Origin of the sequence: Azotobacter vinelandii CA (assembly GCF_000380335.1) — a bacterium.
Classification (GTDB): domain Bacteria; phylum Pseudomonadota; class Gammaproteobacteria; order Pseudomonadales; family Pseudomonadaceae; genus Azotobacter; species Azotobacter vinelandii.
Genome location: NC_021149.1, coordinates 5,300,437 through 5,358,107, shown reverse-complemented (window position 1 = coordinate 5,358,107; position 57,671 = coordinate 5,300,437). Strand labels below are relative to the sequence as shown.

42 protein-coding genes (2 of these 42 only partly in view) are annotated in these 57,671 nt (G+C 64.3%); 34 read left to right on the top strand and 8 right to left on the bottom strand.

The window, feature by feature from the left end; all coding sequences use genetic code 11:
- The 7 genes from AVCA_RS23910 to AVCA_RS23880 all read left to right on the top strand — a co-directional run.
- Window positions 1–1,909, top strand: the 3' portion of a protein-coding gene (locus AVCA_RS23910) for an SNF2-related protein (protein WP_081434913.1). 992 nt of this gene lie to the left of the window's left edge; 1,909 of the gene's 2,901 nt are visible here — the last part of the coding sequence; its start codon lies beyond the left edge, outside the window; the stop codon is at window positions 1,907–1,909.
- Window positions 1,906–2,493, top strand: a complete 588-nt coding sequence (locus AVCA_RS26575; protein ID WP_041807479.1) for a hypothetical protein — start codon at window positions 1,906–1,908, stop codon at window positions 2,491–2,493. The genes AVCA_RS23910 and AVCA_RS26575 overlap by 4 nt, the downstream gene beginning before the upstream one ends.
- Window positions 2,483–3,436, top strand: coding sequence for a DUF4868 domain-containing protein (locus tag AVCA_RS23900; protein WP_012703662.1), 954 nt, complete (start codon window positions 2,483–2,485; stop codon window positions 3,434–3,436). Before AVCA_RS26575 ends, AVCA_RS23900 begins: the two co-directional genes overlap by 11 nt.
- Window positions 3,437–3,497: 61 nt before the next feature.
- Entirely contained in the window at window positions 3,498–5,495 is a 1,998-nt protein-coding gene (locus AVCA_RS23895) for a Shedu immune nuclease family protein (RefSeq protein ID WP_012703661.1), read from the top strand.
- Between the two features lie 12 nt (window positions 5,496–5,507).
- Complete coding sequence (locus tag AVCA_RS23890) at window positions 5,508–7,190, top strand: site-specific DNA-methyltransferase (protein ID WP_012703660.1); 1,683 nt, start codon at window positions 5,508–5,510, stop codon at window positions 7,188–7,190.
- Window positions 7,190–8,263, top strand: coding sequence for a virulence RhuM family protein (locus tag AVCA_RS23885; RefSeq protein ID WP_012703659.1), 1,074 nt, complete (start codon window positions 7,190–7,192; stop codon window positions 8,261–8,263). The genes AVCA_RS23890 and AVCA_RS23885 overlap by 1 nt, the downstream gene beginning before the upstream one ends.
- On the top strand, window positions 8,260–11,031 hold the full coding sequence (locus AVCA_RS23880; RefSeq protein WP_012703658.1) for a DEAD/DEAH box helicase: 2,772 nt from the start codon (window positions 8,260–8,262) through the stop codon (window positions 11,029–11,031). The genes AVCA_RS23885 and AVCA_RS23880 overlap by 4 nt, the downstream gene beginning before the upstream one ends.
- Before the next feature lie 16 nt (window positions 11,032–11,047).
- Here the strand turns inward: AVCA_RS23880 and AVCA_RS23875 are convergent, their stop codons facing one another.
- Complete coding sequence (locus AVCA_RS23875) at window positions 11,048–11,911, bottom strand: phage integrase N-terminal domain-containing protein (protein WP_012703657.1); 864 nt, start codon at window positions 11,909–11,911, stop codon at window positions 11,048–11,050.
- 759 nt (window positions 11,912–12,670) lie between these two features.
- Here AVCA_RS23875 and AVCA_RS26570 point away from each other — a divergent pair.
- The 16 genes from AVCA_RS26570 (at window position 12,671) to AVCA_RS23800 (ending at window position 27,853) form a co-directional block, all read left to right on the top strand.
- On the top strand, window positions 12,671–12,973 hold the full coding sequence (locus AVCA_RS26570; RefSeq protein WP_187149018.1) for a hypothetical protein: 303 nt from the start codon (window positions 12,671–12,673) through the stop codon (window positions 12,971–12,973).
- A complete protein-coding gene (locus AVCA_RS23870; RefSeq protein ID WP_236616317.1) occupies window positions 12,966–14,999 on the top strand; it encodes a 2OG-Fe(II) oxygenase in 2,034 nt (677 codons plus the stop codon). Before AVCA_RS26570 ends, AVCA_RS23870 begins: the two co-directional genes overlap by 8 nt.
- A gap of 120 nt (window positions 15,000–15,119) precedes the next feature.
- Window positions 15,120–15,485, top strand: coding sequence for a hypothetical protein (locus tag AVCA_RS26565; protein WP_175555881.1), 366 nt, complete (start codon window positions 15,120–15,122; stop codon window positions 15,483–15,485).
- Between the two features lie 971 nt (window positions 15,486–16,456).
- Window positions 16,457–18,349 carry a tRNA uridine-5-carboxymethylaminomethyl(34) synthesis enzyme MnmG gene (gene mnmG, locus AVCA_RS23860; RefSeq protein ID WP_041807476.1) on the top strand — a complete coding sequence of 631 codons (1,893 nt, stop codon included), beginning with the start codon at window positions 16,457–16,459 and terminating at the stop codon, window positions 18,347–18,349.
- A complete protein-coding gene (rsmG, locus tag AVCA_RS23855; RefSeq protein ID WP_012703654.1) occupies window positions 18,349–18,996 on the top strand; it encodes a 16S rRNA (guanine(527)-N(7))-methyltransferase RsmG in 648 nt (215 codons plus the stop codon). The genes mnmG and rsmG overlap by 1 nt, the downstream gene beginning before the upstream one ends.
- Before the next feature lie 18 nt (window positions 18,997–19,014).
- Window positions 19,015–19,803: a ParA family protein gene (locus tag AVCA_RS23850; protein WP_012703653.1), complete on the top strand. Its 789-nt coding sequence runs from the start codon at window positions 19,015–19,017 to the stop codon at window positions 19,801–19,803.
- 9 nt (window positions 19,804–19,812) lie between these two features.
- Entirely contained in the window at window positions 19,813–20,697 is an 885-nt protein-coding gene (locus AVCA_RS23845; RefSeq protein WP_012703652.1) for a ParB/RepB/Spo0J family partition protein, read from the top strand.
- Window positions 20,698–20,829: 132 nt separating this feature from the next.
- The gene (locus AVCA_RS23840) at window positions 20,830–21,228 is read left to right on the top strand and encodes a F0F1 ATP synthase subunit I (protein ID WP_072432491.1); all 399 of its coding nucleotides are present in this window, start codon (window positions 20,830–20,832) and stop codon (window positions 21,226–21,228) included.
- 15 nt (window positions 21,229–21,243) lie between these two features.
- Window positions 21,244–22,062 (top strand): F0F1 ATP synthase subunit A, encoded by an 819-nt coding sequence (atpB, locus tag AVCA_RS23835; protein ID WP_012703650.1) that lies wholly within the window; start codon window positions 21,244–21,246, stop codon window positions 22,060–22,062.
- Window positions 22,063–22,115: 53 nt separating this feature from the next.
- The gene (gene atpE, locus AVCA_RS23830) at window positions 22,116–22,352 is read left to right on the top strand and encodes a F0F1 ATP synthase subunit C (RefSeq protein ID WP_012703649.1); all 237 of its coding nucleotides are present in this window, start codon (window positions 22,116–22,118) and stop codon (window positions 22,350–22,352) included.
- 93 nt (window positions 22,353–22,445) lie between these two features.
- Entirely contained in the window at window positions 22,446–22,916 is a 471-nt protein-coding gene (locus tag AVCA_RS23825) for a F0F1 ATP synthase subunit B (RefSeq protein ID WP_041807474.1), read from the top strand.
- A 12-nt stretch (window positions 22,917–22,928) separates the two neighbouring features.
- The gene (locus AVCA_RS23820) at window positions 22,929–23,465 is read left to right on the top strand and encodes a F0F1 ATP synthase subunit delta (protein WP_012703647.1); all 537 of its coding nucleotides are present in this window, start codon (window positions 22,929–22,931) and stop codon (window positions 23,463–23,465) included.
- Window positions 23,466–23,480: 15 nt separating this feature from the next.
- Window positions 23,481–25,025 (top strand): F0F1 ATP synthase subunit alpha, encoded by a 1,545-nt coding sequence (gene atpA / locus AVCA_RS23815; protein ID WP_012703646.1) that lies wholly within the window; start codon window positions 23,481–23,483, stop codon window positions 25,023–25,025.
- 50 nt (window positions 25,026–25,075) lie between these two features.
- Complete coding sequence (gene atpG, locus AVCA_RS23810) at window positions 25,076–25,939, top strand: F0F1 ATP synthase subunit gamma (protein ID WP_012703645.1); 864 nt, start codon at window positions 25,076–25,078, stop codon at window positions 25,937–25,939.
- A gap of 31 nt (window positions 25,940–25,970) precedes the next feature.
- On the top strand, window positions 25,971–27,347 hold the full coding sequence (gene atpD, locus AVCA_RS23805) for a F0F1 ATP synthase subunit beta (RefSeq protein WP_015589517.1): 1,377 nt from the start codon (window positions 25,971–25,973) through the stop codon (window positions 27,345–27,347).
- A 77-nt stretch (window positions 27,348–27,424) separates the two neighbouring features.
- Window positions 27,425–27,853: a F0F1 ATP synthase subunit epsilon gene (locus AVCA_RS23800; RefSeq protein WP_041807471.1), complete on the top strand. Its 429-nt coding sequence runs from the start codon at window positions 27,425–27,427 to the stop codon at window positions 27,851–27,853.
- Window positions 27,854–28,088: 235 nt separating this feature from the next.
- On the opposite strand, the gene AVCA_RS23795 is transcribed toward AVCA_RS23800, so the two are convergent.
- Genes AVCA_RS23795 through AVCA_RS23785 form a run of 3 tightly spaced genes read right to left on the bottom strand, consistent with a single transcriptional unit; the run spans window position 28,089 to window position 32,777 of the window.
- Window positions 28,089–29,447: a di-heme oxidoreductase family protein gene (locus AVCA_RS23795; protein WP_012703642.1), complete on the bottom strand. Its 1,359-nt coding sequence runs from the start codon at window positions 29,445–29,447 to the stop codon at window positions 28,089–28,091.
- A 10-nt stretch (window positions 29,448–29,457) separates the two neighbouring features.
- Entirely contained in the window at window positions 29,458–30,759 is a 1,302-nt protein-coding gene (locus AVCA_RS23790; RefSeq protein ID WP_072432490.1) for an ABC transporter substrate-binding protein, read from the bottom strand.
- An 11-nt stretch (window positions 30,760–30,770) separates the two neighbouring features.
- A complete protein-coding gene (locus AVCA_RS23785) occupies window positions 30,771–32,777 on the bottom strand; it encodes a TonB-dependent receptor plug domain-containing protein (protein WP_012703640.1) in 2,007 nt (668 codons plus the stop codon).
- Window positions 32,778–33,518: 741 nt separating this feature from the next.
- Between AVCA_RS23785 and AVCA_RS23780 the strand changes: the two genes are divergently transcribed.
- The 11 genes from AVCA_RS23780 to AVCA_RS23730 all read left to right on the top strand — a co-directional run bounded on the left by AVCA_RS23780 (window position 33,519) and on the right by AVCA_RS23730 (window position 52,622).
- A complete protein-coding gene (locus AVCA_RS23780; protein ID WP_012703638.1) occupies window positions 33,519–34,979 on the top strand; it encodes an SrfA family protein in 1,461 nt (486 codons plus the stop codon).
- Window positions 34,980–34,995: 16 nt separating this feature from the next.
- Window positions 34,996–37,974 carry a virulence factor SrfB gene (locus tag AVCA_RS23775; protein ID WP_012703637.1) on the top strand — a complete coding sequence of 993 codons (2,979 nt, stop codon included), beginning with the start codon at window positions 34,996–34,998 and terminating at the stop codon, window positions 37,972–37,974.
- Window positions 37,975–39,180: 1,206 nt separating this feature from the next.
- Entirely contained in the window at window positions 39,181–41,913 is a 2,733-nt protein-coding gene (locus AVCA_RS23770) for a putative virulence factor (protein WP_012703635.1), read from the top strand.
- A gap of 3 nt (window positions 41,914–41,916) precedes the next feature.
- On the top strand, window positions 41,917–42,933 hold the full coding sequence (locus AVCA_RS23765) for a hypothetical protein (RefSeq protein WP_012703634.1): 1,017 nt from the start codon (window positions 41,917–41,919) through the stop codon (window positions 42,931–42,933).
- A 23-nt stretch (window positions 42,934–42,956) separates the two neighbouring features.
- On the top strand, window positions 42,957–44,927 hold the full coding sequence (locus AVCA_RS23760; RefSeq protein ID WP_012703633.1) for a vWA domain-containing protein: 1,971 nt from the start codon (window positions 42,957–42,959) through the stop codon (window positions 44,925–44,927).
- A gap of 1,216 nt (window positions 44,928–46,143) precedes the next feature.
- Window positions 46,144–46,848: an ABC transporter ATP-binding protein gene (locus tag AVCA_RS23755; RefSeq protein ID WP_373878230.1), complete on the top strand. Its 705-nt coding sequence runs from the start codon at window positions 46,144–46,146 to the stop codon at window positions 46,846–46,848.
- Window positions 46,838–48,061, top strand: a complete 1,224-nt coding sequence (locus AVCA_RS23750) for an ABC transporter permease (protein ID WP_012703630.1) — start codon at window positions 46,838–46,840, stop codon at window positions 48,059–48,061. Before AVCA_RS23755 ends, AVCA_RS23750 begins: the two co-directional genes overlap by 11 nt.
- Before the next feature lie 37 nt (window positions 48,062–48,098).
- Window positions 48,099–49,625, top strand: coding sequence for a formylglycine-generating enzyme family protein (locus AVCA_RS23745; RefSeq protein ID WP_012703629.1), 1,527 nt, complete (start codon window positions 48,099–48,101; stop codon window positions 49,623–49,625).
- Between the two features lie 24 nt (window positions 49,626–49,649).
- Complete coding sequence (locus tag AVCA_RS23740) at window positions 49,650–50,360, top strand: hypothetical protein (RefSeq protein WP_012703628.1); 711 nt, start codon at window positions 49,650–49,652, stop codon at window positions 50,358–50,360.
- Between the two features lie 3 nt (window positions 50,361–50,363).
- Window positions 50,364–50,861 (top strand): coiled-coil domain-containing protein, encoded by a 498-nt coding sequence (locus tag AVCA_RS23735; protein WP_012703627.1) that lies wholly within the window; start codon window positions 50,364–50,366, stop codon window positions 50,859–50,861.
- Window positions 50,862–50,876: 15 nt separating this feature from the next.
- A complete protein-coding gene (locus tag AVCA_RS23730; protein ID WP_012703626.1) occupies window positions 50,877–52,622 on the top strand; it encodes a VWA domain-containing protein in 1,746 nt (581 codons plus the stop codon).
- A gap of 1,030 nt (window positions 52,623–53,652) precedes the next feature.
- Here AVCA_RS23730 and AVCA_RS23720 read toward each other — a convergent pair.
- The 4 genes in view from AVCA_RS23720 to AVCA_RS23705 are tightly spaced (each overlapping or abutting the next) and all read right to left on the bottom strand, a layout consistent with a single transcriptional unit that may run on beyond the window.
- The gene (locus tag AVCA_RS23720) at window positions 53,653–55,050 is read right to left on the bottom strand and encodes an ABC transporter ATP-binding protein (protein ID WP_012703625.1); all 1,398 of its coding nucleotides are present in this window, start codon (window positions 55,048–55,050) and stop codon (window positions 53,653–53,655) included.
- A complete protein-coding gene (locus AVCA_RS23715; protein WP_012703624.1) occupies window positions 55,047–55,835 on the bottom strand; it encodes an ABC transporter permease in 789 nt (262 codons plus the stop codon). Before AVCA_RS23715 ends, AVCA_RS23720 begins: the two co-directional genes overlap by 4 nt.
- Entirely contained in the window at window positions 55,832–56,770 is a 939-nt protein-coding gene (locus AVCA_RS23710) for an ABC transporter permease (RefSeq protein ID WP_012703623.1), read from the bottom strand. Before AVCA_RS23710 ends, AVCA_RS23715 begins: the two co-directional genes overlap by 4 nt.
- Window positions 56,767–57,671: the 3' portion of an ABC transporter substrate-binding protein gene (locus tag AVCA_RS23705; RefSeq protein ID WP_012703622.1), read on the bottom strand. The gene runs 628 nt beyond the window's last position; 905 of the gene's 1,533 nt are visible here — the last part of the coding sequence; its start codon lies off the right edge, out of view — the gene reads right to left on this strand; it ends in the stop codon at window positions 56,767–56,769. Before AVCA_RS23705 ends, AVCA_RS23710 begins: the two co-directional genes overlap by 4 nt.

The window sequence follows — 57,671 nt, the reverse complement described above, 5'->3', positions numbered from 1 at the left end:
CAATCGCCTTCAAGGACAACTGGATGAGTTGCCTGATGTCCCTGACCTGACAGAGTCGCTGGATGACGATTACGAGGGTCTGGACGAGACCGCTGACGAGTGGAATGACAGCGTCACCAGCGATTCCGATGCCAGCGCCAACGAACGAGCAGCTATTGCCGACGAAGCGGCCGAGCTCCGACGCTTCAAGGAATTGGCTACGGGCATTCGACAGAACGCCAAAGGGCAGGCGCTGCTGACAGCGTTGGACAAGGCTTTTGCCGAACTGGAGCGTTTAGGTGCGGGCAAGAAAGCCATTATCTTCACCGAGTCCAAGCGCACCCAGAATTACCTGCTTTCCCTGTTGGCTGAAACACCCTACGGCGACGGCATCGTGCTGTTCAACGGCACCAACAGCGATGCCAGAGCGCAGGCCATCTACAAAGACTGGCTGCAACGCCATGAAGGCAGCGATCGCATTACCGGCTCCAAAACCGCTGACACCCGCGCCGCGTTGGTTGAGCACTTCAAGGAGCGCGGCACCATCATGATCGCGACGGAGGCAGGCGCGGAAGGCATCAACCTCCAGTTCTGCTCTCTGGTTATCAATTACGATCTGCCGTGGAATCCCCAACGGATTGAGCAGCGCATCGGTCGCTGCCACCGTTACGGGCAAAAGCACGATGTGGTGGTGGTCAACTTCGTGGACCGCAGCAATGAGGCAGATGCCCGTGTCTATCAGTTGCTATCGCAGAAGTTCAAGCTGTTCGAAGGCGTATTCGGCGCCAGTGACGAAGTGCTGGGAGCCATCGGCTCCGGTGTGGATTTCGAGCGGCGGATCGCCGCCATCTACCAAAACTGCCGCGAACCCGAAGAAATTCGCAGCCGTTTCGAAGACCTCCAGCGCGAACTTGCCAGCGAGATCGACGAAGCGATGCTCAGAACACGGCAGCTTCTGCTGGAGAATTTCGACGAGGAAGTGCAGGAGAAACTGCGCATCCGCAGCCAGGACAGCCAGGCAGTGCTGAACAAGTACGAGCGCCTGCTGATGGACTTGAGCCGCACGGAGTTGCGGGATCATGCCCGCTTCGATACTGCCGAAGAGGTCAATGGTTTTGTCCTGCACAGCCTGCCCGATGGATTAGGTCTCGCCATTGGCAGCCGAGAACAGACAGTGATGGCGGGGCGCTATGAACTGCCCAGACGCAGCGGCGATGCGCATCTTTACCGGATGGGTCATCCCTTGGCGGAATGGGCGATTGAGCGCGCCAAGACGCGAGACCTACAAGCCCCCACACGATTGGCGTTCGACTATGCCGCCTACGGCAAAAGGCTCGTCAGCCTTGAAAAATGGCGCGGGCAGAGCGGCTGGTTGAGCGTGACCCTGCTGACAGTCGAAACCCTGAACGATCAGGAGCAGCACCTGGTTGTTTCCGCCTGCACCCAGATGGGGGAAGCGCTGCCAGAGGACGATCCAGAAAAATTACTGCGCCTGCCTGCGCAAGTCGAAGGCGATGCGCACCTGCAAGCGTGCGCTGAACTCGTCGCCGACGTCGAAAGCCGCAAAAACGTGCTGCTGCGTGAGATCAATCAACGCAACCTGGGCTACTTCGAGCAGGAGGTGCAGAAGCTCGATGCTTGGGCCGATGACCTGAAGCTCGGGCTGGAGCAGGAAATCAAGGCTATCGACGGCGAGATCAAGGAGGTGCGCCGCACTGCCGCCGCATCACCCACATTGGAAGAAAAGCTGGCACATCAGAAGCGCCAGCGAGAACTGGAAGCCAAGCGCAGCAAACTACGCAGGGAACTGTTCGCTAGGCAGGATGACATCGAGATGCAGCGCAATGCTTTGATCGAACAGCTTGAAGAGCAACTGGAACAGCGAGTTCAGGAACAGGTGCTGTTCAACGTGGAGTGGATATTGCGATGAGTGATCCCTCTTTGCGGCTACGCCCACTGGTTTCTCTGCTGCTGTTCTTGAGCGCATATTCACCGCTAATGCTCATCCTGGCAATCAAGGATATCGACCTTTCCAACCCATGGTTTTTCAGTACGCCTATCCACAGTGGCATCCTGCTTCTAACGGCGATTGGCAGCAGTGTGATCACACTCCGGGCCGTGAAAGAAATCGATGGCGGGCTGCCGGTTGTCATCACCAAGGCAGCCAACAAGTCCGGCGATATGTTTGGGTATACGATTCCCTACATGTTGTCCTTCATGCGCATTGATCTGGGAGATTGGCAGACACTTCTTAGTCTCGTGGTTTTCCTGAGCATTTTGTTCATCATGGCCTACCGGACGCAGACGGTGTTCATCAATCCTATCCTTGCAATAGCTGGCTATATGTTGATCGACTGCACATTTAAGCGTGGCGACAAAGAAACCCAGGCCATGGTGATCACTCGGGTGCCGATCAGCATAGGGGACTCATGTCAATTGGAACGTCTTTCACACTATCTTTACATCGCAGCACAACCGGAGCCTAAGCAGTCAGGGAGACAAGATGAGCACTAATAAAGCCAAAAAACAGCTAAAAGAGATCAAGTCTTTCGACTTCAGCAAGTGGCCGGTAACCTTTTGGTTGGTCAAAAGAAAGGTCATTCAGAAAGACGCAAATTACAGCGTACTTCGGGTCAATATCGACGCAAAACTGCAACGGCGCTTCCGTGGATATTTGAAGACACAGATGCAGAACAAGGAATTTCACGTCTCTGCATACGACTTCAACAATGCTGACGGTGATGACGCGCTGTTCACTATCGCGACAGATATTACCGACTTTGTGAAGGTCACGGAGGCGATCGACGATGGCTTCAATAACCAACACGCCAAGAACTACGAGGAACTGCTCAATTCTTGGGCGTACATCGCTCTGTTTGAGAAGGATGGAAAGCGACTCTTCGCTTGGCGGAAAATCAATGCTGATACGCAACCAAAGAAAGTAAAGTCGAAGAATGCTACGTTCTTCCAGGATCACAAACTGGTAGATCTCGAAGACAAAGAAATTTTCCTGATTGATCCCCGGTACGATTTCTTTGTCTATGAGGGCACTACCTTCATTGCCAACAAGCGGCAATTCGAAAGCTCCATGAACTTCCGAGAAGGCATGAAGGCCAACGGTGCTGAAGTACTGGCTGAATTTGAAAAGCTGAAGATATTTGACGATGTGAACATTATCAAGGAGTTCGTAGGCACGAATCTTCATCACCTCAGAAAGCTCTCATCCATTCGCAAGTCGGGGTACTACAAGCAACCCGACTATATGCAGAAGCTGATCAAGGTCAATACCAGCGAAAAGTGGGAACTCAAGATCGTCAAGGGCAAGATCGTTGTCGAGGAGAAAACCGTCGAGCTGCTGCTCAAGCTTTTGAACAATGACAGGCTGCGATCCCCCATCAATAACGAGTTGTTTGATTCTGCCGCGAAGGCACCGGTAGCCACAGGAGGCACTGCGTGACGCCCCATCATCTGTACAGGCTTCTAGCATGCGTCTTGTTTTCTGCGTAGAAAGCTGAATTATGCTGGCCAATATCAAGGGATTAGTAGATCGCCTGGAGCTATCCCAAGCCAAAGCGATGATGCCTCTGTTCGAGGCAATATCGAATTCCATTGACGCAATCGAAGAGCATGGAGACGGTTTCAGAAATCATTCGATTCGCATCCGGTTGCTAACGTCCAATGATCTTGCCCATCAAGCTGGGGATGGAACTTTGGTTGTGGACGGTTTCGATGTGGTTGATGATGGTGTTGGCTTCAACGATAAGAACTTGGCTTCATTTCAAGAGGCGCACACGCTTTCAAAGGTCAAGGTCGGCGGCCGAGGTGTAGGACGCTTCACTTTCCTTAAGGTTTTTTCGGCCGTACACATCCGTAGTGTCTTCAAATACGAAGACAAGACTTTACTTCGTGAATTCGACTTCAGCATCCAAGATGAACTGAAAGGTGCAGACACCACGTCTGAAGTCAAAGAGGCATGCGGCACACATACCTCTTTGCGGCGTATTAATGACAAGTTTCGAGTTGGTTGGCCTACTCGGCCCGAAATCATCGCTGAACGCATCATTGCGCATTTTTTGATCAGGTTTGCGGCTCGCTCCTGCCCGCCTATTACACTGGAATCGCCTAGTCATATGCCGATTGATTTGCACAAACTATTCCAGTCCACAGTATTGGCTCACATTGAAGAACAATTTTTCGATGTATCCGGCCATACATTTGCCCTGCAAGCCTATCGCCATCGTGATGGTCGTTCGCGCCACGAACTGAACCTATGCGCGAACGGGCGAGAAGTCACCACAACCAAACTGCGAGACCTGCTGCCGGAGCTTCCCGAGAAGTTTCTGGATGACGAACAATCGCCTTACACCCTCATCGTGCTTGTTACGGGAGAGTATCTAGACGCCCACGCTAACCAAGAGCGGACACGCATCGCCTTCCAAAGCGATGACGAACCCGAGTTAGAGCAGACGCTTGTTTCTCGTCGCGCTCTGAACCAGGGTATTGTCGGCGCATTGCGTCCCCTTCTTACAAATGACTTAAAGTCAACTAACGAGGAAAAGCGCGCTCAGATCGAGAAGTTTGTCGAGCAGGCACCCGAATACAGAGCACTCACTCATCCCCGCTACAGGGAGCTCCTCGAACAACGTATTCAGCCAGGTTTGTCCGCTGAAAAGCTGGATGAAGAAATGTTGCATGTCAAACGTGAAGTCGAGGACGGTGTGCGCAAGGACTTGCGTCATGCGGCTACCTACTTTGAAAATGAATCGTTCGAACAATATGCGGAGCGATTTCAAACGCTTGCCGAGCAGGCTAATGAGCTGGGAAAGGCGGAGCTTTCAAAGTACGTTACGCATCGTCGGACGATTCTTGATTTGGTATCGCTGAGCCTGAAAAAGCGGCGTTCTGATAATAAATACCCGTTGGAGAAGGTATTGCACAAGATGCTCTTTCCGATGGGCGTCACTTCCAAAGACATATTCTTTGAGCAGCAAAACCTTTGGATAATTGACGAACGGCTTTGCTACCACACGCTGCTCACATCAGACAAAAAATTAAAGTCTATCGAAGGTCTGGAAGATACTTCCAATAAGGAACCAGACATCTGTGCCTTTTTCTACGATACCCCCATCGGTATTCGGGAAGAAGATGACTCTACCGGTGCGATTGTCGTCATTGAGTTTAAACGCCCAGGCCGTGATGACTATCAAGCAGACCCCGCCCAACAGATTATCAAGCGCTTTGTCGAGATTCAGGAGAGCAAGCTGGACGATGTAGATGGCAGACCTATCAATGCGCGCGGTATTCGATTTTTTGGATATCTGATTGCAGATTTAACACCCTCTCTCAAAAGAGAAATGCGGATGAACTACCACGAATCCATTGATGGTGAGGGCTATTTCAAGACCCTCACAGGCGGCAATGGCTATATCGAAATAATTTCCTATGACAAGCTTATTAAAGATGCCGCACGCAGGAATCGTGTGCTTTTTGAGAAGCTTGGTCTGCACAAGAATTGAGGCGGCGTGACCATGAGTAAACAAAAACTCGAACTCACATGGGTTGGAAAGGATAAGCGGCCCAAGCTAGAGCCGCGCATCCTACTTGAAGATCCCGAAAAATCTTACCATGCCAAGCAGCGTGTTTCAGAGAACGACTTCTTTGATAATCAGCTGATTTTCGGAGATAACCTGCTGGCGTTGAAGGCGCTGGAGCAGGAGTTTTCTGGAAAGGTAAAGTGCGTTTTTATTGACCCGCCTTACAACACTGGGAGTGCCTTCACGCATTATGACGACGGGTTGGAGCACTCCATCTGGCTGGGACTAATGCGGGATCGACTGGAGATCATCAAGCGGCTATTGTCGGACGATGGTTCATTATGGATCACCATTGACGATAATGAATGTCATTATCTCAAGGTGCTATGCGACGAAGTATTTGGAAGAAATAACTTTGTTAGTAATTTGATTTGGGAGAAAGCGGATTCACCTAGGAATTCTGCCCGTCAATTTTCGACCGATCATGACCATATTTTAATTTTTTCCAAGAACCCTGATTGGATTCCTAAAAAACTTCAACGCACGGAACAAGCCAACTCCATATATTCGAACCCAGATAACGATCCACGTGGCCCTTGGCTTCCCGGCGACCCCTACGCAAACAAGCCGTACTCCAAAGGCCAATACACAGTTACTGGGCCTACAGGGAGGGATTTCTCACCACCTCCTGGAAGATATTGGCGTATTTCAGAGGAAAAACTTCAAGAGTTAAACACCGATGGCAGAATTTGGTGGGGGCCAAATGGATCTGCTCGACCAAGCATTAAACGATATCTTTCTGAGGTAGGGGATCTTGTCCCAAGAACCTTATGGTCCAAAGAGGATGTTGGAAGCAACCGTACATCCAAGAATGAAATGCGGCTCCTTTTTCCAGGAGATAGCTCCTTCGATACGCCCAAACCTGAGCGCCTCATAGAGCGAGTATTGAATATTGCCACCAGTCCCGGCGACCTAGTCCTTGACTCATTCGCCGGTTCCGGCACCACCGGCGCAGTTGCCCACAAAATGGGCCGCCGCTGGATCATGGTCGAACTCGGCGAGCACTGCCATACCCACATTATTCCACGTCTGAAAAAGGTCATCGACGGCGAAGACCCGGGCGGCATCACCAAGGCAGTGGACTGGCAAGGTGGCGGTGGCTTCCGCTACTACCGTCTCGCCCCTAGCCTGATCGTGGAGGATCGCTGGGGCAATCCGGTCATCAACCCGGAATATAACGCCGCTCAATTGGCCGAGGCATTGTGCAAGTTGGAAGGTTTTGCCTATGCGCCATCGGAAACCCGCTGGTGGCAGCAGGGACATTCCAGTGAACGGGACTTTCTCTACATCACCACGAAAAACCTGTCTGCCGCCCAGTTGCAGGCTTTGTCGGATGAAGTGGGCACCGAACAAAGCCTGCTGGTGTGCTGCTCGGCCTTCCACGGTATCAGCGCAGCAGCGGCCGCTGCGCGCTGGCCGAACCTGACGTTGAAAAAGATTCCGAAGATGGTACTGGCCCGTTGCGAATGGGGCCATGACGACTACAGCCTGAATGTGGCGAACCTGCCGCTGGCCGAGTCGTCGCCGCCAGCACCTGCTGCGAAGGCAGCCAAGTCCGGCAGAAAGTCCAGCGATAGTCGGACGACGGACATGTTTGGCGATGGAGGGGACGCCTGATGACGAAGAAGAAACAGGCAGGTCCCCTCGCTCGTTCCTCGGCTGCGGAGTATCTAACTTACATCGCTGCCACAGGCGACCAACCGCAGTCCGTGGAAATGCGCTATGAAGATGAAAACATCTGGCTGACGCAGAAGATGATGGCAGCGCTTTACGATGTCACTGTGCCTGCCATCAATCAGCATCTGAAGCGCGTGTTCGATGATGGTGAGTTGCTGCCGGAGGCAGTTATTAAGGATTACTTAATAACTGCTAGCGATGGAAAGAACTACCGCGCCAAGCATTACAACCTCCAGGCCATCATCGCTGTTGGCTTCAAGATCAACAACGAGCGTGCTGTGCAGTTCCGCAAGTGGGCGGGGCAAATCGTCAAGGACTACACCATCCAGGGCTGGGCCATGGACGTGGATCGCCTGAAGAAAGGGCATATGTTCACGGATGAGTATTTCGATCGTCAGTTGGAATACATCCGTGAAATTCGCCTGTCGGAACGCAAGTTCTACCAGAAGATCACGGATCTGTACGCGACTGCCTTCGATTACGATAGGGATGCACAGACCACGCGGGCATTTTTCGCGCTGGTACAGAACAAGCTGCACTGGGCAGTGCATCGTCACACTGCCGCAGAACTGATCGTGGCACGTGCCGATGCAGACAAGACAAATATGGGGCTGACGCACTGGGAAGCCGCACCTCATGGAAAGATCGTCAAGTCGGATGTTTCGGTGGCCAAGAACTACCTGAATACACAGGAGCTGGATTATCTGGAACGGATCGTTTCGATCTATCTGGAATTTGCGGAGCTGCAAGCGATTCGAAAAATCCCTATGTCCATGCAGGACTGGGCCAGACGACTGGATGGTTTCCTGGAATTCAACGGCAACGAGATATTGACCGGGCCGGGAAAGATTTCGCATGAACAGGCGAAATTACACGCCGAAAGCGAATTCGAGAAATACCGCATCGTGCAGGACAGGCTGTTCGAGAGCGATTTCGACCGGATGTTGAAGCAGCTTGAGGTTGATCACCCTAGCCAGGGCAGCGACCAGAACAAGAATGAGGGGAAAGCATGAGTTCACGTGTTAAGAATCACGTCACTGGCCGCCTGTCGCTGCGGCCGCCGCAAGCCGAATCCCTGGCACGGCTGGTACGCGCGCTGGAAAGCGCGCCGGAAATGCTGGGCAAGGATAGGGACGTTGCCTCGATTCTGGCGACCCTGAAAGCCGAATTTCCGATGCTGGAGGACTTCGAGCGGGACTTCCCTTCGCTGTGCTTCGCCTTGGCTACCGGAGTCGGCAAGACGCGCTTGATGGGGGCTTTTGTCGCCTACCTGCATCTGGCACACGGCATCAATAATTTCTTCGTGCTGGCGCCGAATCTCACCATCTATAACAAGTTGATTGCCGATTTCACGCCGAACACGCCCAAGTACGTGTTCAAGGGCATCGGGGAGTTCGCCATCAACGCGCCCAGGGTCATCACCGGCGACAACTACGACCAGCAAAACGTCGCGGGTGGCGAGTTGTTCGGCGAGGTGCGGATCAACATCTTCAATATCTCCAAGATCAATTCCGAGGTGCGCGGCGGCAAGGAGCCACGCATCAAGCGCATGCGCGAGGTGCTGGGCGAAAGCTACTTCAACCACCTGGCCAACCTGCCGGACCTGGTGTTGTTGATGGACGAATCACACCGCTATCGTGCCCAGGCCGGTATGCGGGCGATCAACGAATTGCACCCGCTGTTCGGATTGGAGGTGACGGCCACGCCCTTTGTGGAATCCGCCAAGGCCCCCATACCTTTCAAGAATGTGGTGATGGACTATCCCTTGGCGCGCGCCATGGAAGATGGCTTCGTCAAAGAACCGGCCGTCGTCACCCAACGCAACTTCAAGGCCAGCAACCACGCTTCGGAAGAAATCGAGAAGATCAAGCTGGAGGACGGCGTTCGCCTGCACGAAGCCACCAAGGTCGAGCTATTGACCTATGCCCGCGAGAACGGCGTCAAGGTTGTCAAACCCTTCATCCTGGTGATCGCGCGCGATACGACGCATGCCGGGCAGTTGAAGGCATTGATCGAGTCCTCAGCATTCTTTGAAGCGCGCTACCAGGGCAAGGTCATTCAGGTGGACTCCAGCCGCACCGGAGCCGAGGAAGAGAAGATGATCGAGGCGTTGTTGAATGTGGAGAATCCGGAAGAACCCACCGAGATCGTTATCCACGTCAACATGCTCAAGGAAGGCTGGGACGTCACCAACCTCTACACCATCGTGCCGCTACGTGCCGCCAATGCACGCACGTTGATCGAGCAATCCATCGGGCGTGGCCTGCGCCTGCCTTATGGCAAGCGTACGGGCGTGGCTGCGGTGGATCGCCTCAACATCGTGGCGCACGACAAGTTCCAGGAGATCATCGACGAGGCCAACCGTGGCGATTCGCCGATCCGTCTCAAGCAAGTGATCCTGGAAGCGCCCAGTAGCGAGGACAAAAAGGTCAGCGTTCAAGTGCTGCCCAATCTGCTGACCCAACTTGGTCTGCACGACGAGCATGCGCCACATGTCCCGCCTGCGTTGGCAACGGTGGATGCCGGTACTGAGGTTGGTGGCGAACAAGTCAACGCACAAACTCAGCCAGTCTTTTCGACCGAAGCAGAATTCAAGGCGGCCCATGTCGTACGGGAAGTCCTTGCCACCTATGAGGTGAAACGTGACTTGGCACCGACCAGTGCGGCATTGCTGAAGCCGGAAATCCAGCAAGAGATTCTGGCAGAAGTGGAAAAGCGCCTGAACCCCCAACAGGGGCAATTGCTGCAAGGCGCCGACGACCAGGTGCCAGCGCTGGATCTGTCCGCCGTCGTGGCCAAGACCACTGAAATTCTGGTTCAGCAGACCATCGACATTCCGCGTATCGCCGTTGTGCCTACCGGCGAAGTCACCACAGGCTTTCATCCGTTCCGCCTGGGGGCCTTGCCCAACTTCCAGCCAGGGCAGCGCGAGATCGTCGGCCAGACATTGCGTACCAGCGAACAATTCACCCTGAACCGTGAAAGTGGCCTGCGGGAAAACCGCTTTGAAGATTACATCGTCAAGAAGCTGATCGACTTCGACGACATCGACTACTTCACGCAGGCCGACTTGCTCTACGACCTCGCCGGACAGGCTGCCGAGCATTACCAGCAGCAGAACTATGCGGACAGTGAACTGCACGAGATTTTCGATACCTACGGCAAGGAGCTCGCCCGCCTGATTCGTGCCCAGATGATGGAGCACTTCTGGGAAAAAGCCGCGGGCTATGAGGTTCAGGTCAGCAGAGGCTTCACCGAGCTGAAACCATGTAACTACACCGCTACGGAGGGGCAGACGGCCCATAACCTGAGGGAAACCGTTACGGAAACCAGCCGTATCAAACAGATGCTGTTCGGTGGGTTCACCCGTTGCCTGTACCCCTTGCAGAAGTTCGACTCGGACACCGAACGGCGTTTTGCCTTGCTGCTGGAACGTGACGCCCTCAAATGGTTCAAGCCTGCCAAGGGCCAGTTCCAGATCTACTACAAGCTGGGCAGCGAACAGCCGGAATACATCCCCGACTTCGTGGCCGAGTTGGATGGAATGATCCTGATGGTCGAAACCAAAGCGCGTGTCGATCTGGCTTCCGCTGAAGTCCAGGCCAAGAGCGCTGCCGCCTCTCGATGGTGTCGGCACGCCAGTGAACATGCGGCTGAAGTCGGCGGTAAGTCCTGGCGCTACCTCGTGGTTCCCCATGATGAAGTCACTGAAGACAAACGCCTGTCCGACTACCTGCGGTTTGAAGTCAAGGACACTGCGGAAGGAGGCAGCCCAGCCTGAACTCAAGCGTCGGACGTCATCGCCCCAGGTAGATTGCGGTGATCGACGTCCGTTCGTGCCCAAGTTCCCGGCTGATCCCTTGTCGTGCTTGCAGGTCTTGCAACTGCTGATTGGCGGACAGCATTTCCTGCTGTTGCCCGCCAGCAGCCGGCGCCTTCCATCCCGTCAATACCTCATACCGCATCTGCGCATACCGATGCCTCAGCCCATGCATATTGCTCAACCCCGCCGCCTTGCACTGCCCGTCGTAGACATGCCGCTGCTGGATGTAAGTCTTGTGCGATGGAATCAGAGATCCCAGGCCTGCCAGGCGATGAACATCATCCAGCACCGCACGCTGTTCCGGCATCGTGATTGGCACCGTCCGATCACGTCCACCCTTGGCCCACGAACCCTTGATGGCGATATGGTCGCCACGGTCAGCATAGCGGGGCTGGAACTTGATGGACTCTTCCCGCCGCAAGCCGAAGGCAGCCTGCAAACGCAGACTCATGCGGACATGAGGGTCAGTGATGCGGTCCAACCTGTCGCGCAATTCTCTAGCCTTGCTTTCATTGGTCACATAGCGCCGCTCTGGAATGCCCAGTTTGGTGTTATCCGCCGGCAAGATGCCTGCCTTGCCAACTTTCTCGGCCCACCAGCGCAGATGCGCCATACGGTTCTTCAACGTACCGGCCGACAGTCCTTCGGCTTGCCAGCGTTGCAGCAAGGCATCGACATGCTTGCCCTTCAACGAGGTGGCGAGCATTTGGCGGAAGCCTGCCTCGCGCAGTTGGCGTGCGGCCATGCTCAGCGAGCGCTGCAGGTCGGCCTGAGTGGCATGGCTGCCGTCGCGGTTGCGCAGGCGGAGTTGTCGCAGGGTATAGGTCAGGTCGTCCATCGAAGCGTCCCTCCATCGGTTGTCGGTTATTGGGGCTGAGATACAGGGGTCAGTGTTTGTGCCAACTCGCCAAGGCGAGATCCCCGAAGGGCAAGGGCAAGGTGCTCAGTTCACCTGTGGCCTCAAATGAGGCATCCGCCGTGCTTCCTGTAGGAAGACCAGGTGGAGGAATTGCATGGGACGACAACGCGATGTGCTGGGATGGATGCCTCCTGTGGAGTGATGGAAAAGATGTGGGCATGTCGTGCCAAGTCAGGCGACCCGCAACGACAGCCTTGGACGGCAAAGCGCCAAATGGCGCCTGGCGGCAAAGATGGCGGGATGACCCACGCCGAAGATGAGAAAGGCTCTGCCCATGGGTAGGGCTGCACACCGAACGAGCCTGGGGTGTGCCTGGGATGGTTCCGTCCGGCGAACCGGATCAGCGCTTGCAGGAACCTGCGCTATCGAGGCAACCGTATGGGGACGGCATTGAAAGCATGGCAATGCTCCATGTGGCGCTTGCTGCCCTGCGCCAGGGTTCCGGTGTTCATACCCGCCGGCAGGTCATTGCAGTGCCAGTGTGCCAAGGCATCATCATGTGCGCAGCATTCAATACGGCAACGCGCCAACCCGCATTGTTGCTGCAGTTTGCCAGGATAGGAGAGAATCAATACATCCACCCGGATTCGGCGGGATAGCGGACGGACGTCCATGTCCGGAAGCTTCCTCCCCCGAACAGCGTCATCCGCAACCCGTGACATATCAAGGAATGCCCCGATGAGCGCTCCCGTCCAGTCCATCTCCCAACGGCTCGCTGCCCTCGGCGCGAGCGGCGCTTTCGCGACGCGATTTGCCATCGAAGCCGATCCGCAGTTGCACGTCGAAGGCGTCGGCAGCGTACCGCTGCCAGTGACGATCCACACGGCGCACCGGCTGTGCGCACCGGCTGTGCGCGGCGGCGCAGCCGGCGCATCATGGCTACAAGGACCAGACGCGGCTCGATCCGCGCGTGCGCGATACCTGGGAGATCCCGGCCAGCCATGTCCGCTTCGATTCTCCGAAATGGCAATCCGTGCTTGAACGTGCGCTGGACCGGATCGGACGCGACCTGGGATTGCCGCCCGGTGGCCGCTTCAAGGCCGAACTGCACAACCTGCTGGTGTATGCGCCGGGCCAGTTCTTCGCCGTGCACCAAGATTCGGAGAAGGTCGACGGCATGCTGGGCACGCTGGTCGTCACCCTGCCGTCGCGTTTCACCGGCGGCGAATTCGTCGTTTCGCACCAGGGCCGGACGCTGCGCGCCCGCGGCTCGGCCAACCGGCTGGGCATGGTCGCGTTCTATGCCGATTGCCATCACGAAGTCCGTCCGGTGAAGCAGGGTTACCGTGTCGTGCTGACCTACAACCTGATCGCGCAGGGCGGCGTGCAGACCACCGAAGTGCCGGCGCAGGACATCGCCGCCCTGGCTGATGCCGTACACACCTTCTGGCAGACCCCGGCACTGCCGCGCTGGCCGGGCGACGTCGCAGGTGAACCGCCGGACCGCCTGGTCTACCTGCTCGATCACCAGTACACGCAAAGCGGTCTGTCCTGGGCACGGCTCAAGGGCGCCGACGCGGCCCGCGCCGTGGCGCTGCGGCGCGTGGCGGAACGGTTGGATGCGGAGATCTTCCTGGTCCTGGCCGACGTGCACGAAACCTGGTCGGCCGAGGATGATTACCAGGACTGCAGCCATTGGGACTACGCGGAGGACGACGAAGAAGTGCCCGACGACGATCCGAACGATGATCCGGCATTGGGAGAACTGCTCGACAGCGACATCGAACTGCGCCACTGGATCGCTCCCGATGGCAGTGAGCTGGCATCGGACGCCAATGGCGTCGCCGCCGGCGAACTATGTTTCACCCGACCCTCGACCGATTGCACACCGTTCCGGTCCGAGTACGAAGGCTACATGGGCAACTACGGCAACACCGTCGATCGCTGGTATCACCGTGCGGCCGTGGTGATGTGGCCGCGCGAACGCGCCTTCGTCATCCGCGCCCGGCAGTCGTCGCACTGGGCCATCGCGGAGATCGCCGGCCGGCTCGAAGCCGGGGACCCGGTACAGGCGCTGGAGTGGGCGCGGCGCCTTCTGCCTTTCTGGAACCAGGCCGTGGCCGGAGCGGATGGCGCCGCCCTGCTCTATGCCACCTTGTCCGTTGCCGCTGCACTCGACGATGCGGACACCGCCGCCGTGCTGCTTGCGCCGTTTTCCCTGCAGCAACTGACGCCCGACATGGCCCCATGGCTCGTGCGCCTGCTCGATCGCCGGGGGCTGGCCTGGTGCAGCGAGCGCCTGCGTCACTGGGCAACGCTCTACCAGACGCTCGATAGCCAGTTGGCCTGGCTGACGCAAACGCTGCCGGAATTGATCCATACCTGGAGTGCGGCGGAGGCCGTGGATGGCCCGGCACTGGCCGCCGTTCTGCTGGAAGAGCGCTGGACCTGGCTACAGGCGCACATCGGACAGGTGCAAGCGCGTACCAGCGGGACAACCCGGATACGGACGTTGGCGGACACCAGTCCGGCCCTGCTGGCGCTGATCCGCGGCTGTCGTGACGCCCGGCGGCCCGACCTGCAGCGCCGGATCATCGATACCTTGTTGTCGACCGAGCTTCCATTGCAGGTGCCGCTCGGCGTGTTGCACGCTACCGGGCTGGATGCGCCTGATGCGCTCAGCCTTGCGCCCGTGCATGCGCATTGCGTGCAAACACTCGCCACGCGATTGGCACAGCCCGAACGCGCCGTCGACGACTGGTCGATCCCACCACCGGCGGACTGCGCCGGCGAGCTGGGCGAAACCCTGGCGCGGTTCCTGAGAGCGGCGACGGAACAGCGTCTGGAGTGGCCGCTGGCCCAGCCCAAGCGACAGGTCATCCACCAGCTCATCGACCGCCACGAACTGCCCGTGCGGCATGAGACCCGGCGCAGTGGCCGGCCCTACACGCTGGTCCTGGAAAAGACTGGTGCCCTGTTCGAGCACGCAGCCGCCGAGCGCCGCCAATGGGCGAACGAGCTGGCCTGGCTGCAGCAGACGGCGGACAGGTTTTCCCGGCTGCCGTGAGCCTGCGCGTTTCCTGGTGGCTATCGCGGCTGCAGCATCCAATGCTCCGCTGACGCCCAGTCGATGACCCATCGTTTGATAGCTGTGCTGCCGCCGCTCCCGCATGCGCAGCAGAGACGGATGGTGCGTGTCGATGAAATCGACGATGCGGACATGGGTCTTACCTGTCTGCTCGCAGTGCAGGCAGCCGGCATATTGCTGCAGCGTGCCTTTCCACGAGATGGGCACCGCCTGCAGCAAGGTATGAATCCCTCGCCGACCAGTCTGCCGGTGGCCAGCAATACCTGCGGGGCGTCGGCATCCAGCGCATCCAATTCGGCGGTCACACCGGCCCGCTGTTTCCTGGACGCGATCGGCCACACGATCTCTTCGGTGATGGCCACCGTGTGGACCCGGTTACTGGCGAGCCGCCGTAGATGGCGGCACCGTCAGGGAGCTGCGTACGCGAAACGACTTCCAGCAGTTGCGGGGCTCTGGCCGGCCTGACGGCGGTGTTGCGGATGCATGAACAGAAAGGCCTGCAGCCATTCCTGTCAGTGCCTGAGCAGTTCGGTGCGATGTACCAGCGTGTCGATGCCACGCCGGGCGATCAGAGCGGCGGTGGTGACCGTCTTGCCGAAAGCGGTCTATGCCGGTATCGAAGCGGAGCATCGCGGTGATGGCTTGCTCTCGATCCAGCCGTGCGGCGGGACGATATGGCGGGCGTGATAACGGAGCGGGCCGACACGGCACGCAGTTCGGCCATCTCGGTGTGAGTCAGCGCGGCCGGTCTATGGTCGCGAATTTTGTAGTACTGGTACTCGCTCATCGCAGACCTTGTTGATATTACGAACGCTGGACCACGTGGTTCGTGCGCCAATCGAACACTACGACGCCGGCGATATCGAAACCAAGCGCATCGTGCCGCTGAAACCATCGACAATCCAGGCCAGATCCTCACCGCCCTGCCCATCTCCATTCCCCCCCCCACCCCACTCAACGATGCGGCCCAGTCCCCGTACCGTTATCAACATGCCCGTCCAGCCTTCGCCTAACAAGGTGCTTGGCAGCGTCCAGCAGAACGTCAATTCAGCCCTGTGGAAAACTCTCATTGAGCTCCGTCGATAAACCCAGGACGGACATGTAGATAACTCGTCCTGTTGATAACATTCGAATCCATGCACAGGAGGCCGACAGCCTACCCAATATCCACAGGCAGGATCACCACAACCTTGTCCTGACCGCGAAAGCCGATGGGAAACAGCTTCCCATCAGTTATCCACAGAAGCCATGCACCTCATACATAAACACAAGAACAAGCTTTTTAAAGATTTCATCCTGTTTATCTCTGTAGAGGCCCGCGAATCGACACGAAAAGGCATGCTGGCTATTTTTTGTGCATGACCTTCATTCGTTCCGCCTAACTCTCTATACTTGCCGCCCTTCCTTTTCCCCTGCGAACAGGCACGAGGTGCGTGGTGGACTTCCCTTCCCGTTTTGACGTGATCGTGATCGGCGGCGGCCATGCCGGTACCGAAGCCGCGCTCGCGGCTGCGCGCATGGGCGTGAAGACCCTGCTGCTCTCCCACAATGTGGAAACCCTCGGGCACATGAGCTGCAACCCGGCCATCGGAGGTATCGGCAAGAGCCATCTGGTCAAGGAGATCGATGCGCTCGGCGGGGCCATGGCCCGGGCCACCGACGTGGCCGGCATCCAGTTCCGCGTGCTCAACAGTCGCAAGGGACCGGCGGTGCGCGCTACGCGCGCCCAGGCCGACCGCGCCCTGTACAAGGCGGAGATCCGCCGCATCCTGGAAAACCAGCCGAACCTGTGGATCTTCCAGCAGTCCGCCGACGACCTGATCGTCGAGGGCGAGCAGGTGCGCGGCGTGGTCACCCAGATGGGACTGAAATTCCGCGCCGACAACGTGGTGCTCACCGCCGGTACCTTCCTCGGCGGACTTATCCACATCGGTCTGGAAAACTATTCGGGCGGCCGCGCCGGCGATCCGCCATCGCAGGCGCTGGCCCGCCGCCTGCGCGAGCTGCCGCTGCGTGTCGGGCGGCTGAAGACCGGCACGCCGCCACGCATCGACGGCCGTTCCATCGATTTCTCGGCGATGACCGAACAACCGGGCGACACGCCCGTGCCGGTGATGTCCTTCCTCGGTTCGCGCGAGCAGCATCCGCGGCAGGTCAGTTGCTGGATCACCCACACCAATGCGCGCACTCACCAGATCATTGCCGCCAACCTGGACCGCTCGCCGATGTATTCGGGCGTGATCGAGGGCATCGGCCCGCGTTACTGCCCGTCGATCGAGGACAAGATCCACCGCTTCGCCGACAAGGACAGCCACCAGGTGTTTCTGGAGCCGGAAGGCCTGTCGACCCATGAGGTCTATCCGAACGGCATCTCCACCTCGCTGCCGTTCGACGTGCAGCTCGAGATCGTCCGTTCCATCCGTGGTCTGGAGAACGCCCATATCGTCCGTCCGGGCTACGCCATCGAGTACGACTTCTTCGATCCGCGCGATCTCAAGTACTCGCTGGAAACCAAGGTGATCGGCGGTCTGTTCTTCGCCGGGCAGATCAATGGCACCACCGGCTATGAAGAAGCCGGCGCCCAGGGGCTGCTCGCCGGCGCCAACGCCGCGCTGCGCGCCCAGGGCCGCGAAGCCTGGTGTCCGCGCCGCGACGAGGCCTACCTCGGCGTACTGGTCGACGACCTGATCACCCTCGGTACCCAGGAGCCGTACCGCATGTTCACCTCGCGCGCCGAATACCGGCTGATCCTGCGCGAGGACAACGCCGACCTGCGCCTGACCGAGCAGGGCCGTGAGCTGGGCCTGGTCGACGACGCCCGCTGGGCGGCGTTCTGCGCCAAGCGCGAGGGTATCGAGCGCGAGGAACAGCGTCTGAAGACCACCTGGGTGCGCCCCGGCACGCCGCAGGGCAAGGCGGTCGCCGCGCGTTTCGGCAGTCCGCTGGCCCGCGAGTACAACCTGCTCAACCTGCTGGCCCGGCCGGAAGTCGATTACGCCAGCCTGGTCGAGTTGACCGGTGGCGGCGCCGAGGACGAGCAGGTCGCCGAGCAGGTGGAGATCAAGACCAAGTACGCAGGCTACATCGACCGCCAGCAGGACGAGATCGCTCGCCTGCGTGCCAGCGAAAGCGTCCGTCTGCCGGAGAATCTGGACTATGCGTCGATTTCCGGACTGTCCAAGGAGATCCAGCACAAGCTCGGTCAGGGCCGCCCGCAGACGCTCGGTCAGGCGTCGCGGATTCCGGGGGTCACCCCGGCGGCGATTTCCCTGCTGTTGATTCATCTGAAGAAGCGCGATGCCGGCCGCAACCTGGAGCAGAGCGCCTGATGTCCGCGGTCACCGCCCGCCACGCCGAGGAACTGGCGCGTGGCGCCCGCGAACTGGGCATCGAACTGTCCGAGCGCCAACGCGAACAACTGCTCGCCTACCTGGCGCTGTTGATCAAGTGGAACAAGGCCTACAATCTCACCGCCGTGCGCGATCCGGACGAGATGGTCTCGCGCCATCTGCTCGATAGCCTCAGCGTGACGCCGCAGATCGCCGAAGCCGGGGACGACTGGCTGGACGTCGGCAGCGGCGGCGGCATGCCGGGGGTTCCGCTGGCCATTCTGTTTCCCGGACGGCGTTTCACCCTGCTGGATTCCAATGGCAAGAAGACCCGTTTTCTCACCCAGGTGAAACTGGAACTGCAATTGCAAAACCTGGAAGTCGTTCACAGTCGGGTCGAGGCGTTCAAACCCGCGCAGCCGTTCTCCGGCATCTGCTCGCGGGCGTTCAGTTCGCTGGCGGATTTCGCCGGCTGGACCCGTCATCTCGGCGACAGTGAAACCCGCTGGCTGGCGATGAAGGGAGTGCAGCCGGACGACGAGCTGCAGGCCCTGCCGAACGATTTTCGACTGGAACGCACCTATGAGCTCAGGGTTCCCGGTTGTCAGGGTCAGCGCCATCTGCTGATACTGCGCCGCACTCCATGATCCGGACAGACGCTGACCATGGCTAAAGTACTCGCCATCGCCAACCAGAAGGGCGGCGTGGCCAAGACCACCACTTGCATCAACCTGGCCGCTTCGCTGGTCGCCACGCGCCGACGCGTGCTGCTGATCGACCTCGATCCGCAGGGCAACGCCACCACCGGCAGCGGTGTGGACAAGCTGAACCTGGAGCATTCGGTTTACGACGTGCTGACCGGCGACTGCAGTTTCGCCGAGGCCATGCACTTCTCCGAGCACGGCGGCTACCAACTGCTGCCGGCCAACCGAGATCTCACCGCGGCAGAGGTCGTCCTGCTCGACAAGCCGGGCAAGGAGCATCGCCTGCGCGAGGCCCTGGCGCCGATCCGCGAGAACTACGACTACATCCTGATCGACTGCCCACCCTCGCTGTCCATGCTGACCGTCAATGCCCTGGCCGCCTCCGACGGGGTGATCATCCCCATGCAGTGCGAATACTACGCACTGGAAGGGTTGAGCGATCTGGTCAACTCGATCCAGCGCATCGGTCAGGCGCTCAATCCGAACCTGCAGATCGAGGGCCTGCTGCGCACCATGTACGATCCGCGCATCAGCCTGACCAACGAAGTGTCCGAGCAACTCCAGGCACACTTCGGCGACAAGCTCTACGAAACCGTCATCCCGCGCAACGTGCGCCTGGCCGAGGCGCCCAGCCACGGCATGCCGGCGCTGGTCTACGACAAGCAATCCAAGGGTGCCCAGGCTTATCTGGCGCTGGCCAGCGAGCTGTCGCGCCGCCAGCGCAAGGCTGCGCGCGGCGTCAGAGCATAAGGAGCTTCCATGGCAATCAAGAAACGAGGCCTGGGTCGCGGGCTGGATGCCCTGCTGGGCGGTACCGGTGGCGGCGTGGCCACCCTGCAGAAGGAAATCGAGCAGCAGCAGGTCGATGGCCATGAACTGCAGCATCTGCCGCTGGAGTCGATCCAGCGCGGCAAGTACCAGCCGCGCCGCGACATGGACCCGGTGGCTCTGGAGGAACTGGCGCAATCGATCCAGGCGCAAGGGGTGATGCAGCCGATCGTGGTGCGGCCGCTCGATGGCCAGCGCTACGAGATCATCGCCGGCGAACGGCGCTGGCGGGCCAGCCAGCAGGCCGGTCTGAAGAAGATTCCGGCCATCGTCCGCGACGTGCCGGACGAGGCCGCCATCGCCATGGCGCTGATCGAGAACATCCAGCGCGAGAACCTCAATCCGCTCGAGGAAGCCCTCGCCCTGCAGCGCCTGCAGCAGGAGTTCCAACTGACCCAGCAGCAGGTCGCCGATGCGGTGGGCAAGTCGCGGGTCAGCGTCAGCAATCTGCTGCGGCTGATTTCCCTGCCGGAGGAGATCAAGACCCTGCTGGCACATGGCGATCTGGAAATGGGCCACGCCCGTGCGTTGCTCGGCCTTCCCGCCGAACGGCAGGTGGAAGGCGCGCGTCATGTTGTCGCACACGGATTGACGGTCCGGCAAACCGAGGCGCTGGTGCGCCAGTGGCTGAACGAGCAACCGCAGGCGGAGAAAACCCCTACGGTCGATCCGGACATAACCCGTCTGGAACAGCGGCTGGCGGAGCGTTTGGGCTCACCGGTGCAGATCAGGCACAGCCAGAAAGGCAAGGGCCAACTTGTGATCCGCTACAACTCGCTGGACGAACTTCAGGGGGTTCTGGCCCACATCCGCTGATATTCCGGCGTGTAGCGGGCGATCGGAAAAGACTACCCGAAGGTTGAACCGACTTGGATGCACCCCTATACTCGCCGCGCATTTTGATAGCGGTAAGCTCGTTGAACGCTCCGCCATGGCGACGGGGATTGTGTGAACATACGTAACCGGACACCTTTCCATCGCCTTCCCGTGTTTCGTGTACTGGTCGTGCAGGCCCTGAGCGGACTTGCCACGGCCTTTGCGTGCGGTGTGTTTTTGGGGTTGGTCGCAGGGTATTCGGCCCTGCTCGGGAGCCTGATCGCCTGGCTGGCCAACCTGTATTTCGCCCATAGGGCCTTTCGCTATTTCGGCGCGCGTTCGGCCAGGGCCGTGGTCCAGTCCCTCTGGTCCGGTGAGATGGGAAAAATGATTCTGACAGCGGCGCTCTTCGCGCTGGTGTTTGTGGGGGTGCGGCCTCTCGAACCGCTGGCGCTGTTCGGCGGCTACCTGCTGGTGCTCGGTGTCGGAGCGAGTGCACTCCTGCTGATGAGGAACAAACCGAAGCATTGAGCATTTGAGGCGTTTATGGCGAACACTCCAGTCGAATATATACAGCACCACCTGCAAAACCTGGTCCTGGGGTCCCTCCCGGAAAGGGGCTGGACCATCGCCAAGACGGCGGAAGAGGCCAGGGAGATGGGCTTCTGGTCCATCCATCTCGACACTCTCGGCTGGTCGATCGCGATGGGCGTGCTGTTCCTGTGGCTGTTCCGCAAGGCCGCCCTCAGCGCCACCACCAAGGTGCCGGGTCCGCTGCAGAATATTGCCGAGATGTGCATCGAGTTCGTCGAAGGCATGGTCCGCGACACTTTCCACGGTCGCAACCCGCTGATCGCTCCCCTGGCTCTGACCATCTTCGTCTGGGTATTCCTGATGAACAGCCTGAAGTGGATTCCGGTCGACTTCATCCCCGGGCTGGCCCACCTGTTCGGCGTGCCCTACTTCAAGATCGTGCCGACCGCCGACCCGAACGGCACCTTCGGCATCTCCATCGGCGTCTTCCTGCTGATCATCTACTACAGCATCAAGGTCAAGGGGATCGGGGGATTCGCCAAGGAACTCTCGCTGACCCCGTTCAATCATTGGGCGTTGATTCCGTTCAACCTGTTCCTCGAAATCCTGGGTCTGCTGACCAAGCCGCTGACCCTGGCTCTGCGTCTGTTCGGCAACATGTATGCCGGTGAAGTGGTGTTCATCCTTATCGCCCTGCTGCCGTTCTGGGCGCAGTGGACCCTGAACCTGCCCTGGGCGATCTTCCACATCCTGGTGATCCCGCTTCAGGCATTCATCTTCATGGTGCTGACCATCGTCTACCTGAGCGCCGCCCATGAAGACCACCATTGACCGGCAATAACGCTTCCCCCAAACCAACCTACCCTTAGCTTCAGGAGCTTTACATGGAACTTGTCATCATCGCCGCCTCCATCATGATCGGTCTGGGTGCACTGAGCACCGGTATCGGCTTCGCCCTGCTGGGTGGCAAGCTGCTGGAATCCACCGCTCGTCAACCCGAGCTGGCTCCCCAGCTGCAAACCAAGACCTTCCTGATGGCCGGTCTGCTCGACGCCGTTCCGATGATCGGCGTTGGTATCGCGATGTACCTCATCTTCGTTGTTGCTCCCTCTGCTGCTTAAGCATTTCCCGGTTTAAGAAGGGGTTCGCCCGGCGAGCCCCCTCGTCCCGGAAATGGCAAACGCGCCGAACGAGATAGCACGAGGTAAATCGCTGTGAATATAAATTTGACGCTATTCGGTCAAACGATCGCCTTCGCTATTTTCGTCTGGTTCTGCATGAAGTATGTTTGGCCGCCACTCACTCAGGCCATGCAGGAACGCCAGAAGAAAATCGCCGAGGGCCTGGATGCTGCAGGCCGTGCCCAGCAGGATCTGAAGTTGGCCCAGGAAAAGGTTTCCAACACCCTGCGTGAATCCCGCGAGCAGGCTACCCAGATCATCGAGCAGGCAAACAAGCAGGCCAATGCGATCATCGAAGACGCCAAGCAGCAGGCGCAGAGCGAAGGCGAGCGACTGATTGCCGGGGCCAAGGCCGAGATCGAGCAGGAAGTGAACCGTGCCAGGGAAGAACTGCGCAAACAGGTGGCGGCTCTGGCCATCCTGGGTGCGGAGAAGATCCTGGAGTCCAAAGTGGACACCAAGGCACACAACAAGCTGGTCGAAAAACTGGCCTCCCAACTCTAAGCGAGGCAAGCGATGATCAATAACCAGACGCTTGCTCGGCCTTACGCAAAAGCCGCTTTCGAGTATGCCAGCGCGGCCAATGGCAGCGACGCCTGGTCGGGCATGTTGGGCCTGGCTGCCGCTGTCGTTGAAGCCCCCGAAGTCGCCGAACTGCTGCGCAACCCGCGCCTGACCCGCGAAAGCAAGGTCGAGGCCGTGCTGCGTCTGTTCGCCGACGACGTCGATGAGGCGTTCCGCAACTTCATCGCCAATCTGGGCGAGCATGATCGCCTGTTCGTATTGCCGACTGTGCGCGAACAGTTCGAGGCATACAAGGCAGAAGCCGAAAAAACGATCGACGTCGAACTCGAGACGGCCTACGAGCTTTCCGCCGAGCAACTCGAGACCTTGGCTGCCGCCCTGTCGAAGCGGCTAGATCGTTCCGTCAACCCCAGGCAGGTAGTGAATCCTGCTCTGATCGGTGGCCTGGTCATCCGCGCCGGCGACCTGGTTGTCGACGGTTCGGTCCGCGGCAAACTGAGCCAGTTGGCCGAATCGTTGAAATCCTGATTTGAGGGTCATGGCATGCAGCAACTGAATCCTGCTGAGATTAGTGAAATCATCAAGCAGCGCATCGCAAGCAGCGATGTGACTGCCCAAGCCCGCAACGAGGGCACCGTCGTCAGCGTATCTGACGGTATCGTTCGCATCTACGGTCTGGCCGACGTCATGTACGGCGAGATGATCGAGTTCCCCGGCGGCATCTACGGCATGGCGCTGAACCTGGAGCAAGACTCCGTCGGTGCCGTGATTCTGGGCAGCTACCTGGGTCTGAGCGAAGGCATGAGCGCCAAGTGCACCGGCCGCATCCTGGAAGTTCCGGTCGGACCGGAACTGCTGGGCCGCGTGGTCGACGCGCTGGGCAATCCGATCGATGGCAAGGGGCCGATCGGCGCCAAGCTCTCCGATGCGGTCGAGAAGGTGGCGCCGGGCGTGATCTGGCGTAAATCCGTCGACCAGCCGGTGCAGACCGGCTACAAGTCGGTCGACGCCATGATCCCGGTCGGCCGCGGCCAGCGCGAACTGATCATCGGCGACCGCCAGATCGGCAAGACCGCGCTGGCCGTCGACGCCATCATCAACCAGAAGGACAGCGGCATCCGCTGCGTCTACGTTGCCGTCGGCCAGAAACAGTCGACCATCGCCAACGTGGTGCGCAAGCTGGAAGAGCACGGCGCCCTGGCCAACACCATCGTGGTGGCCGCTTCCGCTTCCGAATCCGCCGCCCTGCAGTACCTGGCACCCTATGCCGGCTGCACCATGGGTGAATACTTCCGCGACCGTGGCGAAGACGCGCTGATCGTTTACGACGATCTGTCCAAGCAGGCCGTGGCCTATCGCCAGATCTCCCTGCTGCTGCGCCGTCCGCCGGGTCGCGAAGCCTACCCGGGCGACGTGTTCTATCTCCACAGCCGCCTGCTGGAGCGCGCTTCCCGCGTTTCCGAGGAGTACGTGGAGCAGTTCACCAAGGGCGCCGTGAAGGGCCAGACCGGTTCGCTGACCGCCCTGCCGATCATCGAGACCCAGGCCGGCGACGTGTCCGCCTTCGTTCCGACCAACGTGATTTCCATCACCGACGGTCAGATCTTCCTGGAATCCGCCATGTTCAACTCGGGCATCCGTCCGGCGGTCAACGCCGGTATCTCGGTGTCCCGCGTCGGTGGTGCGGCCCAGACCAAGATCATCAAGAAGCTGTCCGGCGGTATCCGTACCGCTCTGGCCCAGTACCGCGAGCTGGCGGCCTTCGCCCAGTTCGCTTCGGACCTCGACGAAGCTACCCGCAAGCAGCTCGAGCACGGTCAGCGCGTGACCGAGCTGATGAAGCAGAAGCAGTATGCGCCGATGTCCATCGCCGAGATGTCCGTTTCCCTGTACGCCGCCGAGCGCGGTTTCCTGCAGGATGTCCCGGTGGCCAAAGTTGGCGCCTTCGAGCAGGCGTTGATCGGTTACTTCCAGCGTGAGAAGGCGGATCTGCTGGCGAAGATCAACGAGAAGGGTGACTTCAACGACGAAATCGACGCGGGCCTCAAGGCCGGTATCGAGAAGTTCAAGGCCACCCAGTCCTGGTAAGCCGCAGCGGGAGCCGCAAGGCTCCCGCCTGCTAACCCGAAAGGTGTCAAATGGCAGGCGCAAAAGAGATTCGCAGCAAGATTGCGAGCATCAAGAGCACGCAGAAGATCACCAGCGCCATGGAAAAGGTGGCGGTCAGCAAGATGCGCAAGGCCCAGTTGCGCATGGCTGCCAGCCGCCCCTATGCGGAGCGGATCCGTCAGGTCATCGGCCATCTGGCCAAGGCCAACCCGGAATACAAGCACCCGTTCATGGTCGAGCGTCCGGTCAAGCGCGTCGGTTACATCCTCGTCTCCACCGACCGCGGTCTGTGCGGTGGCCTGAACATCAACCTGTTCAAGGCCCTGATCAAGAGCATGAAGGAGTGGCACGACAAGGGCGTCGAAGCCGACTTCTGCGTGATCGGCAACAAGGGGGCCAGTTTCTTCCGCAGCTACGGCGGCAATGTGGTCGCGGCGATCGGCAACCTGGGTGAAGAGCCCTCGATCAACAGTCTGATCGGCAGCATCAAGGTGATGCTGGATGCCTTCCACGAAGGCCGTGTGGACCGTCTGTACCTGGCGTCGAACAAGTTCATCAACACTATGACCCAGAAGCCCGTCGTCGAGCAGTTGTTGCCGCTGGCCGCAAGCGACGACGAAGGCGTCCAGAAGGGTACCTGGGACTACCTGTACGAGCCCAATGCCCAGCAACTGCTGGACGCCCTGCTGGTTCGCTACATGGAGTCGCAGGTCTACCAGGCCGTGGTGGAGAACGGCGCGGCCGAGCAGGCGGCGCGGATGATCGCGATGAAGAATGCGACCGACAACGCCGGCGAACTGATCAGCGATCTGCAACTGGTCTACAACAAGGCCCGTCAGGCGGCGATCACCCAGGAAATTTCGGAAATCGTCGGCGGCGCTGCCGCGGTTTGAGAACGGTTCATAAGGTTAGAGGAACCAAGTAATGAGTAGCGGACGTATCGTTCAAATCATCGGCGCCGTTATCGACGTGGAATTCCCGCGCGATCAGGTGCCGAACGTCTATGACGCGCTGAAAGTCGAAGGCGCGCAGACCACCCTGGAAGTCCAGCAGCAACTGGGCGACGGCGTCGTTCGTTCGATCGCCATGGGTTCCACCGAAGGCCTCAAGCGCGGCCTGAACGTGAACAACACCGGTGCCGGCATCGCCGTGCCGGTCGGCAAGGCCACCCTGGGCCGGATCATGGACGTGCTGGGCAACCCGATCGACGAAGCGGGCCCCATCGGCGAGGAAGAGCGCTGGACCATCCACCGCGCGGCCCCGACCTATGCGGAGCAGGCTGGCGGCAACGAGCTGCTGGAAACCGGCATCAAGGTGATCGACCTGGTCTGCCCGTTCGCCAAGGGCGGCAAGGTGGGCCTGTTCGGCGGCGCCGGCGTGGGCAAGACCGTGAACATGATGGAGCTGATCCGCAACATCGCCATGGAGCACAGCGGTTACTCCGTGTTCGCCGGCGTGGGTGAGCGTACTCGTGAAGGCAACGACTTCTATCACGAGATGAAGGACTCCAACGTTCTGGACAAGGTTGCCTTGGTCTACGGCCAGATGAACGAGCCGCCGGGCAACCGTCTGCGCGTGGCCCTGACCGGCCTGACCATGGCCGAGAAGTTCCGTGACGAAGGCCGCGACGTTCTGCTGTTCGTCGACAACATCTACCGTTACACCCTGGCCGGTACCGAGGTGTCCGCACTGCTGGGCCGCATGCCGTCCGCCGTGGGTTACCAGCCGACCCTGGCCGAGGAAATGGGCGTCCTGCAGGAGCGCATCACCTCCACCAAGACCGGCTCCATCACCTCCGTGCAGGCCGTGTACGTTCCCGCGGACGACCTGACCGACCCGTCCCCGGCGACCACCTTCGCCCACCTGGACGCCACCGTGGTACTGTCCCGCGACATCGCCTCCCTGGGTATCTACCCGGCCGTGGACCCGCTGGACTCCACTTCCCGCCAGTTGGATCCGCTGGTGATCGGCCAGGAGCACTACGACACCGCCCGCGGCGTCCAGTACGTGCTGCAGCGCTACAAGGAGCTGAAGGACATCATCGCCATCCTGGGTATGGACGAACTGTCGGAAACCGACAAGCAACTGGTATCCCGCGCACGCAAGATCCAGCGCTTCCTGTCCCAGCCGTTCTTCGTGGCCGAAGTCTTCACCGGCTCCCCGGGCAAGTACGTTTCGCTGAAGGAAACCATCCGCGGCTTCGCCGGCATCCTCAAGGGCGACTACGACCACCTGCCGGAGCAGGCGTTCTACATGGTCGGCGGCATCGACGAAGCCATCGAGAAGGCCAAGAAACTGTAACCTGGCGCGCCCGCTAGCGGGCGCTCGCCCAGGCGGTCGCCACCCCGGTGGCGCCGTCTGCTAACCGAGGCATGAATATGGCTATGTCAGTCCATTGCGATATCGTCAGCGCGGAAGAAGAGCTGTTCTCGGGCCTGGTGGAAATGGTCATCGCCCATGCCAACATGGGCGACGTCGGTATCCTGCCGGGCCACATGCCGCTGCTGACCGATCTCAAGCCCGGTCCGGTGCGGGTGATCAAGCAGGGTGGCGACGAGGAAATCTTCTACATCTCCGGCGGCTTCCTCGAAGTGCAGCCGAGCATGGTGAAGGTGCTCGCCGACACTGCGACCCGCGCCAAGGATCTGGACGAGGTCGCCGCCCAGGAAGCCGTCAAGGCCGCCCAGAAGGCGCTCAGCGAGAAGGGCGCGGAGTTCGACTACAGCTCCGCCGCCGCCCGTCTGGCGGAGGCTGCCGCCCAGTTGCGCACCATCAACGAGCTGCGCAAGAAGTACGGCCGCCACTGAGTTCGACGCCGCTTCGCACGAAACGAAGAAGGGTAGCCAAGGCTACCCTTTCTTTTTTACTCCAGCGCCTTTTCCGGGAAAAGGCGGTTCCTCTGTCGACAGCGCGCAACGGGCCACCCGGAATACTTGCGCCCACCCGGTTCCATGCGCTCGACAACCAAGACCCGGGAACCTGCCGGCTTCGGGCACTCACCGAGGCGAAGGCGAACCGTCCGGGTTCCGTTGGCCGTGACGATCAAATCGATTTCAGGAACGCCAGCAGCGCCTGCCGGGATTCCGCCGGCAACGCGACGAAGCGCTCGCGGGCTGCCAGGGCCTCACCGGCGTGCCAGAGGATGGCTTCGGTGAAGTTGCGCGCCCGTCCGTCGTGAAGGAAATGCCCCGGCGGGCTGATGCTCTCCACCAGGCCGATGCCCCACAGCGGCGGGGTACGCCATTCGCGGCCGTTGGCCCGATGGTCCGGCCGTCCGTCCGCCAGTCCTTCGCCCATGTCGTGCAGCAGCAGGTCGGTATAGGGGTGGATGGTCCGGTTGCGCAGCAGCGGGTAGGTGGCCCGATCGCCGGTACGCAGTTGCGGGCGGTGGCAGGCGGCGCAACCCAGCGCCAGGAACTGCGCCTCGCCGCGTTGCACCTGGGGATCGTCGCGCTGGCGCCGGGCCGGAACGGCCAGGTGCGCCTGGTAGAACACCAGGTCGTCGAGCTGGGCGTCGTCCAGTTCCGGCTGGCCACCTTCGGCCGTCTGCCGGCAGGCATCCTGCACGGGCGTGCAGGTCTTGTCGGGATATAGCCGCGAGGTGATGCCCAGGTCGCCGGCCATGGCCGAGGCAGTTTGCTCGCGCAGGCTGGCGACGTTGGCCTTGAGGCCGAAGCGTCCCACCCGCCAGTCTCCGGTTTCGGTGCTCCAGACCCGGTTGACCCGTCCCTGGATGCCGTCCACCACCGGGCGCGCGGTCATCTCCAGCAGGGTTTCCTCCGGCACCGCCTCCAGCAGGCCGAGGCCGAATACCGGCGGGCCGATGCGCAGCGAGGTGAGCACGCCGTCCAGCGGGCCGTAGGCCAGTTCCTCCAGGGCCAGGCGGGGACGGCGCAGCATCAGGGATTCGCCGTCGGGAAAGCGGAACGGCAGCTCCTCCCAGGCGATCGCCGCGCGGCCTTCCGGCGGGACGCCGGGAATGCCGGTGTCGTTCAACTGGTCGCCATAGTCGGGATGCGGCAGCGGGCCGCCGTGGTCGTTCTCTCCGGGCAGGGAGAGCCGTACCAGCATCGAGCGCAGGCGCTGCCGGGGACCGTCGGGAGCCTGCCCGCGTCCGTTGAGCGGATGGCAGGAGCCGCAGGCGGGGCGGTTGTACAGCGGGCCCAGTCCATCCACCTCGCCATCCAGCGAAGGGGAGACGACCCAGACCTGGCGGAACAGGCCGCGACCGCGGGCGAAGCGTTCCCTGTCGGCCGCATCCAGGCCGGGCAGCGGCTGGGAAAACGCCTGGCGGCTGACATCGGCCACCGTCACGCCGTCCTGCGCCATCGTGGCCGGAGACCAGCCCAGCAGGCCGGCCAGCAGCCAGCCCAGGGACCATTGCTTGCTTGTCTTGTCCATCACGTATCCGTCAGCCCAGCGACTCCAGTTGCTGCCGGACCTGCCGGCGGCGCTGCTGCGCCTGTTCGCCCCAGCGTGCCTCGATCTCGTTGGCGGCCGTCCGGTCGCCTTCGACCCGGCGGAAGGACGCCTGCAATTGCGGGTCGCCGGCTTCCTTTTCGCCGATCAGCGGCTGGCAAAGCTGCTCGCGTATCGCCGTCAGGCGCTGCCCGTCGCGGGCCTCGCGCTGGTGGATGGCGGTCCAGAGCGCGTGCTGTTCCTCGTGCTGGCGTATCAGCATCTGCTCGAACAGGGCGCTGACCACGCCCAGGCGCGCGCGGCCCAGATCGTTGTCGTAGTCGTAGCCGCCGGCGGCCGCGGCCCGGAACGGGTCGTGATAGCCGGCCGGCAACTGCGGGTAGACCGATTCCCGCACCGGCAGGCGGTGGATATCCGGATGCGCCAGCAGGCGCTGGCCGGATTCCGAGAGCAGGAAAGCGACGAAGGTTTGCGCCGCTTCCACCTGTTTCGAGCCGGCGGTGATGGCCACGTGGGCCGGGTTCAGGCCGCCATGCCGTGGGTAGGCGAATTCCAGCGGCGCGCCGCCGGCGATCGCGCCGGTGACGAAGAAGTCGATGGACAGGCCGACCGCGGCCCGTTGCCCGGTCACTTCGTCGCTGACGAAGGTCGAGCCGCGGTGTACCAGATAGGACAGCCCGGCGATCTCGTTCCACAGGGCCCAGCCTCGCTCCCAGCCGTAGGCCTGCAGGACGATGTCGACCATCACCGGGGCGAAGCCGACTTCGCTGGGCACCGGCAGGGCGATGCGCCCGGCCAGGCGCGGATCGGCCAGGTCGCTCCAGTCCGCCGGGGGAGCCACGCCCAGTTCGGCCAGGGCCCGGCGGTCCAAGGCGAAACCGTAGCCGGCCAACTCGGTGGCCAGGTAGCTGCCGTCCGGGGCGGACAGCCGGGTGGTGCCGACACGTTCGGGCAGTCCCGTACGATCTATTCCGATCGGCCGCCAAGCGCCGGCCTGGCGCAGGCTTTCGAAGGTTCGCGGCGACGCGGCCCAGTAAACGTCCACGCCGCCCTGATCCGGCTGCGAAAGATAGCCCAGGGCGTCGTTCGGGGCGCGCCATAGCAGGTTGAGGCGGATGTCGGGGTGGGCCCGTTCGAAGGCGTCTTCGAAATGCGACATCAGGGCTTCCGGGTAGCTGGTGAGCACCGTCAGCTCGCGCGGGGCGGCCAACAGGGGAGGCGCCGCGCAGAGCAGGCCGAGTCGCAGCGCGCCGCCGAGCAGGCGGCGGCGGGTCAATGAGGCGGGAAAAAGCATGATGGACCCCGTCAGAAAGTCAGGTTGGCCTGCACGACGAAGGTGCGGCCCGGTTCGGGATAGCCTTCGCTGTATTCGTACTCGTGGTCGGTGAGGTTCTGCACGCTGGCGTCCAGTTGCAGGCCGTTGTCGAAGCGATAGCCGCCCTTCAGGTTGAAGACCACGAATCCGGAAGCTTCCTGGGTGCCGTCGGTGGAGCTGTAGCGGCTGGAGGAAGCGTCCGAGCTGGCCATCAGGTGCCATGGGCCGAACCACCGGCCGATACTGAGGAAGCCCTTGTGCTTGGGCGTGTCGGTGAGCCGTATGGAGTCGTCGGAGGAGCGGTTCTGGCGGTTGAGGTAGAGGTAGTTGAAGTTCACTTCCCAGGCGCCCAGGTTGCCGTTCAGCGAGGCTTCCACGCCGTTCATGCGCGCCTCGCTGACATTCTGCATCTGCGAGCAGGGCGGGTTGGAGCAGGCGCTGCCGGCCACGCGCACCGATTGCAGCAGGTCGTCCACGTGGCTGCGGAACAGCGCCAGATCCAGTTCCAGGCTGTCGCTCAGGGCACGCTTGTAGCCGATCTCGAAATGGGTGGCTTCCTCGGTTTTCAGGTCGGGGTTGGGCAGGGCGCTGCCGAAACGGTAGGAGTAGCGATCCTTCATGGTCGGGAAGCGGCTCTTGCGCGCCACGGTGAAGCGCCACAGGGTCCGCGGGTCGGCCTGGAAGAACAGCCCGAGCTGGCCGTTGTTGGTGGATTCGCGCCCGCCTTCCTCCTCGAACAGGCCGGCGGCGCTGGTGTAGGTCTCGGCTTCGCGGCCGTTGCGCCGGTCATGGGAGAAACCCGCGATCAGGGTGAGACGTTCGGTCAGCTTGCGGGTGTACTCCAGGGCGAGGGACTGGGTTTCGTCCTCGAAACGCTGCTTGGGCTCGCCGGCGTCGTGCTCGCGGTGTACGTCCTGCTTGTGGTGGAAGGCCAGGCGCAACTGGTTGTTTTCGTCCAGGGTCCACTCGTCCTCGAGGCTGAGACCGGTGCTGTAGTCGTCGTAGTAGCTGCGAAACGCCCGGGAGGTTTTCTGCGTGCTGTAGCTGTCGTTGTCGTAGGAGTACAGGTCGTTCTTGTAGATGTCGTGGTAGAGGCGGGCCTTGACCTTGTGATCGCCGAAAGCGGTGACCGTGTTGATGTAGTAGCTGGTCTTGTCCCACTTGGGCCAGCGCCAGAAGCGGTTGTAGCTGCCGCCCAGGTGTCCGGCGTAGGCGGGGTTGCCCTTTTCGCCGTCCTGCTTGACGTAGCCCAGCACGTATTCGTCGGTGTCGTTGGGCGTGAAGCCGACCTTGAAGTTGATCTTCTTGTCCTTGCGGTCGCTGTTGCCGCGCCGCCCGCCATCCTCCAGGCGTTCGTCGTCAAAGTTGCCGGGCAGGCGGAAATAATCCTCGTTGAGGTAGGACAGACCCATCTGCGCCCACCAGTTGTCCTGCCGGGTGCCGAAGTTGGCGTATGTCCATTCGCCGTTGTTCTCCGCTCGGTCGGTGAAGCTGAAACCGGTGCCGATCTCGCCTTCGAATTCCTCCTGCGGCCGCCGGGTCACCAGGTTGATCGCCCCGCCCAGGGTGTTCGGGCCGTAGGTCATGGAGCTGAAGCCCTTGGAGACCTCGATCCTGGATAGTTCGAAGGTGGTGAAGCGGCCGAGATCGGGATAGCCGTCGTAGGGCACGTACACCGGGATGCCGTCGATGAAGACGGGCACCTGGCGCAGATCGAAGCCACGCACGTAGACCATCTGCTCGTTGCGAGCGCCGGTCTTGCTGAGACTGACCCCGGGAATCAGGTTGAGCGCCTCGCCGACGGTTTCGCGGTCGTGCAGGCGCATGTCCCGGCTGTCCACCGAGTCCGTGTTGTCGAGGCGGCTGGCGTCGCCATGGCTGCCCAGCACGAAGATCTGGCCGAGTTCGAAGACATTGTCATCGGCCTGGGACAGACCGTTCAGGCAAAGACAGAGGCCGCCCGCCAAAAGGGGCAGGCGAGATGCGGGGTGCTGCATGGAAATTCCCTATTCTATATAACTTAATATATAAAATATAGATCAAATCGATAGCTGTCACAATGGGCCGTTATGGCGTTTATTTTTCAATAAAAACAAAAACTTATTTATTATTTCGTATTTGTTGAATGTCTTTTTTATATATAAAAATTAAATAATATTTACAGAGATACCCCCGCTCGCCGCAATTCTGCCCGCTGAAAGAAGAGCGGGAATGAATCTGGAAAGGAAGAGGAGCACTATCCGCCCCGTGCGACGAGTCGTTCCGTCCGGGTTCGGCAAATCCTCGGAATCGCGCCGTACTGGCGCAGGCACCTGAATATGGACGTGGTCGATGGTTGCCGGTCGGGACCCGCCGGGGCGTGTTCCCCTTGGCCGATATCTTTTTCCGCTGCAGGTTTTCTTCCGCCTCGACGGGAACGCCCGCCATGGGTGCCCGCTCCTTCACGATCCGGGGCCGGCGCTGTCGCCGCGCAACTCCCGCTTCGCCCCGCTGTCCGACAGTCCCGGCGGGGACGGGTGGGGGTTTGCTTCCGAAGCGGCGACCGGGCGAGAATGAGCCGCGCCGCAGGCTTTCCGGGCGGCGGGCTCGCCCGGTTCCTCGGGGCCGCAGCGGCGGCATCGTCCGACTCGCCGGTGGCGAGCGGACGAGCCAGGGGGATTCGCCTGCGTGCCGGAGTGTCGACATAGTTCAGCAAGGCCGGACCTCCACTGGACCGGCCGGGAGAAAGGATGACCAGGATGCCGGGTGCATTGCTTCGTACCGGAACGCTGCGGGAATTCAGGGCGCTCGGCGTCGATGGCCAGCCGGTGCACGGCGTGGCGCTGCAGTTGCGCGAGGCCATCCGCCTGAAGATGCAGCGCGAGGCGGCCGATTGCCTGGCCATCCCGCAATCCAACGAGGCGGGGGACCGCATCGACTGGTACGCGCCGTTCGAGGGCGACGTAGTGCCCTGGTCGGCGGCCACCGCGGAAGAGCGCATCCAGGCCCGTGCCCGGCTCGAGGCGATGCAGGCCCGGTTGCGGGCCACCGGCGAGAACATGCGCGACGACGTGCAGAACCGGGAGAAGCAGGTCTTCGGCCGTCTCTTGGAAAAGGCCCTGTATTTTCCCGATGCCGACCATGTCTATCTGGTCGACGGCCGGCCGGTGGTCACCTTCTGGGGCTTCACCCGGCAGCAGGACGGCCAGTCGCCCGATCCTCTCGCCTGCCTGCAGGTCGCCAGGCCCGCCCCGGCCCCCGTGGCGGACACCGTCTTGCCGCCGCCCGTGACGCCTGCGGCGGCAGCCGCGGCCGCGGTTGCGGAAAAACCCCGCTGGCGGCGCTGGCTGTGGCTGCTGCTCCTGCCGCTGCTCCTGCTGTTGCTGCTGTTCCTCATGCGCGCCTGCGCGCCGACCGTCGAACTGCCCTTCGATCTGTCGCATGTCGACCTGCCCGGCCTGCCGGCCAGGGAAAGGGTCGCGGAAGAGGTCCGGCTGCGCGAGGAGGTGGTGGGCGTGACGGGCGCGGCCGGTGTCGTCGGAACCGAGGGAGAAGGTAGCGTGCCGGTACCGGACGGCGAAATGACTGTCGAGGAAGTGCCGCTCGAAGAGGGATCGGCGAGCGAATCCGAAGCGGGCGAAGCCGCGGCGGTTGACCCCGCGGCCGAAGAGGCGACGCAGGACCGGCAACCGTCCGCCGGGGACGGAGAGAAGGAGCCGGAGGCGACGCCCGAAGACGCACAACAGAAGCCGCCGGTTCCGCCGCAACTCAACGAGGAAAAGCCGGCGCAAGACCCGAAGGCCGCGCAGGAGCAGGAAAAAGGAGCCGGGGAACAGCAAGGCGCCAAGCCCATGAGCATTCCGCCCGAGGCGCTGAAGAGCGGTTCGACCCGTTTCCTCGACGGCAACTGGCGGGCCGGCGCCGGCATCCAGGACGCCAAGACCGGCAAGCCGCTGCAGCTGGGTTACGACTTCAAGGACGGCAAGGGCCAGGTCAGCATCCGCCGTGACGACGGTGTGCGCTGCGCGGGCCCGGTGAACGCGACCGTGCAGGGCGGCAGCCTGGCGATCGCCAGCCAGGGCCAGGCGACCTGCAGCGACGGCAGCCACTACCGCATGCCGGAAGTGACCTGCAAGCCGGATGCGCGCAGCGCGGCCGACTGTACCGGCCGCTACGGCGACCAGGAATTCCCCATGTCGATCCGCCAGGGCGGCAACTGAGGCGAGCACAGGCAGCATGTTTCCGGAAAAGACCGACTACGAAGACAGGATCACCCTGATCATGGGCAGCGGCATCCAGTTCCTGGATTTCGCCGTCAGACTGGAATTGCGCCGCGAGCCGGCCGGCGAGTTCGTCCGGCCGCGCAGCGACGGCCCGCTGGTGCGCCTGCTGTTCGACCCGCGCAACAGCACCTTCCATCATCCGGCCGAGCCGGGCAGGGCGGTGACGCCCGCCTTCAGCGTGGCGCCCGAGGATTCGCTGCGCCTGCTCAAGGGGATCTGGCTGCCCCTGCCGTTCTTCCGCTGCAGCCCGCCGCGGCGCTTCGACGACGGTCCGAGCAACTGGTCGCGGGTGCGCATCGTCGAACTCGCCGAGGGCGAGGACCCGGACGGCAACACCCATCGCGTCACCGTCGCCTTCGACACCAAGGTCTTCGACAGCCACGAGGCCACCGCCTACCTGGCGCCGACCCGCGAGGACGTCCGCGCCGGCGCCAGTTTCGCCCTGGCCCACCGGGCCGACGAGATGGGCTGGTTCCTCGACCTCGGCTGGATCGACGGCTGGCTGCGCGAGGTGTTCAGCGAACAGGCGCGGCTGCCGCCGCTGCGCATGCAGCCCGACGACATCCAGGTCGAGTGCGAGCAGCTCCAGCACCAGGCGCACTACCTCAACCTGCTGCATATCCTCGGCAGCTACCTGCCGGTGCCGGAACTCAAGGTGGTGTCCAACCGCGACAGCGACGTGCACAAGGCGATCCCGGTGGACATGGTGTTGGACGTCGGCAACTCGCGCACCTGCGGCATCCTGATCGAGGACCATCCGCAGGAGAACGACGGCCTGAGCAAGCGCTACGAACTGGAACTGCGCGACCTGACCCGGCCCGAACACGTCTACCCCGAGCCCTTCGAGAGCCGCGTCGAATTCGCCCAGGCGATGTTCGGCAAGGACCACTTCTCGGTGCAGAGCGGCCGCCGCGAGGCCTTCCTCTGGCCGACCATCGCCCGCGTCGGCCGCGAGGCCGGGCGCCTGGCCGGCCGCCGGCGCGGCACCGAGGGCTCGACCGGGCTGTCGAGTCCCAAGCGCTATCTGTGGGACGAGGACAGCTACGAGCCGGGCTGGCGCTTCAACTGCGCCGCGCTGCGCACCGAGAGCGAACCGCACGCCACCGCCGCGCCGGTCGCCGGGCTGATCAACGAGAAGGGCCAGGCGCTCTACACGCTGCCCTTCGACGAACGCATGCCGGTGTTCCACCCGCACTATTCGCGCAGCTCGCTGATGACCTTCATGCTTTCCGAGGTCCTCGGCCAGGCGCTGATGCAGATCAACAGCCCCTCGCAGCGCCTGCGCATGAGCCACTCGCGGGTACCGCGCCACCTGCGCTCGATCATCCTCACCGTGCCGCCGTCGATGCCCAAGCCGGAGCGCGAGATCTTCGCCAAATGCATGGAGCAGGCCATCGGCCTGGTCTGGAAAAGCCTCGGCTGGCACCCCGAGGACGACCCCGTCGACCTCAAGGACCCGCAGAGCCGGCAAAGCGCCTGGCCCTGGTTCCCCGAGGTCCATGTGCAGTGGGACGAGGCCACCTGCGGCCAGGTGGTCTACCTGTTCAACGAGACGCAGAACAACTTCGCCGGCCGCTCGGAGGAGTTCTTCGCCGCCATGGCGCGGCCGGACCAGCCGAAACGGGACCGCCTGACCATCGCCTCGATCGATATCGGCGGCGGCACCACCGACCTGGTGATCACCGAATACCGCCTCGACGACGGCGTCGGTGGTAACGTCTACATCTGTCCGGAACAACGCTTCCGCGACGGCTTCAAGGTCGCCGGCGACGACATCCTGCTCGACGTGATCCGCCAGTTCGTCCTGCCGGCGCTGCGCGAAGCGCTGTCGCACGCCGGCATCGCGGTGCCCGAGGCGTTGCTCTCGCGGCTGATCGGCAGCGAACCGCTGGCCGTGCAGGAGGCCGTGCTGCGCCAGCAGCTCAGCCTGCAGGTGTTCGGCCCGATCGGCCTGCGCCTGCTCAAGGCCTACGAACAGTACGATCCGCTGGAGCCGGGCAGCCGGGTCAGCGCCACCTTCGGCGAACTGCTCGGCGAGACGCCCACGGCGGACGTGCTCGACTACGTCGCCGGCGCCGTGCGCCGCCAGTTGGGCAACGAGGCGGCGCCCTTCGACATCCTCGCCACCCCGCTGGACGTCAGCCTGCGGCGCATCCACGAGGCCTTCATCGGCGACCGCATGAGCATCGGCAAGACCATCCAGGCGCTCTGCGAGGTGGTCAACGCCTACCCCTGCGACGTGCTCCTGCTCACCGGCCGGCCCTCCTGCCTGCCCGGCGTGCAGGCGCTGTTCCGCGAGCTGCTGCCGCTGCCGCCAGGGCGCATCCTGTCGCTCAACCAGTACCGTACCGGCGGCTGGTACCCCTTCAACAAGCTCGACCGCATCGAGGACCCGAAGACCACCGCGGCGGTCGGCGCCATGCTCTGCCTGCTGAGCCGCGGCCTGCGCCTGCCGAACTTCTACTTCCGCGTGGCGTCCTTCCGCTCCTACTCGACGCTCAGGAACCTGGGGCTGATCGACAACAACAACGTCCTCAAGGACAGCAACGTCTACTACCGCGACATCGATCTGGACGATCCCGACTACCGCCTGCCGGACACCCCCTTCGACATGCGCGGGACCATGCGTCTGGGCTTTCGCCAACTGGCCTGCGAGCGCTGGTCGGCGGCGCCGCTGTACATTCTCGCCATCGAGAATCCGCGGCTGCGCGAGGAGATGGCGTCCAAGGGGCTGGTGCTCAAGGTGCGCCTGGGGATCAGGCCGTCGCGCAACCCGGCCGAGGGCAGCGAGCGTTTCGAACTGCTCGGGGTGGAGTCGGACAACGGGGCGGTGAGTCGGGCGCATGTGCGGCTGAAGCTCAATACCCTGCCCGATGCCGGGCTGGGCGAGTCGCAGTACTGGCTGGACAGTGGGAGTGTGTTTCGGAAATGACTAGTGGGGCGCGTTGGTGTTGGCCTGGCTTTTGGGGTGAGGACGGGGCGTTTTCCTCGGCCCGGCCTACAGGTTTCGCCTTGCACGGCGAGTCACTTTTTCTTGTCTGGCCAAGAAAAAGTAACCAAAAAGAAGGCCACCCCCGTCGTCAGGCCCTGCGCTTCGCTCCGGGTCCCCTCCCTCCATCGCCGCTCCAGGGGCCCGGCCCGAAGGGCCATCCATGGCCCACGGACCTTTCGCCGCATCCATGCGGCTCAACCCCTTGCGCGGCGATTCCGTTCGGCCTGACGAAGGGGGAAACGGGTGCAGTTCCTACCTCCGCGAAAAGCCAAATGAAGAGCCAAGAGCCAAAAGCCTTTTTCAGGACTGCCCCCAAACTTGCAAGCAACTCCCCAGTCCCGTTCAGCAGGCCGAGCGCAGGCGTTGCGGAGGGGGACGCGAGGCAGGACGCCGAGCGAGTCACGAAGGGACAGGGACGTCCCTTCGTGACGTGCCCCCGGAGCGGCGCCGGAGCGAGGGAAGTCCGACGCAGCCGGGGCTGGATGAGCGGGCGCGCTTTCTCTTTGGTTACTTTCTCTTTGCGCGAGCAAAGAGAAAGTGACTCGCCGTACAAGGCGAAACCTGTCGTATCAGCCGAGGAAAGCATTCGGCTCGGTACCAAGCCTTCCCGCCAGTTCCCGAAAAACCCTCCGCTCCAGGCAGGAAAAACGTATCGGAGCGATGCCGAAGCGAGGGAAGCCCGACGTAGCCGGGGCCGGATGAGCGGGCGCGCTTTCTCTTTGGTTACTTTCTCTTTGCGCGAGCAAAGAGAAAGTGACTCGCCGTACAAGGCGAAACCTGTCGTATCAGCCGGGGAAAGCATTCGGCTCGGCACCAAGCCTTCCCGCCAGCTCCCGAAAAACCCTCCGCTCCAGGCAGGAAAAACGTATCGGAGCGATGCCGAAGCGAGGGAAGTCCGACGCAGCCGGGGCCGGATGACCGGGCGCGCTTTCTCTTTGGTTACTTTCTCTTTGCGCGAGCAAAGAGAAAGTGACTCGCCGTACAAGGCGAAACCTGTCGTATCAGCCGAGGAAAGCATTCGGCTCGGCACCAAGCCTTCCCGCCAGCTTCCGAAAAACCCTCCGCTCCAGGCAGGAAAAGCGTATCGGTCCGGCACCGAAGCCCCAGAATATCAACGCCGCCTCGCCCCACAGGGAACCCCGATCGATGACCTACCCTGACCAATCCCCCGAACGCCTGTCCCAGAGCTGGTCCGCCGTCTACGGCGGGGCGGGCGAGGCGATCCGCTGGATCGACGAGGTGCGCCGCAGCGCGCCGCGCCTGGACAACGAGGCCGACGACCTGATCCTCAGCCTGCGCCGCGTGCGCAACACCGCGCGGCGTCTCGGCGCGGTTTCCGCGCTGCCGATGACCGTGGGCTTCTTCGGCCTGTCCCAGGCCGGCAAGTCCTACCTGATCGCCACCCTCGCCGCCGGCGCCAACGGCAAGCTGGAAACCGACCTGGGCGGCGACCACCTGGACTTCCTTGTCCACGTCAACCCGCCGGGCAGCGGCAAGGAGGCCACCGGGCTGGTCACCCGTTTCAGCCGTACCGCCCGGCCGGGGCCGGCGGAGTTCCCGCTGGAACTCAAGCTGTTCGCCGAGATCGAGCTGGCCAAGGTGCTCGCCAACTCCTTCTTCAATGACTTCAACACCGAGAAGGTGCGCTACCGCTTCGAGGAGGCGGCGATCCGCCAATTGCTCCGCGAGCTGGAGCGGCGCCGCCAGCCCTATCCGGTGCCGGGCGTCGACGCCGATGCCGTGGTAGACCTGTGGGACTACCTGCAGGGCAGCTTTCCGGGTTCGCTGGGCGCGCTGGCGGCCTACTACTGGCCGGCCGCCGTCGAGCTGGCGCCGCGCCTGGCGCTGGAAGACCGCGCCCGGCTGTTCTCGATCTTCTGGGGCGAGATCCCCGAACTGAGCGACACCTACCTGGCCTTCGCCCGTACCCTGACCAGCCTGGGCCACGCCGAACGGGTCTTCGCGCCGCTGGGCGCCCTGGTGCGGCCGACGCCGCAGGGCGGGCTGTCGCAGGCCGACAGCATCATGAACGTGGACATGCTCGAACGCCTCGGCCGGGACAACGACCTGCGCATCGCCGTGCGTCCGTGGAAGGACGGCGCCCTGGGCGCCGAGGTCGAGCTGACCCTGGCGCAACTGGCGGCGCTCACCGCCGAGCTGGTCTTCCCGCTGGTCGAGCCGACCAGTGAACCGCTCTGCGAAGAGGTCGACCTGCTCGACTTCCCCGGCTACCGCGGCCGGCTCGGCGTCGAGTCGCTGGACGAGGTGCGCCGCGCGGTGAACAACGAGGACAGCAACCCGGTGGCGCAGCTCCTCCTGCGCGGCAAGGTCGCCTATCTCTTCGAGCGTTACACCGACAGCCAGGAAATGAACGTGCTGATCGTCTGCACGCCGTCGAACAAGCAGTCGGACGTCACCAGCGTCGGCCCGGTGCTGAGCCGCTGGATCGACCGCACCCAGGGCGAGACGCCGGCCGAGCGGGCGCGCCGCAAGCCGGGCCTGTTGTGGGCGATCACCATGTTCGACATGCGCATCGGCAGCGACCTGGACAAGGGCGAGGACCTGCTGCGCCTGGGCTGGGGCAGCGGCGGCATGATGAAGATGACCATGCTGGAACGCTTCGGCCAGTACGCCTGGCTGCAGGACTGGGCCGACGGCCGGCCGTTCGACAATACCTTCCTGGTGCGCAAGCCGCGCATGAAGGTGACCTTCCTCGACCTCGACGGCGGCCGGGAAACGGCCATCCACGAGGCCGCTCGCGAGTCGCTGGCGCTGATGCGCCAGACCTTCTGCGAGGACGAGACGGTCCGCCGCCACGTCCGCGACCCCGAGGAAGCCTGGGACGCCATGCTGGCGCTGAACGACGGCGGCATGGGCCGCATCGGCCGCTACCTGCGCCAGGTCGCCCTGCGCGAGGTCAAGCAGGGGCGCATCCGCGAGCAACTGGATGCCATCCTGCACCTGATCGAGAACCGCCTCGGCCACTGGTTCCAGGCCGAGGGCGCCGGCGAGCTGGAGCGCAAGCGGCGCATCGCCCGGCAGATCTCCGACGCCCTGTGGCCGCGGCGCCTGCTGCTCGGCGAGCTGCTGCAGCGCATGCAGCTCCCGGACGACCTGCTGCGCGCGCTCTACCTGCGCGCCGGCGAGGAAGACGAAGCGCCGCCGCCGGCCGCCGGCGAACGCCTGCTGCCGGGCGCCGCACCGCTGGCCGGGGCGCTCAATCTCGGCCTCGACCTGAACGGCGACGACAGTTTCGATCCCTTCGGCGACAATGGCCCTTCCGGCGCGGTGCCCGCGGCGCCGGCGCGGCAGGCGCGCGGTAGCGACGCGCGCTTCGCCCAGGCGGTGCTGCGCGAGTGGATCGGCCACCTGCGCCACCTGCCCGAGGACGTGCGCCTGATGACCTACCTGGGCTTTGCCAAGCCGGCGGTCGAGGCTCTGATCGACGAACTGGTCACCGGCGCCAGCCGCCTCGGCCTGGAGCAGCGCCTGTTGCAGGCGATCGTCAGTACCGAGCAGGTCGGTACCAAACGCGAGCAGCTCGCCGGCCGCCAGGTGCTCACCGCCAAGACGGTGCTCGGCGACTTCATCGGCTGGCTGGGCTTCATCGAGCAGTCCCTCGAACAACGCCCGGACAGCCGCATCGAGCGCGACGCCAGGCTGTTCCAGCCGGCGCCGCCGATCGCCCCGGGCCAGTTGCCGCGCCTGACGGAGCAACCCCAGGACTACACCCGGCGCTACGTCGGCGACTGGCTGGTGGCCCTGGCGCGGATCGCCGAGGAAAATGCCGGACACAGCGCCGGCCGGGAAATCAGCCTCGAAGAGAACGAAGCGCTGGGCCGCATCCTCGCCACCTTCCAATCGGCACGGGCAGACTGACGCATGCTGAGAATCGAACTGACGGCCGCCGCCGGCGGCCAACCCGGCTACGGCGAACTGAGCCTGCGCGGCTGGCCGGGCGGCACAGATGGCTTGGAACTGAGTGTGCTGCGCAACCAGGACAGCCTCTACCTGGATGCCGGCGGCGGCTGGGACAGCCTGCCCGTCTGGCACGCCATCGACGGCCTGGAACGGCGCGGCGAACTGCTGGTCGGCAGTGTCGGCCCCTGGCTGGTCGATCCCCTGGTCCGTGACCCGAAGATGGTCTACCGCCTGCAACTGCGCGATGCCGGGCAGAGCGATGCCGGCGTGCTGCGCATCGTCGGCGACATCCTCTCCTCGTCGGCCGTCGGCCAGCCGCAGCCGGAGGAGCCGGCGCCCAAACCGCGGGCCGCGCCGCCCGAAGCGAAGCCCGAACCCGTGACCGTCGAGCCGCCGGTCGAGAAGCCGCGGGCGGAGCCGTCGCTGGTCGCCAGGCGCGAAGACGAGGAAGCGCCCGTCACGCCGCCGCCGGGGCCCGTCCGCTGGCTGCCGCTGGTCCTCGGCCTGCTGGCGCTGCTCGGCATCGGGCTGGGGGCCTACTGGTACTTCGTGCTGCGTCCGCAGACGCTGACGCCGGTGGCGGAAGCCCCGGCCGCGACGCCGGCGCCCGCCGCGTCCGGCGGCGAGGCGAACCCCTGCGACGCGACCGCCCTGGAAGGCGCCGGCGACGACCTGGCCTTCATCCAGTCCTGCCTGCGCTCGAATCCGCCCACGGCCCGGGTGCTGGAGGTGATCGACGCCGCCAAGCGCGCCAAGCGCTGCGGCGTGGTGCAGCGTCTCTACGCGCACAAGGCCCAGGCCGGCGACGCCGCCATCGCCTTCGCCTACGCCCGCGAATACGACCCGCAGACCTTCGCCGCCGGCGGCTGCGTGAAGTCCGCCGATGCCGAAACCGCCGCCTACTGGTACGAGATCGCCCTGGCCAACGATCCGGCCAACGCCGACGCCAAGAAGCGCCTGGAGGCCCTGAAACCATGAACCCGCGCGGAAGGAAGACGACGATGTGGCGCGAGATGGCCCTGCTCGGCGGCCTGCTGCTGGGCGCCTGTGCCGGCCCGGCGCTGGCGGCCGACGACAAGCCCCTGCTGCAGGCCGGCAAGAAGACTCTCTACCAGCGCGTGCTGACCACGCCGAGCTGCCGCCTCGGCGACCAGCCCGGCGCGGCCGGCGGCAAGCCGCAGCCGGCCTTCACCCGCTTCTACGTGTATCAGCGGCAGAAGGTCGGCGACGGCGAATGGCTCAAGGTCGGCCCGGACAGCTACGGCGAGACTCTCGGCTGGATCGACGCCGGCTGCGCGGTGGACTGGAAGATGCAGATGACCCTGGCGCTGACCAACCCGGCCGGGCGCGAGCCGCTGCTGTTCTTCCGCCAGCGCGAGACGCTCGACAAGCTGTTCGGCGCGGACGATCCGGGCAAGCTGCTCAAGCCGATCCGCGCCAACCTGGCGGGCCAGGGCCGCGATGCCGCTGTGGTCGCCCGCGAGCCGGACTACGCCGTCGATCTGGCCAAGCGCTTCTATCTGCTGCCGGTGCTCGATGCCCGGGAAATCATGACCGAGAAGGGCTTCCGGGTACGCGAGCTGGAGGTCGCCTCGGTGACCGCCGCCGAGCCGAAGAGCGCCGAACAGGCCGCCCGGGACAAGGCCGGCGAGGTCAACACCCTGAAGGGCTTCAGCGCCGCCGTGGTGTTCGTCATCGACTCGACCATCTCCATGGGCCCCTACATCGACCGGACCCGCGAGGCGATCCGCAAGATCTACCAGCGCATCGAGCAGGAAAAGCTGCTCGAGCAGGTCAGGTTCGGCCTGGTCGCCTACCGCTCCAACATCAAGGAAGTGCCGGCGCTGGAATACGTCAGCAAACTCTACGTCGATCCGGCCAAGGTACAGGGCGGCGAGGACTTCCTCGCCAAGATGGCCGCACTGAAGCCGGCCACGGTATCCAGCAGCCGCTTCGACGAAGACGCCTACGCCGGGGTCATGCGCGCCCTGGACGGGATCGACTGGACCCGGTTCGGCGCCCGCTACATCGTGCTGGTCAGCGATGCCGGCGCTTTGGACGGCACCGATCCGCTGTCCGCCACCGGCCTCGACGCCGCCCAGGTGCGCCTGGAGGCCAAGCATCGCGGCGTGGCCATCTACAGCCTGCACCTGAAAACCCCGAGCGGGGCGAAGAACCACGCTTCCGCCGAGGCGCAGTACCGCGACCTGTCGAACAACCCGATCCTCAACAAGCCGCTGTACTACCCGGTGGACGCCGGCGACGTGGATAACTTCGGCAGCAAGATCGACGCCCTGGCCGTCGCCATCACCGGCCAGGTCAAGGCCGCCTACCGCGGCGAAATGGCCGCCGGCAGCGCCCTCGGCGCCGACGCCGACTACGGCGGGAAGGCCGACGCCACCCTGCTGGAAGACACCGCCAAGCTCGGCCACGCCATGCGCCTGGCCTACCTCGGCGCAGCCACCGGGGCCAGCGCGCCGCCGGTGTTCCACGCCTGGATCGGCGACCGCGACTTCGTCAAGCAGAACGTGCCGACCACCGAGGTGCGTGTGCTGCTGACCAAGGCCCAGCTCAGCGACCTTGCCGAGGTGGTGAAGAAGATCGCCGACGCCGCCAACGAGGGCCTGATCTCGCCCAACGAGATGTTCGAGCGTCTGCGCTCGGTGGCCGCGACCATGGGCAAGGACCCCAACCAACTGCAGAAGGGCGGCAAGTCCGCCACCCTGGCGGAGATGGGCCTGATGGCCGAGTACCTGGAGGGGCTGCCGTACCTCAGCGAGGTGCTCAGCCTCGACGAGGAGACTTGGAAGGGTATGGAGGGGCTGGAGCAGGAGAAATTCATCCGGCGCTTGAATACCAAGTTGAAGTACTACCAGAAGTACAACGCCGATGCCGATCGGTGGGTGTCGTTGGCCGAGGGGAGCGATCCGCGGGATCATGTGTATCCGGTGCCGTTGGAGGCGTTGCCTTGATCCTGGCTGGCGAGGGAGTCTTGGGGCCGGGCCGGGCACTTTCCTCGGCCCGAGCGACAGGTTTCGCCTTGCACGGCGAGTCACTTTTTCTTGTCTGGCCAAGAAAAAGTAACCCAAAAGAAGGCCACCCCCGTCGTCAGGCCCCGGCTGCGCCGGGGTTCCCTCCCTCCGTCGTCATTCCAGGGGCACGCCACGAAGGGCCATCCATGGCCCTCGGGCTTTTCGGCTTTGGCGTCCTGCGTCGCTCTACCTCCTGCATCCATGCAGTCGTCGCGGCATCCATGCCGCTCGACCCCTTCCATGCCGACTCCGCTCGGCCCGACGAAGGGGGAATGGGTGCAGTTCCCACCTCCGCGAAAAGCCAAACGAAGAGCCAGGAGCCGGGAGCTTTTTTCGGGATTGATCCCGAATCTCCGGGCAACACCCCGATCCCTTGTAGGAGCGAATTCATTCACGACCGGCGCAGGTATGAAGCTTCAGGTGCCGCCAGGGCTGCGGCGGATGGCCGCCCCGATAAATCCGCTCCTACACCAAGCCGCATGCGCCTGCAGGAATCCCTGCCTCCGCGAACGAAAAGCGAAGCGAAGGGCAGAAAAGCCTTTTCAGGATCGATCCCGAGTTTGCAGGCAAGCTCCCCGGTCCCGTTCAGAAGGCCGAGCGCAGGCGTTGCGGAGGGGGACGCGAGGCAGGACGCCGAGCGAGTCACGAAGGGACAGGGACGTCCCTTCGTGACGTGCCCCCGGAGCGGCGCCGGAGCGAGGGAACCCCGGCGTAGCCGGGGCCGGATGACCGGGCGCGCTTTCTCTTTGCGCGGGCAAAGAGAAAGTGACTCGCCGTACAAGGCGAAACCTGTCGTATCAGCCGAGGAAAGCATCCGGCTCGGCACCAAGCCTTCTCGCCAGCTCCCGAAAAACCCTTCGCTCCAGGCAGGAAAAACGTATCGGAGCGGCACCGGAGGGAGGGAACCCCGGCGCAGCCGGGGCCGGATGACCGGGCGCGTTTTCTCTTTGGTCACTTTCTCTTTGCGCGGGCAAAGAGAAAGTGACTCGCCGTACAAGGCGAAACCTGCAGGTCGGGCCGAGGAAAGTATCCAGCCCGGCACCAAGCCTTCCCGCCAGCCCCCCGAAACCTCCCCACTTCCAGGCAGAGAAAACGCCTCGGCCCGGCACCAGGGCCAGGAACCCACCCGGAGCATGCACAGACCATGACTCCCCCCTTGCTCCACATCGAAAACCTCGCCATCCACCGCGGCACCTACCGCATCCTCCTGCCACGCCTGTCGCTGGCGCGCGGCGAAGTGGCCGCCATCACCGGCGCCAGCGGCTGCGGCAAGAGCACCCTGTTGGAAATGATCGGCCTGATCCTGCGCCCCGAAGACCTCGACCGCTACGAACTGGACGAGCGCGACGCCGGCGCCCCGCTGGACATCGCCGCCCTGCTGCGCGCGGACCGCCAGGCGCGTCTGGCCGACCTGCGCGCCCAGCGGCTCGGCTTCGTCCCGCAGAGCGGCGGGCTGCTGCCGTTTCTCGACGTGCGCCAGAACATCGCCCTGCCGCGGCGCATGCTCGGTCTGCCGGCCGGCGGTGAGCGGGTCGAGGAAGCCGTCGAGCGCCTCGGGCTGCGGCCGCTCCTGCACAAGAAGCCCGCCCAGCTCTCCATCGGCGAGCGCCAGCGTGCCTCCTTCGTCCGCGCCATCGCCCACGAGCCGGACCTGCTGCTGGCCGACGAGCCCACCGCCGCGCTGGACCCCTTCCAGGCTCGGCGGCTGTTCGAGCTGATCGTCGAGACCAGCCAGCGCCTGCGCATCGCCACCCTCTTGGTCAGCCACGACTGGGGCCTGCTGCGCGACTGCGCGATCCGCCGGCTGGTGGGCGTGCCGGAGGATGGCGGCGGCGGCACGGTGTTCCGCGATGCGGCCTGACGCGCGCCCCGGCTGGGGCCTGCTCGCCGCCCTGGCGAGCCGCGATCTCTGGCACGACCGGCAGGTCTCGCTGTGCATCGTCGCCGCGCTGGTGGCGGTGATCGCGCCGCTGCTTTTGCTGTTCGGCCTCAAGCACGGCGTGGTTTTGCAACTGCGCGGCGAACTGCTCGACGATCCGCGCAACCTGGAGATCCGCCTGCTCGGCAACCACGACCTGGACCGCGCCTGGTTCGCGCATCTGGCCGCGCAGCCGGGGGTCGGCTTCGTCATGCCGCTGACCCGCTCGCTGAACACCCAGGCCGACCTGGCGCGCGACAGCCAGCGCTTCGTCGCCGACGCCGAGGTCATCCCCAGCGGTCCGGGCGATCCCTTGCTCGGCACGCGCCTCGCGCCGCCGGAAGGCGACCGGGTGCTGCTCAGCGCCAGCGCGGCGCGGCGTCTGGAGGTAGGCGCCGGCGAGCGCATCCGCCTCGCGGTGCTGCGCAAGCTGGACGGCAACAGCGAGCGCGGCCAGCGCGAACTGACGGTCGCCGGAGTACTGCCGGAGACGGCCTTCTCGCGCCCGGCGCTGCTGGTACCGCTGGATCTCCTGGTGGCCATGGAGGATTTTCGCGACGGCTTCGCGGTGCCCGCCCTCGGCTTCGCCGCCGGCCGGGCGCCGCCGCCGCGCGAGCGCTATGCCCGCGCCCGCGTCTACGCCGGCAGCCTGGACGATGTCGCCCCGCTCGCCGCCTGGCTGGAAGGACAGCGCATCGAGACCGGCACCCGGCTGCGCGAGATCGAGTCGGTGAAGGCCGTCGACCGGGTACTCGGGCTGATCTTCGCGGTGATCGCCTGGACCGCGGCGATCGGCTGCGTCGCGTCCCTGGCCGGCGCTTTCCTCGCCAACATCGACCGCAAGCGCAAGGACCTGGCCCTGCTGCGCCTGCTCGGTTTCCGTCGCATCGCGGTCGGCGCCTACGTGATGGTGCAGGCGGCGCTGCTCACCTCTCTGGCCTTCGCCCTGGGCTATCTGGCCTATCTGGCCGGCAGTACGGTATTCAACCGGGCCCTGGGCGCCAACCTGGCCGCCGACGCCTTCGTCTGCCGGCTGGAAAACCTGCATATTCTGCTGGCCTTCGCCAGTGCGTTGCTGATCGCCATCCTGGTGGCGGCGGTAGGAGGGTATCGTGCGATTCACATTCAACCGGCGGAAAGCCTGCGGGATCTCTGAGCGCCGCCGCGCGCCGGCCGTGGCGCTGGGACTGGCGGTGGCGCTGGCCAGCCTGCCGGCCGCCGCGGCCTGGGACGCGAAGTACTACAACCCGCAGCCGCAGAAGGACGACGTGTTGCTGCCGATGCCCTGCGGCGGTTTCATGGCCTGGCGCCAGGTGCGCGTGCCGATGGCCAGCCCGCTGGACGACTACGCCGTCACCCTCGGCCAGGACAGCGAGGAATGGGGTTATCTCGAACAGGCGCGGCCGACCCATATCGCCGGCAGCTTCAGCGTCGCCAAGCCGGAGCCGGGGCGCTATTACCTGCTGGCCAAGTACGAGGTCAACGAACTGCAGTACCGCGCGCTGATGAACGGCCAGTGCCCCGAGCCCTCCGCCGAGCTGCGCCTGCCGAAGACCGGGTTGAGCTGGTTCGACGCCGTGGCCTTCACCGACCGCTACAACCTCTGGTTGCGCCAGAATGCCCCGGACAAGCTGCCGAAGGAAGACGGCGCGGCCGGCTTCCTGCGCCTGCCCACCGAAGTCGAATGGGAGTTCGCCGCGCGTGGCGGCCTGGCGGTATCCCCGGCGGAATTCCGCGACAGCCGCTTCCCCATGCCGGAGGGCATCGAAGCCTACGCCTGGTTCGCCGGCGCGCAATCGGCCAACGGCAAGCTGCAACTGGCCGGCCTGCTCAAGCCCAACCCGCTCGGCCTGCACGACGTGCTCGGCAACGCCGACGAGATGCTCTTCGAGCCCTTCCACCTGAACAAGCTGGACCGCCAGCACGGCCAGGCCGGCGGCTACATCGTGCGCGGCGGCAACTACCTGACCCCGCAGGCCGAGCTGCGCACCGCGCTGCGCCAGGAACAACCCTACTACGCCACCGACGGCAGCGCGCAGAACCGCCTGAAGACCGGCGGCTTCCGCCCGGCCCTGGTGGCGCCGGCGCTGACTTCCCGCGAGCGGATCAGGCAGGTCGAGGCCGACTGGAAAAAGCTCGGCACGACCCGCCCCGAGGCCCAGGCCGAAGCCGGCGCGCGGCCGGCCGGCCGGGACCCGGCGAGCGAGATCGCCAGCATCGCCGAGGGCGTGCAGGACGACGTGCTCAAGGGGCAACTGGAGAAACTGCGCAGCGACCTGCGCGCCAATACCCAGGCGCGCGACGAACAGCGCGACCAGGCGATCCGCTCCGAACTGCAGCTCGGCGCCTTCCTCTGCACCAAGCTCAAGGACGACGGGCTCTTCCTCGACACCCTCGAAGGCAATTACAGTCGCAGTTGCGGCGCGGACGGCACGGAGCCCAAGGCCCGTTGCGAGGCGCGCCGGGAGCAACTGGACGGTCATCGCAAGGTGCTGGATTTCATGCTCAACTACTACGCCGACAGCGTGGTCGGCACGGCCCTGAACTACAACCAGGCCAGCGTCGAACCCCAGGTCGGCCTGGTGGCGCAGCAGTTGGCCGCACGGGGCAAGAGCAACCTGCGCACCTACCTCGATACCCACTGGAACAACCTGCGCACCTACCTGAAGGATGGCAGGGTGGCGCGTGCCCACTGGCTGCAATCCTGCAAATCCCTCTGATCGGAGACAGCGAGACTGGAGATTATGGTCGCCTCGTTCACGGCTAAACGAATCGCCTGGGCGGTGCTCGCCCTGTCGTTGGCGGGTTGCGAGACCCTGAACGGCCCCGGCATGGGACAGACCGACCCGCGGCTGTCCAACAGCAGCTCGGCGCGCTTCTTCAGCAAGTCCGGCTGGCAGGCCTGCGCCGGTGGCGCGGTGGTCGGCGTGCTGGCCTGCCAACTGGCCAATCCGGACAGGAAGGGCGAGTGCATGGCCGGCGCGGCGGTACTCGGCTGCGGCGTCGGCATGGGCGCCAACTACTATCTCGATCAGCGCCGCAGCCAGTACGCCAACACCGAGCAGCGCCTCGACGCGGCCATCGCCGACGTGCGCAAGGACAACCTCGAACTGCAGGACCTGAGCCGCACCGCGCGCACGGTGATCGCCGACGACCGCCAGAGCATCGCCATGATCCAGAGCGACATCGCTTCCAAGCGGGTGCAGAAGGCCCATGCCCAGCAGCGTCTGGCCAAGGTCGACGCCAATCTGGTATTCCTCCGCGACAAGCTGGCCAATGCCCGCAGCAAGCAGGAGGAATGGCGCAAGGTGGCCGCCGCCGAACGCGGCAGCGCCAGTGCCGCGCGCATGGACACGCTGAATGCCGAAATCAACAGCATGCAGCGGCAGATCAACGCCCTGGAAGCCGAGATCGACCAGCTCTACCGACAACGCTCCGCCATCCGCCTGGGCTGAACCATGCACCGATTCTTCCGATTCCTGTCCCTTGTCGCCGCCGGCCTGTCGCTCGGCGCCTGCGCGGTGAGCCCGCAGGAGTGCGATCCGCGCAACGCCGATGCCGGTTTCGCCACCAAGTTCGGCTGCAACGTGCACGGCGGCTACGCCCAGCGTGTCGAGCAGAAGGAAAAGATCCTGCTCGACGAGCGCAAGACCAACCAGTTGTTCCGCGACACCTATGCCGCCCTCGACAAGGAGCGCAGCGAGGTCGGCCGCGAACTGAACCGCCAGCGCGACGAATACGCCGCGCTGAACAAGGCGATGAACGCACTGCTCGCCGAACTCAAGCAGAAGGGCCGCAACAACCAGCGCCTGCAGAACGAGATCGCCGCGCTGGAAAAGGAAATGGCCGGCATCAACCGCCAGAACGACGGAAAGGCGGTGGCGCAGAAACAGTACGAACTGCAGAAACTGCGCACCCGGCTCGCCAGCCTGGAAAGCGACCTGGGCCTGCGCTGACCGATCGAGGCGAGCATGAAGCGAATCACCCGTTCATCCAGCGCCGGGCGCAGCGCGGCCGATGCCCTGGCCGGCCACGCGGAACTGACGGCCATCCTGCGCCGCCACCTGCCGCCGAGCACGGCGGCCCTGTTCGCCAAGCCCAGGCAGGCCGAGGGCGACATCGTCGAGTGGTACTCGGACCTGGGCGGCCAGCCGGTGCCCTTCGCCGAGCTGGCGCCGCAGGAAGCGCGCCAGGTGCGCCAGCTGCTGGACGAGCGCCTGGCCTCCATCGTGGAACTGGCCGGGCGTCTCGAAGGACTGGGCGAGGAGGGCAGTCGACAGGCCGAGCTGTTGCGCCAGGCCGCGCGTTACCCGGACACCGCCACCCTCTATGCGCTGAACGGCCAGCCGCTGGTGACCTTCTGGGGCGGCGGCGAGCCGCCCGCACCGCCCGTGCCGCCGCCGGCCGCCGCCGGATTGCCGGGAGCGGCGCCGGCGGCCCTGGCTACCGCCGGCGCCGCGTCCCTCGCCGCCGCCGGGCCGCAACGCCGCTGGTGGCCCTGGCTGCTCCTCCTGCTGTTGCTGCTGGCCCTGCTCGCCGGCCTCTGGTGGTGGCTGTTCGGCCGCCAGGAGCCGCCGGTGGAGCCGATCGCCGCGACCGAGCCGCCGGCCGTCCAGGAACAACCCGAGCCGCCGGTCGAGGAAAAGACTCCGCCGGTCGAGGAACCCGAGCCCGAACCGGAACCCGTGCCCGAGGAAAAAGCGGAGCCCGAACCCGTGGTGCCGCCGGCGCCCAAGGTCGAGGCGGTGCCGCCCAAGCCCGAGCCGAAACCGGAGCCCAAGCCCGAACCGAAGCCCGTGCCCAAGCCGGAACCCAAGCCGGAGCCGAAACCCGAGCCCAAACCGGACCCGGTCGAATTGGCGCGCAAGCGCATCGTCGCCGCGGGTAGCAACTGCAACAGCCTGCAGCAACTGCTCAGCCAGGACCCGCAGGTCAAGCAGAACCCGGCGCTGCGCGGCGAAGTCGAGGCGAAGCTCAAGCAGCAGTGTCGGCAGCAACTGATCGTCAACGCCAAGAACCTCTGTCCGGACGAGCGACCCAAGGAACTGGCGCCGGAGCTGGCCATCGTGTTCGACGCCTCCGGCTCGATGGACATCAGCCTGCTGGCGACCAAGCAGGAGATCGACCGGGCGGTGATGGTGCAGGGCATGACCGACATCGCCGCGCGCGTGCTGCTGGGCGGCAATCCGGGGATCGACACCACCGGCCACCTGTACCGCGAGCCCAAGCGCATCACCGCGGCCAAGCAGGCGACTACCGCGGTGGTCCAGCGCCTGCCCAGCGATGTCAGCGCCGGTCTGGTGCTGATCGAGCGCTGCCCCGCCTCGCGCAGCATGGGCTTCTTCACCCCGGTCCAGCGTGGCGGCCTGCTGGCGCGCCTGAATTCCATCCAGCCGGTGGAGGGCACGCCGCTGGCCGACGGCGTCGCCAAGGCCGGACAGATGCTCGACGGCGTCAACCGCGAGTCGGTGATGGTGGTGGTCTCCGACGGCGAGGAGAGCTGTCACCAGGACCCCTGCGCGGTGGCCCGCGACCTGGCGCGGCGCAAGCCGCACCTGAAGATCAACGTGGTCGACATCGCCGGTACCGGCGCCGGCAACTGCCTGGCCCAGGCCACCGGCGGCCGGGTGTTCAACGCCAGGAACGCCGGCGAACTGGCCGCGATGACCCGCCAGGCCGCCCAGGACGTGCTGCCGCCGGCGCATTGCCGACAGTGAGGCGCGGCTTCTCCCCTCTCTCATATGGAGAGGGGCCGGGGGAGAGGGTAGTTGGCGGCTCTCTGCGGGCTGGTTCCCCTCTCCCCGACCCTCTCCCCGGAGGGGAGAGGGAGGCATGGATGATCCGCCAGGCAGCCCAGGACGTGCCGCCGCCAGCGCATTGCCGACAGTGAGGCGCGGTTTCTCCCCTCTCCCATATCGGAGAGGGGCTGGGGGAGAGGGTAGTTGGCGGCTCTCTGCGGGCTGGTTCCCCTCTCCCCGACCCTCTCCCCGGAGGGGAGAGGGAGGCATGGATGATCCACCAGGCCGTCCAGGACATGCCGCCGCCAGCGCATTGCCGGCAGCGAGGCGCGGCTTCTCCCCTCTCCCATGTGGGAGAGGGGCCGGGGGAGAGGGTGGTTGGCGGCTCTCTGCGGGCTGGTTCCCCTCTCCCCGACCCTCTCCCCGGAGGGGAGAGGGAGGCATGGATGATCCACCAGGCCGTCCAGGACATGCCGCCGCCAGCGCATTGCCGGCAGTGAGGCACGGCTTCTCCCCTCTCCCATGTGGGAGAGGGGTTGGGGGAGAGGGTAGTTGGCGGCTCTCTGCGGGCTGGTTCCCCTCTCGCCGCCGCCAGCGCATTGCCGGCAGTGAGGCACGGCTTCTCCCCTCTCTCATATGGAGAGGGGCCGGGGGAGAGGGTAGTTGGCGGCTCTCTGCGGGCTGGTTCCCCTCTCCCCGACTCTCTCCCCGGAGGGGAGAGGGAGGCATGGATGATCCACCAGGCCGTCCAGGACATGCCGCCGCCAGCGCATTGCCGGCAGCGAGGCGCGGCTTCTCCCCTCTCTCATATGGAGAGGGGCCGGGGGAGAGGGTAGTTGGCGGCTCTCTGCGGGCTGGTTCCCCTCTCCCCGACCCTCTCCCCGGAGGGGAGAGGGAGGCAGGGTTGATCCGCCAGGCCGCCCGGGACGTGCCGCCGCCGGCGCATTGCCGGCAGCGAGGCGCGGCTTCTCCCCTCTCCCATGTGGGAGAGGGGCCGGGGGAGAGGGAGCTACCCCAGCCGCAAGGTGCGCTTGCAGACTCTCTCTACCAGTTCGGGATCGTGGCTGACCAGCAGCAGGGCGCAGCGATGCTCGGTGGCGACGGACGTCAGGAGCTGGACGACTTCCCGGGCGGTGATCGGGTCCAGCCGGGAGACCGGCTCGTCGGCGAACAGGAACACCGGTTCCAGCAACAGCGCCCTGGCGATGGCCAGGCGCTGCAGTTCGCCGCCCGACACCTCATGCGCGGGCCGTTCGAGCAGGGTCGGGTGCAGGCGCAGGCGTTCCAGCAGGGGCGGCAGCCGGGAGGCGTCGAGCCGGTGCAGGCGGAGCAGGTCGGCGAACAGGCGGCCCAGGGGGATATCGGCAGCGAACGCGGCGGGCGGGTCCTGGTACAGCTTCAGGTACCTGTGCCGGGCGATACCGGGAGCGCGCGCCACCTGGCCGGCGTCCGGCGCCAGCAGGCCGAGCAGGATGTCGCCCAGGCTGCTCTTGCCGCAGCCGCTGTCGCCGACCAGGCCGAGGATCTCGCCGCGGCCGACGCGCAGGTCGAGTCCCTGGAACAGCCGTTTCCCACCATGGCGCTTGGCGAGGCCGCGAGCTTCGAGGACGGCCGGTCCCGGCTCGCCGTCGGCGCGGCGCTCGATCCGTGGCCAGTGGCCGGGCGCCGCCTGGATCAGGCGGCAGCTGTAATCGGTCGTCGGGGCGTTCAGCACCTGCTCGGCCGGGCCTTCCTCCAGCGGGCGTCCGCCGCGCATGACCAGCACCCTGCCGCCGATCCGCCGTGCCACTTCCAGGTCGTGGCTGATGGTCAGCACGCAGCCTTCCTCGCCCTTGCGGCGCAGCAGCTCGGCGATATGGTCGCGCCGGTCGGCGTCCAGTCCCTTGGTGGGCTCGTCGGCGAGGACGATCTGCGCGCCGCCGGCCGTCGCGGCGCAGAAGGCCAGGCGCTGGGCCATGCCGCCGGAAAGCTGGCCGGGCAGCTTGTCGCCGGCCTGCTCCAGGCCGACGCCGGCCAAGTCGCGGCGGGCGTTCGCGGCGGCCCGTTCCGCGTCCTGTCGCAGTACGCAGGCGTAGACCTCGGCGACCTGCCGGCCGGCGCGCATCAGCGGGTCGAGGGCGTGCCAGGGTTCCTGCGGCAGCATGGCGAGGCGCCGGCCCCAGAGGCATTCCAGTTCGCGCCGGGACAGCGTGGCGAGGTCCCGGCCATCGATCTGGATGCTTCCGCTGGCGCGCAGCGAGGGCGGCAGCAGGCCCATGATGGCCTGGATCAGAATGCTCTTGCCGGCGCCGGTTTCGCCGAGGATGGTCAGCCGTTCGCCCCTGCAAAGGCTCAGCGAGAGGTTTTCCAGCAGCGGCCGGTCGCCGGCGTATACCGAGAGGTTTTCGATTCGCAGCAGCGGCTTCATGGGTGTTTCCCCGCCAGGAGCTGCAGGCCCAGCACCAGCAGGAACACGGCCAGGACCGGCTGGGCCAGCACCCAGGGCGCGTCGCTGTAGTAGGGAAAGAGTTCCACCATCATCAGACCCAGCTCGGCGGTGGGTGGCTTCAGGCCCACGGAGACGAAGCCGAGCGCCGCCAGGGCGAGGATCGCGCCGGCGGCGCCGAAGGCCGCCAGGCTCAGCAGCGGCGCGAGCATGGCCGGCCAGAGGTGGCGGCGGAAGCAATAGAGGCGGCCGAAGCCGAGCATCCGCGACGCCTGCATGGGCGGCGAGGCGACCACGCCGCGGGCGATCGCGCGCACCACGCGGAAATACTCCACCCAGAGCACCAGCGAGATGGCCAGGTAGAGCATCGGCAGCGAGCCCGGTGCGAGGCCGGCGAACAGCAGGATCAATACCAGCCCCGGCAGCGCCAGCAGCAGGTTCAGGAAAAAGGACAGCACCCGGTCGAGCAACCCCCGGCGCCAGCCGGCAACGACACCCAGGGCGATGCCCAGGCTGGCCGAGGTCGTCACGCACAGCAGGCTCAGCAGCAGCGACAGGCGTAGCGCCGCACCCATCCGTGCCAGCATGCTGCGGCCGAACTGGTCGGTGCCCAGCGGCTCGCCCAGGCTGGGCGGGGCGAAGGCGTTGGCGAGGTCCTGCGCGGCCGGGTCGCCCGCGTTCAGCAGCCATTCCAGCACGGCGAAGCCGGCGAGGCCGACCAGAACGGCGGCGCCGATACGCTGGCCGGGCTTGAGACGAAGCCTCATTCGTCGCTTCTCCCGCGCGGGTCGACCAGGTGGCAGGCCAGGTCGACCGCCAGGTTGAGGCCGACGAAGATCAGCCCGAGGGTCATGGCCGCGCCCTGGATCATCGGCACGTCGCGGTTGAAGACCGCGTGGGCCAGCCCGTGGCCGAGGCCTGGCCAGGAGAACAGGGACTCGATCATGACGATGCCCTCGATCGCGCCGGCCAACTGGATGCCCAGGAAGGCCAGCACCGGCAGGGCGCCGTTGCGCAGGCCGTGGCGGACGAAGGCCTGGGCGAAGCTCAGGCCCTTGACGCGAGCGAAGGCGAAGAAGGCCGAGGCGATGACCGCGCCGGCACTGTGGCGCACCACGCGGTTGGACACCGCGGCCATGGACAGCGCCAGGGCGATGGCCGGCAGCACCAGGTATCTGGCGCCGTCGAAACCGGCCACCGGAAACAGGCGCAGCTCCAGGGCGAAGATCAGCAGCAGCAGCAGGCCGATGACGAACACCGGCTGCGCGCGCAGGAAGGCCGACGCCACCAGCGCGGCGCGGTCGAACCAGCCCTCGGCGCGGAAGGCGGCGAACAGGCCGACCGGCACGGCGATCAGGATGGCGATCAGCATGGCGGCGCCGGCCAGCAGCAGGGTGTGGCCCAGCAGGTGGAGGATCTCGCCGAGCACCGGCAGGCCGCTGACCAGCGAGTCGCCCAGGTCGAGGCGCAGCAGGTCGAACAGCCATTCCAGGTACAGGCGCCAGGCCGGCCGGTCGAGGCCCAGCTCGGCGCGCACCGCTTCGGCGGCGGCCAGGTTCACCTGGTCGTAGCCGTAGCGGCCCGCGGCGATGCGAAAGGCCATGTCGCCGGGCAACAGGCGCATCAGCGCGAAGCCGAGGGTGCCGACGCTCCAGCAGACGAAGGCGGCCTGGCCCAGGCGCTTCAGGAACAGATGGATCATGGGCTCGCGAAGCTCATCCGGGAAATGCGGTAGTTGCGCTCGTAGGGGTCGAAGCCGAAATCCCGCACGCGGGCCGCGACGGCCGTCTGTTGCGTGTAGAAGAGCACCGGGATCACCGGCAGTTCCTCGGCGAGGATGCGCGCGATCCGCCGGGCATCCGCCCGGTAGCGCGCCGGGTCGCGTTCGGCTTCGAGCCCTCTCAGCAGGGCCGGCAATTCCTCGTTGCGCCAGCCCATCGCGCCCCAGTCGCCATTGCCGCCGTCGCCGTAATCGGCGGCCAGCAGGCTCAGGGGATCGGCGACGTTGCCGTAGTTGCGCGCCACCAGGGCCAGTTGCAGCGAGCCGTCGTGGTGGGCGGAAGGGATGCCGCTGGAGTTGACGATGCCCACGGCGACGGCGACGCCGACCTCGCGCAGTTGCGCCTGGATGGCCGTGGCGACCACCGCCAGTTCGGGGCGGTCGGCGTAGGTGACCAGGGTCAGCCGGAAGCGCTGGCCGGCGCGTTGCAGGATGCCGTCCGGCCCCGGTCGCCAGCCGAGATCGGCGAGCAGTCGCCGCGCGCGTTCGGGGTCCCGGCGGATCGGCGGCAGGTCGTCGAGGTGCCAGTCGGCCAGCGCCGGCGGGATCAACTGGTTGGCTTCCATGCCGGGCACGCGCACCAGGTGGCTAGCGATGCCCTGGCGGTCCAGGGCCAGGCTCATGGCCAGCCGGGCATCGCGCTCGGCGAGGAACGGATGGCCGGCGTTGAGCTTGATCTGGATGGTGCGGGGGATGGCGTCGGAATGCACGCGGATGTCCTTCTGCCGGCGCAGCAGGTCCAGGCTGGCGGGGTCGAGGGTGTAGACGATGTCGGTCTGCCCGGCCATGACCTGCAGGGCGCGGCTCTCGGCGCGGTGCCCGG

Excerpts from the sequence above, each read along its gene's own strand:
- AVCA_RS23875 (WP_012703657.1), bottom strand. The coding sequence starts at position 11,911 with ATGGACGACCTGACCTATACCCTGCGACAACTCCGCCTGCGCAACCGC.
- AVCA_RS23820 (WP_012703647.1), top strand. The coding sequence starts at position 22,929 with ATGATCAATAACCAGACGCTTGCTCGGCCTTACGCAAAAGCCGCTTTC.
- AVCA_RS23750 (WP_012703630.1), top strand. The coding sequence starts at position 46,838 with ATGCGGCCTGACGCGCGCCCCGGCTGGGGCCTGCTCGCCGCCCTGGCG.
- AVCA_RS23760 (WP_012703633.1), top strand. The coding sequence starts at position 42,957 with ATGTGGCGCGAGATGGCCCTGCTCGGCGGCCTGCTGCTGGGCGCCTGT.
- AVCA_RS26570 (WP_187149018.1), top strand. The coding sequence starts at position 12,671 with ATGAGCGCTCCCGTCCAGTCCATCTCCCAACGGCTCGCTGCCCTCGGC.
- AVCA_RS23880 (WP_012703658.1), top strand. The coding sequence starts at position 8,260 with ATGAGTTCACGTGTTAAGAATCACGTCACTGGCCGCCTGTCGCTGCGG.
- atpE (WP_012703649.1), top strand. The coding sequence starts at position 22,116 with ATGGAACTTGTCATCATCGCCGCCTCCATCATGATCGGTCTGGGTGCA.
- AVCA_RS23785 (WP_012703640.1), bottom strand. The coding sequence starts at position 32,777 with ATGCAGCACCCCGCATCTCGCCTGCCCCTTTTGGCGGGCGGCCTCTGT.
- atpG (WP_012703645.1), top strand. The coding sequence starts at position 25,076 with ATGGCAGGCGCAAAAGAGATTCGCAGCAAGATTGCGAGCATCAAGAGC.
- AVCA_RS23790 (WP_072432490.1), bottom strand. The coding sequence starts at position 30,759 with ATGCTTTTTCCCGCCTCATTGACCCGCCGCCGCCTGCTCGGCGGCGCG.
- AVCA_RS23795 (WP_012703642.1), bottom strand. The coding sequence starts at position 29,447 with ATGGACAAGACAAGCAAGCAATGGTCCCTGGGCTGGCTGCTGGCCGGC.
- rsmG (WP_012703654.1), top strand. The coding sequence starts at position 18,349 with ATGTCCGCGGTCACCGCCCGCCACGCCGAGGAACTGGCGCGTGGCGCC.
- AVCA_RS23850 (WP_012703653.1), top strand. The coding sequence starts at position 19,015 with ATGGCTAAAGTACTCGCCATCGCCAACCAGAAGGGCGGCGTGGCCAAG.
- AVCA_RS23730 (WP_012703626.1), top strand. The coding sequence starts at position 50,877 with ATGAAGCGAATCACCCGTTCATCCAGCGCCGGGCGCAGCGCGGCCGAT.
- AVCA_RS23775 (WP_012703637.1), top strand. The coding sequence starts at position 34,996 with ATGTTTCCGGAAAAGACCGACTACGAAGACAGGATCACCCTGATCATG.
- AVCA_RS23715 (WP_012703624.1), bottom strand. The coding sequence starts at position 55,835 with ATGAGGCTTCGTCTCAAGCCCGGCCAGCGTATCGGCGCCGCCGTTCTG.
- AVCA_RS23735 (WP_012703627.1), top strand. The coding sequence starts at position 50,364 with ATGCACCGATTCTTCCGATTCCTGTCCCTTGTCGCCGCCGGCCTGTCG.
- AVCA_RS26575 (WP_041807479.1), top strand. The coding sequence starts at position 1,906 with ATGAGTGATCCCTCTTTGCGGCTACGCCCACTGGTTTCTCTGCTGCTG.
- atpB (WP_012703650.1), top strand. The coding sequence starts at position 21,244 with ATGGCGAACACTCCAGTCGAATATATACAGCACCACCTGCAAAACCTG.
- AVCA_RS23780 (WP_012703638.1), top strand. The coding sequence starts at position 33,519 with ATGCCGGGTGCATTGCTTCGTACCGGAACGCTGCGGGAATTCAGGGCG.
- atpA (WP_012703646.1), top strand. The coding sequence starts at position 23,481 with ATGCAGCAACTGAATCCTGCTGAGATTAGTGAAATCATCAAGCAGCGC.
- AVCA_RS23895 (WP_012703661.1), top strand. The coding sequence starts at position 3,498 with ATGCTGGCCAATATCAAGGGATTAGTAGATCGCCTGGAGCTATCCCAA.
- AVCA_RS23710 (WP_012703623.1), bottom strand. The coding sequence starts at position 56,770 with ATGATCCATCTGTTCCTGAAGCGCCTGGGCCAGGCCGCCTTCGTCTGC.
- AVCA_RS23900 (WP_012703662.1), top strand. The coding sequence starts at position 2,483 with ATGAGCACTAATAAAGCCAAAAAACAGCTAAAAGAGATCAAGTCTTTC.
- AVCA_RS26565 (WP_175555881.1), top strand. The coding sequence starts at position 15,120 with ATGGTGCGTGTCGATGAAATCGACGATGCGGACATGGGTCTTACCTGT.
- AVCA_RS23740 (WP_012703628.1), top strand. The coding sequence starts at position 49,650 with ATGGTCGCCTCGTTCACGGCTAAACGAATCGCCTGGGCGGTGCTCGCC.
- AVCA_RS23885 (WP_012703659.1), top strand. The coding sequence starts at position 7,190 with ATGACGAAGAAGAAACAGGCAGGTCCCCTCGCTCGTTCCTCGGCTGCG.
- AVCA_RS23890 (WP_012703660.1), top strand. The coding sequence starts at position 5,508 with ATGAGTAAACAAAAACTCGAACTCACATGGGTTGGAAAGGATAAGCGG.
- AVCA_RS23800 (WP_041807471.1), top strand. The coding sequence starts at position 27,425 with ATGGCTATGTCAGTCCATTGCGATATCGTCAGCGCGGAAGAAGAGCTG.
- AVCA_RS23720 (WP_012703625.1), bottom strand. The coding sequence starts at position 55,050 with ATGAAGCCGCTGCTGCGAATCGAAAACCTCTCGGTATACGCCGGCGAC.
- AVCA_RS23770 (WP_012703635.1), top strand. The coding sequence starts at position 39,181 with ATGACCTACCCTGACCAATCCCCCGAACGCCTGTCCCAGAGCTGGTCC.
- AVCA_RS23845 (WP_012703652.1), top strand. The coding sequence starts at position 19,813 with ATGGCAATCAAGAAACGAGGCCTGGGTCGCGGGCTGGATGCCCTGCTG.
- AVCA_RS23765 (WP_012703634.1), top strand. The coding sequence starts at position 41,917 with ATGCTGAGAATCGAACTGACGGCCGCCGCCGGCGGCCAACCCGGCTAC.
- atpD (WP_015589517.1), top strand. The coding sequence starts at position 25,971 with ATGAGTAGCGGACGTATCGTTCAAATCATCGGCGCCGTTATCGACGTG.